Genomic DNA, 57,671 nt, shown 5'->3' with positions numbered 1-57,671 from the left:
AGGCGTGGAGTTATGGCTTCAACCGGGTGCAGACCGCGGCCGAGGACTCCGCCGCATCCACCGGCTACGGACCTGGCTGGGTCGGACTGAGCTACAAGAGCAACGGCCCCATCGTCGGCTACCTCTTCGCCAAGGACTTCCGATTCGCCAACGGCACCGTCAAGACCGCGTTCGACCACATGGACATCCGCGGCACCCGCGACTACACGGGCGGGCACCCCACGATCACTCGATGGCCCTGGGGCTACGCACACGGCTCGTTCGGTGGCTGCGCCTATGCCTACGGCACCTCGAAGTTCGCCATCGTCAGTTCGAACTACTCCTCCGCCAGTTGCGCCAGCGGACCATCGGCAGGCCCGGACGGCACCTGGTGGCACAGCGAATCGGTCTTCTGCACCGCCAATTCAACCGATTACCTGTGCAGCCCGGCCGGCGTGTGGAGCGAGGGCAAGCCCGCCGGCAACACCGGCCCGAAACCGGTCACGTCGAAGGGCTGCACCGCCTACGGCAACATCGGCGCTCCCGGGGCCTACGGCAGCGGCACTCCTGCGCCAACCCACGTACTGGGATCGGTGCCTGCGGGCCAGAGCATGAGCCTGCGCTACGTCACCCGTAACCGCCAGTGGGTCATGGCCATGTGGAACAGCGGAAGCTTCACCGCGGGCATCCGCTGGGCGTTCTTCCCCCGCTCCTGCGTCCAGTAACGGACCAGCCGGCGGCGGTCGAGCCAGACCGCCGCCGGACGGCGGTGCCGTGCGTCAGGTCCATCACCAACGGCAGCGCCGACACTGCCAGGGTTATCTCCACGAGCACATCTACCGGCGCACTTCCGGGCGAAATCGTCCGGTTCGGCCACGTCGGGCCGCACCGACCCGCCAGGGCATGGCGCTGTGACCGGCATCCCATCGCCAACGTGTCACATTGCGGTCCCCCTGCCCCGTCGCCATGGTGACCGATCGTTCCGCGAGGAAGGTGTCCGTGATGGCAGGCGATCCTCCCCGGCGACCCCTGGACCAGCCGGACCAGCACTTCGCTATGGCCGCACGTCTGCGTCGGCGCGTCAACCAGGTCTTCCCCACCCACTGGACGCAACTGATCGCCGGTATCACGGCGGCCAGCCTGGTGGTGCTGATCCTGACGGGCGTGTACCTGGCGCTGTATTTCGACCCGTCGATGGCCGGCACCAGGTACGACGGTCCATTCGACAACCTGCGCGGCATGGACATGACACGCGCCTACGCCAGCGTGCTCCACATCGCCTTCGAGGTTCGCGGCGGACTACTGATCCGGCAGATCCACAACTGGGCGGCATCGCTGTTCCTCGCCTCGCTACTGGTGAACCTCTGCGTAGCATTCTTCACCGGCGGGTTCCGCCGACCACGCCGTCTACTATGGACAGTAACGGTGCTGCTTCTGGTCACCGGAGTCTTCGCGGCCTTCACCGGAGTGCTGCTGACCGGCGACCTGCTCTCCGACACCAGCCTGCGGATGATCTCCGGTTACGTACTGTCGGTACCGGTGGTCGGTACCTGGCTGCACTGGACGGTGTTCGGCGGCGAGTTTCCCGGTACCGAGATCATCCCTCGCCTCTACGCGGTGCACCTGGCACTGACCGCGATCCTGATCGGGCTGCTGGTGCTGCGCACCACTCTGCAGCGTCGCATCGGGCCGGCCCAGTTCCGCGGACACCGGCGGACCGAACACAACATCGTCGGCGTCCGGTTGATGCCCGGCTTCGCGCCACGGCTGGCGACCGCATTCCTGGCCACTATCGGCGTGCTCGCCCTCATGGGCGGGTTGTTCCAGGTCAACCCCAGCTGGAACTACGGCCCGGGCAACCCGGCACACGTGTCGGCGGGCTCGGCAGCGCCGTGGTACTTCGGCTGGGTCGACGGCGCGGTACGGCTGTTCCCGGCGTGGGAGATCCACCTCGGCGACTACGTGATACCGCCGTCGTTCTGGCCGTCAATGGTGTTCCTACCGCTGAGCTTCCTGGCACTGGCGCTGTACCCGAGACTCGAGCAACGCTTCACCCGCGACGACGCTCCGCACAACCTGCTGCAGCGACCTCGCGACGTGCCACAGCGAACCGCGCTCGGCGTGGCGGTGCTGGCCTTCTACGGCTGTCTGCAACTCGCCGCCGCCATCGACGTGCTCGCGTTCCGCTTCGACCTCTCGGCGGACACGATGCTCTGGACCGCCCGGGTCGCGGTGGTGGTATTGCCGCCGCTCGCCTTCGCCGCGACCTACCGGCTCTGCCTCGGACTGCGGCTGCACGACCGCCAGATTCTCGAGCACGGCATCCCGACCGGAGTCATCAAACGACTGCCACACGGCGAGTTCGTCGACGTGCGCCAGCCCCTCGGCGGCCCGATCACGCTCGAATACCGCGGCATCCCGGTACCGAAGAAGGCCAACAAGGTCGGCGCCGCCGGCCGCCCGGTCGCCGGCTCCCTGCACCGCCCGGATCCACCCGACTGAGCCAAGCCCGAACCAGCTCCCAAGTCCCACCCGACCACTCGTGCGGATCAGGCGATATGAACCATCAGCCCGGGGAGACGATCTCCGTGACCGTGGCAAAGTCGATCAGATCCACGCAGCGGCACCACCCTCGACGCCCGCGCGCTGACCGGTCCTCCGCTGGAAACGGTCAAGACTGCCGGAACGATCGCGATCGGAGCTGGCGGGACAGCGGCGTCGCGTCTGACGGCCCGCAACTCCCGCAACCGCTGTGCGATCGAATCGTTGATTGGCTTGTTGACATCCGAGTGCTGAGGCGGCGTGGGGGTTGCAGTGGCAGGATCAGACAGTAAGAAGCCGTGGGACCACGCCGGAACAATCATTGGCGTCGTGGGCGCGCTGGTCGCCGTTTTCGTCGCGATAACCCAGCAGCGGCCGGCATCCGCAGTCGCGGTCGCCGTCGCCATCGCGCTGCTGGCGGGCTACGGCGTTGTCTGGATTATGCGAGCCAAGAGCACCAAGGGTCGACCACGCTTTCCCCGAGCTCGCTGGGTAGCTATCACGGCCGTCGCGGCTGTCGTTATCGGCGCAGGAACCGCGTTCATCGTCCCCGGTTCCCGGGCGGTCATCACCCACGACATTCTCGGGTTCCCCTCGATCAGCAAAGACGTGAAGATCGTCAACGTGCTCGTGGCCGAATCCGACAGCTCATACCGTATTTCCATCGTCACATGGAACGGCACAGAACGGGAGGAACTTGCGACCCGGGTCAAGCTTGACTCTGAGTGTCCTCCGCCCGCCCCGGCGGATCATCCGGACATTTACCAGATCCAGCAGGAGTTCAAGGCCGGCGTGGCGCCAGGGGAACCGCCGGTCAGCGGGCAGGCAACCCTTGCCGAAGAACCCGAGTTTCGGATCCAGGTGGCCGGGGCGTTGATAGACGACTACTGCGGACGCCACGTCGACCTGTCGTTCGGCGTATCCGTGCCGCTGCCGCCTCACCAGCACACGTCGATCTTCGTAGACCTACCGAAGGTATTCACCGTGCCCGATGACAGACCACAGCCCCAGATAGTTGGGACTCCTCCCGAACCACGAGTTCTCACCCTTCCTGTTGCTCGGCCGAGTAGCAAGAACTTTGTTGCCACACTTGTAGTTTCCGCGGTCACGCTGTCCGGCTCGCCCGAGGAGTGATGGATTGCTGGGCGCCGTGACAATTCTGCGAATCGCGGGGCCGCATCAGAAACGCTGCGCCATATATGCTGGACTGGTCATGCGGATTATGCACCGTGGGCGGTGTTCCGGCGGTCTGGTCAGTAGGTCTCGGCTCGCCCGGCGCACGCCGCACGACGACCCAACCGTGACGTTCGTCAACACCGGTACCCGAACGACGTTGCCCGGGCCATGCTGGGGTGGTGAACCGCTATCTGCTCGACAACCGTCGCCCGGAGGCTGGCGAACGGTTCGCCGCACTCGCCGAGTTGTTCGACCCGTGGACCTTTCGCCACCTCGACGGTCTGGGGCTCGGTGACGGATGGCGGTGCTGGGAGGTCGGGGCCGGCGGCGTCTCGGTGCCGCGCGGCCTGGCGGAGCGCGTGGGGACCAGCGGCCGGGTGCTGGCCACGGACATCGACGTGTCGTGGGCCGAGCCCGCGGCCGGCGGCGCGCTCGAGGTACGCCGGCACGACGTGCTCCGCGACCCACCGCCGGCGGAGACGTTCGACCTGGTCCACGCTCGCTTGGTGCTGGTCCACCTGAAGGATCGCGCGGCCGCGATGCGAGTCATGATCGATGCGCTTCGGCCGGGCGGATGGCTGGTGATCGAGGACGGGGACCCCGCCCTGCAGCCACTCGCCTGCCCGGACGAACGCGGCCCCGACGAAGCGCTGGCGAACCGGCTGCGCGCCCGGATGCGCACGCTGATGGCCGAGCGCGGGGCGGACCTCGCATACGGTCGCACGCTGCCCCGGCTGCTGCGCGAGTCAGACCTGTCCGACGTTTGCGCCGAGGCCTACTTCCCCATCGCGTCACGGGCGTGCGCGGTCCTGGAGGCGGCCACGGTCCAGCACGTCCGCGACCAGCTCCTGGCCGCGGAACTGGCCACGACCGAGGAGATCGAGACGCATCTCGCGAACCTCGCGCACGGCGACCTGGACCTCATGCTCGCACCGATGATCACCGCATGGGGCCGCAAGCCGGCCTGATCGCTTGGCCGTGGCGCTGTTCGACCATCCCATGGATTCCAAGATCACCAAGCGCCCAGCCGTGAACACGCGCTAGCCGTTGGCGGCGAGCCACTCCGCGGTCACGTGGACGACCTCGGCGCCCGCGGCCGGCTCGAGGAAGCCGTGCCCGGCGCCGCGCACCGAATGCCATCCGGTGGCGGGCCGGCGCTGCGCGGTGTCCCGCGCGATCTCGTGCGAGACGAGCGAGTCGGCGTCTCCGTGCACGACGAGCGCGGGCTGCGGGCTCGCGAGGAACGCCGCCCGCGGGTCGATCGTGTCGAGCTCCGCGTACAGCGCGGCGCCGAGCCGGAACCGGCCCTCGATGTCGATCGGTCCGTGGGCCCAGCCGCGGTAGAGCTCGCGCCCCCGGGGCAGGTCAGGCTCGAGGAACGTCCGGTTCAGGTCGAGCACCGGTTGCCACAGGACCACCGCGCGCACCGCGTCACCGAGCTCGGCGAGCGAGAGGGACACGCTGACCGCGCCGAAACTCGAGCCGAGCAGCGCGACCGGCCGCCCGACCCAGTCGATCGCCGCCCGCAGGTCCATACGCTCGCCGGCGACCGTGGTCGCGGTGTCGATGCCGTCGCTCCCGCCGTGGCCGCGATAGGAGAACCGCAGCACCGAAAGCCCACGTGCGACCAGCGCGGCCGCGAGTGGCTCGAACAGGCCGTTCTCCTCGAGATCGACGGTGAGCCCGTGCGCCAGCACGACGACCCGGTCGCCGCCCTGGTGCCACCGCGCGTCCAGGCGCAACCCGTCGGCGGTCGTCAGCGTGACGTCCTTGCTCCCCACAGGCCGAGTCTAGGAGCGGCCGGCGCGAGGTCCGGATCGTGATTAACGCCTTGACAGGGCGACGCGTCCGTGGCGCACCGGCAGCACCGGGTACCCCCAGTCAGTCCTGCATGGCTTCGGTGAACAACGCCGGTGGTGCTTGCAGGTCGTGGGCACGGAACAGGACGGCGTGCTCGACGCCCATGGCCTTGCCGCTCATCGCGGCGAACATCGGGATGATGTCCTCGGGGGCGGGGTGGTCCGGGAGCGCGGCCAGGTACGCGGCGTGCGCCTCGAGCGAGGCGATGCCGCGGCGCAGCGGCTCCCCCGTGACGTCGACGCCGTGGGTCGCGCCGAAGCCGGCGAGCCCGGGAACGATGAGCCAGCGCACGGAGTGCGGTTCGAGGTTCTCGTCGTCGACCTGCTCCGGAAAGACCCACCGGTTGCCCGCGTCGCGTACCGCGTCGAGCGTCGCGAGCCCGGCGGCGCGGTGGTCGGCCTGGTCGAAGCCGAAGGGGGTCTCGATGTCGTAACCGGTGGTGAGTACCACGTCGGGCTTGAACCGGCGGATCTCCCGGCAGATGTCCCGACGCAGGTCGAGGCCGTAGACGAGCACGCCGTCCGGATGTTCGAGGACGGTCAGGTGCTTGACGCCCACGACGGCGCAGGCGTTCTGCTGCTCGGCGACGCGCAGGCGTGCCGTCTCCTCGGGAGGGTTCGGCATGCCTGCCTCGCCCCGCGTGAGCAGCAGATAACCGACCTCGATGTCGCGTGCGGTCCAGCGAGCGACGACCGCGGACGTGCCGTACTCCATGTCGTCAGGGTGCGCGACGACACAGAGCACGCGCTGAAAGGACTCCTCGGGAAGGGCAGGCAATGTCATGTCAGCCATCTTTGCGCGTTTCGAGTCCACCGGCCGCCGTACGGGTTCGCCGTCTGGCTTGCGGTCTGGGGCTCACGCACCCCGAGAACGCGCCGGTGGTCCGTCGCGAGGACCGGTCCCGGGGCGTGGCCGCACCGAGGTCCTCTGCGCCACTGCCGCATCGTGCGGTCAGAACGTGGCGATCGGGTTGACCGGGCTGCCGGACGTACGGGCGAGGCGGACCGGCGCGACCGCGAGGTGGAAGTCCCACTGGCCGAGCTCGGCGGCCGTCGTCGCGCACGCCTCCAGGTCGCAGTTGTCGAGCAGCCACAGACCCATCGCGACGAGGCTCACGGCGTGCACCGGCATCAACACCTCGTCGTACCCCGACGGCTGAACATCCTGGGGGGTGTCCGCGCCGATCAGCGCGACCTCCCGTTCATGCAGCCACGGCAGGCAGGATGCGTGCCAGCCGGCCTGCGTGAAACCGCCGGCGGCACCGGCCTCGTGCCGGACGCGGCCGTAGCCGGTGCGCAGGAGTACCGCATCGCCGGATCGCACCCGCACACCCTGGCGGCGCTCGGCCTCCTCCAGATCGTCGGGAAACACCCCCTGCCCCGGTTCCAACCACGGCACGTCGCGGACCGCCGCGATGTCCAGCAGGACACCACGCGTGATGATCCCGTTCGCCGCCGCCGTGACGGCCGCCCACGCCGATCCTGTTGCGGCGTCGACGAACGAGTGCGACCGGCCGTTGTACATCGTGCCGTCCCAGAAGATGTGGCACGGCGAGTCGACGTGGGTGATGGTGTTGCCGTGGTAGGCGATGCCGAGCCGCTCGTTCGAGAAGCCCCAGCGCCGGTCGCCGTGGAAGCGCGCCGGCATGTGCTCGGCACCCGGCATGTCGACCGCACGCGGGCACGTCGTCGTCGACCGCTCCATCTCTTCGGGTACGGCGACCTCCCACGCGCACGACACGCTCCTGCCGTGGCGCACGGCCCGCGCCGCCGCCAGCCGGACGTCGTCGGAGATGTGGTTCAGCGTGCCGAGCTCATCGTCGTCGCCCCACCGTCCCCAGTTCGACAGCGTGTCGAAGTACCCGAGCACGTCGTCCTGTGTAGGCATCGGTCGCCCTGCCGTCATCCCAGCATCGACTCCTCCGGTCACGCGATTCCAGGCACCAAGGCCCGCTGAACTGGCACGACACTAGATCAGCGGCCAGCAGCCAGCGGATCAGTAGGGAGGGTATGCGGCACACCTGGACGACTACTTCGCGAGCCTCGGTATTTCGAGCGTTGCGGCGACCGCGCGGCCAGCGAACTGCGGATTAGCGTGCTGAGCAGCTGACCGTGCGGTCATGGCGTGACTGCCTAGATCACGACATCCGGTCGGCCGCCATGGATGCCGCCGCCATGGATGCCGCTGCCATGGCACCGAGGTCGCCGACCCATCTACGCGCTCGAGAATCCGCCCTGATACGCCGGTCGTGCTCGCGCCGCCGGCAGTGGGAATCGAACGTCCGCGGCGACGACCCGTTGCGCCATCTCTGACCCGGCGTTGCGCGCCCCGCCGACAAACACCTCGTCAACCACCTCGTCAACCAGGTAGCCGAGGTTGTCACGTACGTCGGTCACACCGGGCAGCGCTCGTATCATCCGGACGATCGTGTCGGCCAGGCCGTGCCGAGCGACCACACCACTCACGGTCACCACTCCGGCGTCGACCCGGACTTCGACCGCTCCGGACGTGATCTTGGCAGCGTGGAGCATGTCGGCGATCTGAGTGCGCAGCTCGTCGTCACCGCGCGGGAACACGCGCAACAGATCGCATCTTGCCACCACACCGACGAGACGGCTGTCCCAGTTGACGACGAACAGGCGGCGCAGCCGAGCCTTCGCCAGCAGCCGCGCGGCGAAGCTCACCGGTTCGTCGGCGTGGATCGCGCGCACCGGGGTGGTCATCAAATCTGCCGCAGTCCTACCCCGCGCGTGGTACCACCGCTCCCGGCCGCCGCGATCACCGTGCGGCCGGCCGTCCAGATCGCCGGGAAATCCATGCTGAGGCGGCAGGTCCGCCCGGGACACGACACCGATCGGCTGGCGATAACGGTCGACGACCGGTACGGCGCGGACCCGAAACTCGGTCATCTTGGCGACGAGCTCTCGAAGCGAGGTCTCCGGCTCGACGGTGACCACTCGCGTCGTCATCACCGACGCGACGGCCAACTCGTTCGCCACCGCAACCTCCCTCGCTCGCATCGAGGAAAGCCCCTTCGGCGATGCCGGAACAGGGCACCAGTACCCTGCGCGACAGGGCCAAAGGTCCCGCAATACGCATAAGGTTCATACGTCGACGACGGCAAGCTCGGCGGAATCGGCGGGCCGCGAGGACCCTGCGGGTCGGTCTGCGTTCGCCGCGCCCGGGGCGGGATGGTACAGAATCCGCGCACGTGGGCCTGAGGTGCCCGCACGAGAAGCCCAGGCTGGTTCAGACCCGGTCGCACGAGAGTCCGGGCAGTCCGGCACCGCCCCGTGGATCAACGCTGATCTTGAAAGTGTCCCGTCGTTCCCGCGCTGGGTCGCGGGTGAACGGGCAGATTGTTGTGGCCGTTGGACAGGAATGTGGCCATGGTGGACAGTTCGTTCGCCGACACCGCGAGGGTGAGGCTGGGGAACCGGGCGAACAACGCGGGCAATGCCACTTCGGCTTCGAGCCGGGCCAAGGGGGCGCCGAGGCAGTGGTGGGTGCCGTAGCCGAAGGCGAGGTGCTGCTTGACGGCGCGGGTGACATCGAACTCGTCTGCGGTGTCACCGTGGACGGCGGGGTCGCGGCCTGCTGCGGCATAGCCGGCCAGGATGGCTTCGCCTTGCGGAATCACCGAACCGTCGGCGAGTTCGATGTCCTCGACGGCGAACCGGAGGGGCAGGTACGGCACCGGAGCTTGCCAGCGCAGTGCTTCCTCCACCACGTCGGACCAGGGTCGTTGCCCGGAGCGGACGAGGGCGAGTTGATCTGGGTGGGTCAGCAGGGCGGTGATGGCGTGGTCGAGCAGGTTCACCGTGGTTTCGTGGCCGGCGGAGAGCATGAGCATCATGGTGTCCACCAGCTCGGGTTCTGTCAGGCGACCGTCCTGCTCGTTCTGCGCCGCGATCAATGCGCTGGTCAGGTCGTCGGCGGGGTGCTCGCGTTTCCGCGCGACCAGGCCGGTGAACAGTTCGTAGGCGGCCACGGTGTTCGCCTGGGCCTGCTCGGCGGTGATCGAGCTGTCGAAAAACCTGTCCACCACCGTGCGGATGCCCGCGCGCAGGTCGTCGGGCACACCGAACAGCCCGCAGATCACCTCGATCGGCAGCGGGTAGGCGTATCCCGCCCGCAAATCGACCGGCTCGCCCGTCGGGGTTGCCTCGATCTCGTCGAGCAGACGGCCGCAGATCTGCTCGATCGTCGGACGCAGCGCCGCTGTGCGGCGCACGGTGAACGCCGCGGCCACCAACGACCGCAGCCGCCGGTGGTCGTCTCCACCGGCGTTCAACATGTTCCGCACCGACACCCAGATCCGCAGCGGCCAATCCTCGGCGATTTCACCATTGATGAACGCGGGCCAATTGCGGTACGCGTCCTTGGTCACTCGTGGGTCGGCCAGCAACCGGCGCAGCGTGTCCTGTCGACACGCCGCCCACGCCCGTACACCACCCGGCAACTCCACCGGCACGACCGAGCCCGAATCACGCAACCGGGCGCCTTCGGCATGAATGTCCGAACCGTTGACGTCGAGTGGGATGGGCGGCATTCCGGTCGCCATTCGTCCTCCCCCTGTCGTTGCTGTTGTTCCTTGAAGTCTCTCAGAAAGCGGGTCCGTCAGGTAAGCCTATACATTGGGCATAATTCCGGACAAACCTCACGTGTTGACGGACGGAGTTTCATCGCCGCGCCGGGATAACCTGAATTCCATTATCACTATTTCCGTCAGAACCGCTCCGGGCTGGACGTCTCGGTCAGCGGCCGCGGGTGACCCCGGTGATAATTGCGTTTAATCCAGGTCACGTGACGATTCGGAATTCTTGGCAGGTGTGTCCCGCCGCGAGACCGTTCGCTGTCTTGGTGAAGAAGACCGGAGGTTTGGTGGTTGAGCGAGCAGCAGTAGCTCGAAGCAACTCATCCGCGGCGGACCGGACCGCGTGCGCGGGCGCCCAGCCAACGCAACGCGCCTCTCAGGCGCGGCGCCAGCGGTCGCTCCACGTACCGGTGCACCAGCCAGGCGAGCAGGATCACCACGCCGGCGACCACGGGTACGAGCAGCGGGGGCGGCACGCGCCACTGAAACAGGTAGAGCAGTGCGCCGCCGACGTCGAGGTGCAGCAGGTACAGCGGGTAGGTCAGCGCGCCGCCGACGACCAGCCAGCGGCCCCGCACCCAGCTGAGCCAGCCGAGCGCGACCGCGACGATCAGCAGGAACCACACCGCCAGCAGCACGATCACCGGGCCGTTCGGGATGCTCTCGCCTGCCTTGGACTCGAGCTGGTTTCGATGCATGACCGCCGGCAGCGCCAACACGAAGGAGGCGGCGACGATCGCCCACGACGCGAACGTGGGCCGGAACCGGTACATCAGGTAGCACCCGATGCCCGCGGTGAACAGCGGCGCCTGGTCGGTCGTCAGGACGACCTGGACGGCGCCCCGGACGGCGCCGCCGCCGGGCAGGACAACCGTCGCCACCGCCGTCGCGGCGAGCCACAGCGCGCAGAAGGCGACCACCCGGCGGTAGGTCAGCCCCCACCACACCAGCAGCGAGAACAGCAGGTAGAACCGCACCTCCGCCCACAGCGACCAGTAAACGTCGGCGATCTCCGGCGTCCCGACCGCGTCCTCGAACATCGTGAGGTTGACCAGCACGTCGAACGTGGTCGGCCGCCACGGCAGGCCGGGGAAGACGGCCAGCCCCGCGGCCACCACCAGCACCGACAGCCAGTACGCGGGATACAGGCGGACCGCACGGGACAGCAGGAACGACCCGACCCCGCGACCCCAGCTGCTCATGCAGATCACGAAGCCGCTGATCAGGAAGAACAGCTGGACCCCGAGCCAACCGTGGGCGAACGGCTGGCTCGGGAACACCTCAGCGGCCGAACGGTGCCAGACGTGGGCGATGGCGGTGTAGTGGTAGGCGAGCACGGACATCGCGGCCACGAACCGCAGACCATCCAGCACCTCCAGCCGTGGCCGCTCCGTCACGTCCGCACCTCTCCACCGTCCCGGCTACACCAACCCCTCAACCTCATAAGACGGCGAATTGGCGGCATCAGTTCTCGGGTCGAAATCTCGGACGAGGCGGTGGCCACCGGCGGCGCGCCTGGATGTGACCACCATGGACATCGCGATCAAGTTGCGGGTGCCTCCGGGCGATCGCCGAGAGGGTGGCGGGGCCGGCAGTGGAGCGTGTCGCTGCCGCAACGGGTGCTGACGGCGACATATTGGCGGTCGAACCTGACGGGTCCCAGCAACGGGATGCCTGTCAGCGGTGGGCGCGGGCGGCTACGCCATAGTCCGCCGCAAACGTGCGACGGGGTGCGTTTGGTGGCGCCTCGGCGATCGAGACGTCGTTAGACGCACGACCATCGCGGGAACCTCGGTACACGTCAGAATGGCTCCCGCGCCGATCACAACGCTCGTATCGAAGTCCCGATAACCGCCCATGCGAGCGGTTATCAACAATCAGTTGTCGTTGCACCACAGTGTGTTGCAACGACCGCGCGACCGTGGCAATTTCCATTGCGAACTCAGAGAATGGTGGCATGACCAGGCGGTCACGCAGGACCTATGCCCGACGGCATGCACGACGGCCGCCACGAAGATCTACGTCTCAGCATCTGAGGACGTCAGTAGTTTCTTGGATCAAACGTACGGTCGCGGTCGTGACTACTATCGGAGCGATCGCAGGTGCGGTGGCCGCGATCAAGGCCTTGTGGCCTACTCCCGACCCGGAAAACAGCGCCCACGTAGTTGCGCGAACCGCGTCACCCATGTCACTACGTGAATACATCTCGCGTTTGGAGAACTCTCTCACGCAGGAAATCTTTCGCAACGATGTCCTATCGATACAGGAATCGTCCTCCGCTGCGGACAACACCCCGACCGCGGGCACAGATCAGGCTACGACGGAGATACCGACCTGCGAGGATCCTGGCGACGTGTGCGAAACGGCTGCGCCGAGCGGAACGGTGTCGTCGGAGAGCGGATCCAACCCCACCTCGAAAGGATCAGGAGCCCCCAGTCTGACCACGCCAACCACGTCCTCTGCAGCCTTCCGAACCCTGGGCAGCGGCTTCAAGAAATCGCCAGGTCTCACCCAGGACCGCATGAATACGGTCGCTCGACTGCTGTCTGGGTATACGGCAATCTGCCGCGATCTTCCGCATACCGCCTCCTGCGCGCACACTCTTCTCAGACTCGCACGCGGTGTAGGAAGCCAGCAAATTTCGAGCAATACTATCTGCGCGTTGATACATGGCGTCACCTTGGATTCCAATGGAGAGCCAGTGCTGCCAAAAGTCGCAGCGCAACGTATCGTTAAGATATTTCGTGATGCACGTCAGGACAGCGCGAAACAACCAACCGGAGTGCTCGTAAGTGTTGATCTCGAACTCGTCGGACTGCGCGGAAAGACTTTACTACTCAGCTGGTCTATGTGGCGATCAGGCGATGGAGCGCAGTTACACGACGAATGGCTGAATACATACCTGGCATACCAATTGGAGCCAACAACAGAACACGATACTACGACCGTGGACCTATGGGTTCCCCTGCCAGCAGCACCAGGTCCTTACTACATTCGTACAGACCTAATCGCCGACGGGACCCGTCTCGCCAGTGACGACAGCCTGCCGTTCAGCTGAGGACCGTCCCACAACGCCGACGTCATCTCATTGTCCGACTCATCGCCCGGGTTGGAGCCTGGCAGGGCGGCTGCGCACGACACCCCAGATGATGAGACCCACCGTGGTGGCGGCACTGGCGATGCCGAAGGCCAGAGAGCCGACGCCGAGGATCAGCGGCACGCTCATCGCGGTGAGGATGCCGCCACCCAGGAACGGCTCGTAGAACAGCTGCTTGTACCCGTAGCCCGTGGCCGCGCCTGTGGTGTGCGCCGGATCCGTCATCTCGGCGAGGATGAACCCGGTCGCGACGTTTCCTTGCGACTGGCCGTAGTCCGCGATGCCGCGGTCGAACCAGTGCCTGGTGAAAAATCTCGGCCCGAGCCAGAGCAGGCCCGCCACGCTCCACGCGACGGACAGCACCGTGAGGATCACGATGCTCGGGATGTTCGCGCCCAACGTGCTCAGGGACAGCGTGCCGACGGCGGCGGCGATGAGGAGGTCGAGCGACAGGCCCGTGATGTCGTTGACCGTACGGCGTTCGACGAAGTGCTCGTGGTTGGTCCACGAGAGCACCAGCTGGACGATGAACCCGCCGATGACGGTGAACGGGAACAGCGGGAAACGGTCGAAGAGATCCGAGCCGAACGCGTTCGAGATCGCCCGTAGGGCGGTCAGGATCAGAAAGCCGATGAAGATGGCGACCGCGATGGCGCCGAAGCTGCGACTGATCGAGCCGATCGCGACGTCGTCGGTGATGTCGCCTTCGTTGGGCGGCACGTCGCTGAGCCGACTCGCCGTGAACCGGGTCGTGGTGTGCTCGCGCGCGACGTCGACGCGCGGGCTGCGGACCGCCCAGTTGACCAGCACGGTACCGCCGATGACGCCGGTCAGCATGCTGATCGTGGCGAGGCCAAGCCCGACGTCGACGAGCTCTCCGGCTCCCGCGTCGACCAGCAGCGGGCCCATCCCGGCGATGCTGCCGTGCCCGCCCGCGAAGGACATCTCGATGATGGAGCCGGCCGCGTCGGGCAGCCCGAATACCGGTGTCAGGAGGAAGGTGACGGTGAGGCCGCCGATCGCGAACTGGCCGAAGGAGAAGACGCTGCCCAGGATCGCGTGCGGGGCGGCGTCGTGCCAGATCCGGCGCATGGAGGGCAGCGTCTTGCCGATCATGATGCCGCCGAAGACGACGTTGATCAGCAAGCCGGGCAGAGTCGAGAGCACCGGGATGATCTGGGCGGGGACGAGGCTCCAGTCGTCGGTCAGTTCGCCGAGCACCTGCGGTCCGGCGAACAGGATCAGGAAGCCGGCGAGAACGCTCGGCGGAATGTAGACCGCGGCCAGCCACGGGACAGCGCGGCGCAGCAGCATGCCGCAGATGAGCGCCATCCCGAGGAACACGAACGCGAACGCCACCCATTGGGCGTCCGTGAGGGTCCCGAACACGATCGCTGTCTAGCAGACCGGGCAAGCATTTGCGACGTCACACGCTGGTCGCCAGCGTCGCATCGTTCGCGGTCAGCCGCGGACAGCGGTGGCTCTGCGGAGCTGAGCGACGCTGCCTAATGGCCGCCGCCGAGCAACGTCCAGGTGACCACACTCGCCGTCGCCAACGACACGACCATGAGCGGCGCGCCGAACTTCGCGAACGTCCGGGTGCTGTAGGCGCCGGGCCCCATCACCATGAGGTTGCTCTGGTGGCTGAACGGGTTGATGAACGTGAACGAGATGCACGTGGCGACGAGAGCGAGCAGCGTCACCGGATCGACCCCCAGCCTGGTGGCGATGTCGAGTGCGACCGGGGTGAGGATCGACGCGGCCGCCGCGTTCGTGACCAGGTTCGTCATGACCGCCGTCGTCAGCGCGAACACCACGACGACGACGACCATGCTCCCCGAGGCGACCTGTTCGATCGACCGGGCCAGGACGGCGGCCAGCCCGCTCTCGACGATGATCGCACCGAGCCCCACGGATCCGGCCAGGATGAACAGGACGTTCCAGTCCAGGGCTCGCACGGCCGACCGCGGGGTGAGCAGCCGGGTCAGCACCATGAGCACGGCGCCGGCGAAGGCGATCAGCTCGACCGGTGCCAGGCCCAGCGACGCCGCGACGACCACCGCCGTCAGGATGCCCAGCGCCGTCCAGGTCTTGCCGGGTTGCGGCGCGCGACCGGCGACGTGGGCCCACAACGTCAAGGCCTCGTGGCGGGCCAGCTCCTGCGTGCTCGAGCAGGTCGCGAACACCGTGGCCCCCGGGACCGCGGTGGTGTCGCCGAGCGGTTTGGCCGTCTCCGCGGCGAGGACGTGGACGTAGTCGTCCTCGAGTTCGAGCAGGGTGCTGTGCTCACCGGGACCGACCGAGACCATGTACAGGTGTTGCGGCCAGAGGCCGAAACGCGGGCTCTCCCACAGAGACCTGACGCCGGTCTCGCTCGCCGCGAACACCAGCCGGTCACCCGCCTTGAACGCCTCCGCGGTCGACACCTGCTCGCCGTGTCGGATGATCGCCTGGAGCACGTACTCCTGGGTTCGTTCGATGCCGATGTCGGCCGCCCGCCGCCCGATGGCGATCGCCCCCGACGCGATCGGCACCTCCACGCGCCAGGGCTGCGGGCGCGGTTGTCCTTCGGCCCTTCCGCGCAGCAGGCGTGGGGCGGCCAGCAGCAGCAGGACCCAGCCGACCAGGCACACCGGCAACGCCACCGGAGCGACGGAGAGCATGTCCACGCGAACGCCGTCGTCGGCGGCGATGCCCGCGATCAGCAGGTTCGAGCTGGTGCCGATGAGCGTGACGGAACCGGCCAGCGTGGTCGCGTGAGCGACCGGCAGCAACACCTCCCGCGCCGGGATGTTCCTCGTCTGCTGCAGCTGGCGTGCGGCCGGGATGAGCATGGCGACCAGCGGCGTCGTGTTCATCAACGCCGACGCGACGCCGACCGGGGCGACGAGCCGACGCAACGCCTGCGCAGCCGTCGTCACGGTCGCCAGCAACCGCCAGGTCGCCCGCGCGACGACGCCGGTCTTGACGACCCCCTTGGCGATCACCAGCACGCTCGCGACCGTGATCACGCCCCCGTTGCTCAGTCCCGCGAACAGGGCGGGCACGGGCGCGAGCCCGAGGATCCCGCCGGCGGCCAGGCCGGTGGCAAGCGCCAGGACCGCGGGCACCTTTCCGGAGGCCATGGCTGCGAGCGTGGCCACGACGACGACGGCAGCTAGGACTTCCATGCCTGACGGGTATACCGGACTCCGCCGGTGATCCGGCGTGTCCGCCGGCTGACATGCGGCACATGTCCCCGCCCGACCCGATCGGCGGCTACCGCCGGTGGCGGACGACGCGCACGGCGGTATCCCGACTCCGGCCGGTTGCAGCCCGGCGGAGCGCACCGGCACGCACCAGGATGACCGCGAAGCCCTCGTCGGGCACGACCGGCGTCAGTGCGGCGAACCGCCGCCACACCGGATGTCCTCGACGATCATGCTCGCCACGTCGGCGAGCCTGCGCCTGGTCGACACCCGCTCGCTCACCGGCGCATCCTCGCATCCGAGATCCGGCCCGCGCGGTCCGCCGGGCCGGACCCGGCTAGCCGGCGTCGGCGAGTGAGGTGGTCCAGACGCTGCGGCCGTAGGTCGCGGCGTAGAGCGTTTGGCTGCCGGCGGGCAGGTCGATGTCGTTGATCGGGACGAGTGGCAGGTTCGCGCCGACCTTGAGCCATGTCTTGCCCAGGTTGGTGGTGCGGAAGACGCCGACGTCGGTGGCGATGAAGAGCCAGTTCTTCTTCGACGGGTGGCGGATGACGTCGTTGATGGGCGCCTGTGGGATGCGCTTGCCGACGATGTCGGCCCACGTCTTGCCGCCGTCGCTGGTCATGACGAGATGCGGGTAGGGATCACCGGAGCGCCAGCCGGAGAAGCTCGCCCATGCCACGTCGGGGTTCTGCGGGTCGATGGTGACGCGGGTGACCCAGCGGCCCGGGAAGACCGGGCTCTGCAGCTTCTCCCAGGTCACCTGGTCGGGGGCGGCCATCGCGTTGCGGCTGACCCACATCAGGCCGCTGTCGGTGCCGGCGTAGACGAGGTTGGGGTCGGCCGGGGTCGTGCCGATCGCCGTGACGGTGCCGAAGCCGGGCGCGCGCGGCTCGGTTCCTTCGGTGAGATCCGGGCTGATCCGCTGCCACACGCGCTGGCCGGCGTCGGTGTTGATGCGGTTGACGAACTCGCTGCCGCCGAACATGATCCGCGGGTCGGCGGCGAACTCGATGGGTGCCACCCAGTTCTTCCGTGTGCCCGGGACGGTCATGTTGAAGCCGACGCCGTCGACGAAGCCGCGGCAGCCGCCGTTCTGCGAGCAGCCGTAGTACTTGCGGTCGTTCGACGGATCGATGCGGTTCATCATCCCGTCACCGCCGACGAAGTTGAACCAGTCGCCGTTGACGGTGTTGTCGGCCGCCCACGACTTCAGCGAGCCGTTGTCCTGGGAGCCGGCGTTGACGCGCGAGCCGTCCTGGAGCGAGACGTCCATCGCGTAGAACTGCGTCACGGGCAGGCGCGGCGTCTTGGTCCACAGCCCGCGGGCGGCACCGTTCTGGGTCGACCAGTAGAAGCCGCCGTCGTTGCCGAGGTACACCCTGCCCGGGGTGCCGGGATCCCACTCGAGGCCGTGCTGGTCGGCGTGCACGGTTTGCGACGTCGTCCAGGTCAGGCCGCCGTCGTGGCTCTCGGCGAGGTTCACGCCCGAGACGAAGACGTGCAGCGGATCGACCGGGTCGACGTAGACACGGCCGAACCACCACGCGAACCCGCCGCTGATGTTCTGCAGCACGCCGCCGCTGGTCGGCCCGACGGCGGTCCAGGTCGCGCCGGCGTCGGTGCTCGTGAAGAAGCCGTTGAAGTTGCCGCCGGCCGCACTCGAGATGAGGTAGGCGCGGTTGGGGTCGGTGTCGCTGAAGTCGACGCCCATGCGACCGACATAGGTCGAGGTGACCGGCTGGCCTTCGATGTCCTCGCTCTGCGGGAGCGGCGGCCGCTGGATGTTCGTCCACGTGCGGCCGGCGTCGGTGGACCGGTAGAGGAAGGAGTTCTTGCCGTAGATGCGGGACTTCTCGTCGCGGATCTTGTCCCAGGTCGTCGCGAGCATGACGTCGGGGTTGGCCTTGTCGATGCTCACGTCGATGGCTCCGGTGGAGGCGCTGTCCGGCACGATGACCCGGGTCCAGCTGGCCCCGCCGTTCTCGGTCATGAACAGGCCGCGGGTCGGCTCGGTGTCGTGCAGCGCGCCCATGACCGCGACGAAGACGCGGTCGTCGTCGCGCGGGTCGATGACGATCTGGCCGATCGTGTCGCCGTCGGTAAGCCCCATGTTGGCCCAGGTCGCACCGTGGTCGGTGGACTTGTAGACGCCCTTGCCGTAGTACGCGGAGCCGCCGCCGTGGTCGGGCTCGCCGGTGCCGGCCCAGACCACACCCCTCGAGTCGACCGCGACCGCACCCATCGACTGGGGTAGCTGGTCGTCCCACGCGGACGTGAACGTCGCGCCACCGTCACCACTTCGCCACAGGCCTCCGGTGCCGGTCGCGATGTAGACGGCACCGCTGGTCGTGGGATCGGCGGCGATGTCGCGCACGCGCCCGCCGATGTTGCTCGGACCGAGCTCGGCCCACACCTGGTCGGTGCTCGGCGAGCCCATCGCGGCCACGCCCATCTGCGTGGACTGGGCGACCGCCTGGTTGACGGCGGCGTCCGGGATCGTGCCGTCGGCGTTGGCCCGCTGCCAGAACATCCATTCCTCGGCGCCCAGCGGGTTGGCCGTAGCGGCCGGCGTCTTCGTGCGGTGGTTCTCGGGGTGGGCGACGGATGCGGCTCCGGCGCCCAAGAGGATCATGGCGGCCGTCACGGCGAGGGCCGGGACGTGTGCTTTCCTGCGCAGGGTCACGCGAGCCTCCAGGGTCAGATGAGCGCCCGTGCGCCCACTCGCCGCGCGGATGGCATTCCCGGTGGCATCGGCCCCGTCGTGCACCGGAGCTGCGCGCGCACTTTAGCATCCGACAAGTCTGAAACGTCAGTCTCGCAACGGGTTTGTACCTGACAGTACGCATCTGACTAGAGTGTCCGCCATGGCCGGATGTGGCAGCAGGCGGCACGAATCGTCACCGCGTACATCGTCACCGGGTACGAGGATGGCCGTCGGTGCCGCCGCGGCGGCGTTGCTGGTCGCGCTGGCGGGGTGCTCCGCGGCCGGGAGCGACGCGGACGCCGCGTGCGAGGACCCGAGCCCCGCTCCCGCGGCCGAGACGGCGCTCATGCCCGAGGGCCTGTCCTTCGACAAGATCGGCACGGTCACGCACGTCGAGAAGGCGGACGCGAACACCACCGTGCGCGCGATCTCGGCCAAACCCATCGACGAGGTCACCGTGCTCATCCAGGACGCGGTGACGTCCATGCCGGCCGGCTACCGCCCGGCCGGCATGGACAACGAAGGGGACGAGGCCGAGGTCTTCTTCAACTCCGGTGCCATCGCCGCGGGCCAGGCCCAGGTGCGCGAAGCCGACTGCGAAGGCAAGTGGAACATCGAACTCGTTCTCATCGACCCGGGCGCGGTGTCCTCCCCGGCGCCCGCCCCCGACCCGACGTGACGGAGGAGGCGACACCGGGGATCGGCGGTCTCGATCAGGGCACGGATCAAGATCGCGTCGCCCAGACGAACCGGGAGACGAAGGCACCCACGGCACCCAGCGTCGCGCCCAGCACGATGGGCAGGAGGACGAACGTGGCGCCGAGGACTATCCAGGTCAAGGAGGCGAGCCAGGCGCCGGTGGTCGCGCAGTAGAGGAAGGCGGCCAGGACGGTGATGACGTGACCGGTGGTCGCGGTCGCCGCTCCCGCGGCCATGCCGAGCTCAACCACGCCACCGCGGGCGACCATGAACCCGGACAGCGCCGAGCACGGGATCACCAGGGCCACGAGGAGCATCGGCGGCGCGTCCCAGTGCCGCGTCCAGTAAGCGCACACCGCCATCAGCAGCCCGCACGCGAGCCCGTGCGGGGTGAAACCTCGCACCCAGTCGCTCCGGGCACCTGCCACATCCGGGCAGTCGACGACGCGGATCGTCGCGTTACGCCCCTGGCCGCCGACCGATCGGGGTCGGCGTGGCGGAATCGACACCATTGGCCCCTTCCGCCGGACATGCATGTCGCGACTAGGCGGGTGATGGTCCCTGCTATTCATCGTGCGGGTCGACGCCATCCGCATTATCCGAACCACCCGCGCGACATTAATTTCTTGACGGCGTTACGGCCCCGTGATTTTCGAAACGTCGATCGGCGTGACGGGCGCCACAACGCGCGAAAGGGCGTTTGGCGCCGGGGACGTGAATGTCACCCATAGCTACGGGTCGCGGGCCGCGAACGTGCCAAGGTCGCCCGGTTGGCCGAAGGCGCAGTTGCGCAACGGAACCGTCGCTGCTCACGCCGGCGATCACCGATGTCGATCATCTCCGCAGGGCTGCGCGACTGCCAAGCCCGTCCAGGGCAGGCAGATAAGGCGGTTCACGGTGACGCATGCCTTTCGCCGCGGGCATCGCCGCATGATGTCGCATCGCTGATAGAGCCGAGTTAATCCGATCATGGTCCTCAGGATTTAACCGGATACGCCCGTACGGCGGGATTAAATGTCATCGCGGGTCGTTATCCTGAGCGACGGCTGGGGGTGCGACGGGGCAGCCCTGCCTGACGAGCTAGGAGCGAAGCCCGATAACAACTGGATAGGTTGGAAATGCTGACTCGATTCAGTCAGGTAGACGGTTTCTGTTGGCGAGACGTTGGCGTCGCACGTGATGACATGGCGCCCTACCTCGGCCGGCACGAGCTGTCGCTCATCGGTCGGTCGACGATGCTCGACGCGGCCGGATGGGCACGAAGACTACGGAACGTCTCGGTCGTCGACCTCGCATACGGCAGAGAAGTGCAGGTCCTGGTCCCCCCTCAGGCCGAGACGTTCATCTTGGTAGTCATCTCTCTCGCTGGTGCGGGAGTCATCCGCAACGGGCACGACCAGATCGGCCTGCGGCCCGGAACGGTCACCGTCGTCGATCCCGCCAAGCCGATGCGGGGCCGGCTGTCCGCCGACTATGCGACGCGGTTCGTTCGGATCGAGCGTGGCGCGCTGGAGGCACATCTACGCGACATACTGGGACAACCGTTGACCGAGCCCCTCAGATTCCAGCTGGGCATGGACGTCGCCGACGGCGAGGGCCGGTTCTTCGTCGAGGACGTGGCCGTTTTGGCGGAGCGGCTGCGGAGCAGCCCGGAGACCTACGAGTCCGAGTTCGCCGCCACGATGGCGGAGAAGAACCTGATGACCCGCCTTCTCCTGGGGGGACGGCACAACTACCGGGTGCGGCTCGAGCAGGAGCCGCATCGTGCGCCGACGACCCTGGTGCGCAAGCTGGTCGATCTGATCCACGCGCATCCCGAGTGGGACCACTCGGTCGAAAGCCTCGCCAGGGAGGCGCAGGTGAGCGCCCGCACGGTGGAACGGGCGTTCCAGCGTGACAAGGCCACCACGCCGATGGCGTACCTGAAGATGGTGCGGCTCGACCGGGCTTATGACGACCTTCACGCGGCCGCCCCCGACATGGTGCAGGTCGCGGAGGTGGCGCGGCGCTGGGGGTTCGTCAACCGCGGGCGCTTTGCCGCCGACTACCGGCAACGACACGGTGAACCGCCCTCGATGACGCTGCGGAGATGATGCGGGAGTAGGACCTATCACGAGGCCCCGGACCGAGCTGGCGGTCCGGGGCCTGCGCGTCCGTCGCCGCAGGTCGTTGGGGGTAGCGGTGGGTTGTGACGCGAACCGGCTTCGCGCTGTCGCTGGACGGCCCCTGTGTTCCCGGGGCGGTTCGTAGGTTCTCAGCCATGCCAGCCACGAGACCCCCTGCCGACGACACCGTGCCCGATCGACTCGCCACCCGGGCGGCGGAGCGCCCGGACGAGGTGGCGTTGACGCTCGTCGACGGCGACTCCCTGACCTTCGCGGAGTGGCACGACCGGGCGAGCCGTGTGGCGCACGGCCTCATGGCCAACGGCATCGCGCCCGGTGATCGCGTGCTCGTCGCATGCTCCACAGTAGACTGGACGACGTATGCGGTGGCGTACATCGGAGTGCAGCGAGCCGGCGCGACCGCGGTACCCGTGCTGCGCACGCTCGGCGAGGAGCACATTCGCCAGGTGTGCGCCGCGTCCGAGGCGGTCGGCGTCCTCGGCGCCACCGATGGGGTACCGCCGGGGCTGTGGTCCGCGGACGTCGCGGACCTGGTCGACCACAGTCCGGCCACGCCGGTCGCCGTCCCTGCCGGCCCGGGCGACGACGCCGAGATTCTCTACACCTCCGGCACTACTGGTGTGCCCAAGGGTGTCGTCGCGAGCCATGCCAACTTGCTGTTCACCCACTCGACCCGACCGCGCCACGAGGGCACCAAGGTGGTGCTGCACGCCGTGCCGCCGGGCAGCCTCGCGGGACAGGGCCTGCTGCTGCAGCCGCTGGACGCGACTCGCCACCGGATCGTGACACTGACCCGGTTCGATCCCGCGAGTTTTCTCGACGCCGTGGAACGCTTCGACGTGACGGACGTCGTGCTGGTGCCGGCGCTGGCGCTGACGCTGCTTGAGCACGCCGGAACGCGCCGCTTCGACTCGGTGCGAGCCGTGCGCACGATGAGCGCCCCCATCCCGCCGGTGGCGCTGCAGAAGCTCGCCGCGATGTTCCCGCAGGCGGCGATCAGCAACCTCTACACGACCACGGAGGCATGGCCGGCCCGCACGCGCATCCGGTTCGATCCGGCGCGTCCCGACTCGGTCGGCCGGAGCGAGGGCACCGGGGCGGTGCGGATCACCGACGCGGACGGCGCGGTCGCGCCACCGGGTACCGACGGCAACGTCGAGCTGCGCCTGTCGGGAGCGCCCAGGCGCCGCTACGTCGACGACAGGGGCGCGACCGACAGCGTCTTCCTCCCGGACGGGTGGGTGCGGACCGGTGACATCGGCCGGGTCGACGACGACGGCTACCTCTACCTGGTCGATCGCAACGCGGATCTGGTGATCTCCGGCGGGCTCAACGTGTCGACCATCGAGGTGGAGGCGGCCATCCAGGAGTTCTCCGGGGTCGCGGAGGCCGCGGCGTTCGGGCTGCCCCACCGCCTGCTGGGCGAGTACGTCGTGGCCGCCGTCCGCCCGGGCGTGGGCTACGACCGGGCGGCGTTGAACGCGTTCCTCGTCGCCCGGCTCGGCCCGATCAAGGCACCGAAACGGGTTCTCGAGGTCGCTGACTTTCCCCGCAACGCGATGGGCAAGATCGTCAAGCGCGCGCTACGCGATCAGCTGACCCGCGAACACGACGCGGCCCGGCGCACCGACTCCGGCGCCGGCCCGGAGACGGTCGAAGCCCAGTCACTCCAGCGGTTCTGGGCGGACGCGCTCGGCGCGGCGGAGGTCCCGTGGACCATCAGCTTCGTCGAGCTCGGCGGCACCTCGTTGAGCGCCATGGAGATCGTCGGCCGCGTGCGCAGCGAGCTGCGGCGGCAGGTGAGCCAGCGCGACCTGTTCGAGGTCTCGGACCTGCGGGAGTTCGTGTCGCTGGTCGCGGGGGCCCCCGAGGCGGAGCAGGACGACTCGCTCGCGCCCATTCGCCGGGTGCGCCGTGGCTGACCGGTTCCCCGCCACATTCCTGCAGGAGTGGTACGCCGACGCCCACGACAGCGGTTGGTCGGATCTCGCCGTCGCGATCCCGGTCCGGCTGGCTCCCGGACACGACGAGCGGCACGTACGGCAGGCGCTCGCGGACCTGACGGCCCGGCACGAGGCGTTGCGCACCACGCTCGTGCGCACGGAACAGGGGCTGCGGCAGGAGGTCGCCGCGACCGGGACCATCCCCTGCACCGTCGCCGCACGCGCCGAGCCGCGGCCGTTCGAGGTGTGCGGCGGTGCCCTGGCCGGCGCCGTGCTGGAGCGCGACCTCGCAGGTGGGGTCCTGGTCGTGTACGCGCACCACGCGATCTGCGACGGCTGGTCGGCCGGGATCATCCACCGGGACCTGACCGAGTTGTGCGAAGCCCGCCGGGACGGGCGGCCACCGCGGCTGCCGGAGCTCGCCCTGCAGTTCGCCGACTTCGCTTGCTGGGAGCACGAGATCCGCCGGCGGCCCGTGCCGAGGTACTGGCGGGACCGGCTCGGCGACCGGCCGCGGCTACGGCTCGACGTCGACCCCGCCGCTCTCGGCCGGCCGGCACGCCTGCACGAGACCTCGCTGCCGTCGGTCCCGCCGCACAGCGCGCGAGCCCTGGCCGCACTCGCCGCGTCACTGCGCACGACCAGGTCCCGGCTGCTCGGCGCGCTGGTCGTCGCCACGCTCCGCCCGTTCGCGGACGATCGGGTCCGGATCGGGCTGATCGCCTCGAACCGGCACCGCCCGGAGCTTCGCGACACCGTCGGCGACCTGTGGGACCAGCTGCCCGTGACCGTCGACGTCAGCGGTGAGCCGACGTTGTCCGAGCTCGCCACCCGCTACGACGGCGAGGTCACCGCCGCCCAGGATCACCACGTGCCGTTGGCGGTTCTCGCTCCACTTCTGGGGCCTGGCCCGTTGTTCGACGTACGCGTCAACCACTTCCCCGACACCGTGCCGGACGACGACGTCCGGGTGCGGCCACGGCCCCACGTGGTCGATCGCTGGTGGCCGGGGCTCGCCCTGATCGACTTCCAGTTTCGCGACCGCGCCGACGGGGGCGTCGACTGCCACCTGCTCGTCAACGTCGCGGCGGTGCCGGCCGAGCGGATCGACGCGATCACCGCGCGGTTCGCGGAGGTCGTCGCGGCAGTGGCCCAGCCGGTAGGAGGGCGGTGTTAGCCCATGGACACCTGGCACGCACCAGCGTCGTTCCTGCAAGAACGGTGGTTCCATTCCACTGTGGACCACCGGTGCAACCACAACAACGTCGTCGCCTGGCAGGTCGAGGGACCGGTCGCACCCGCCGCGCTCGTCGCGGCCGTCCGCGCGCTCGCCGGACGCCACGAGACCTTGCGTACCTCGTTGCACGACCATGGCGACGGCGTGCGTCAGACCATCGCGCCTCCCGGCGCGGTTCCCGTCTGGCAGTCCGACGTGTCGGGTTCCGCGCAGCCGGAGCGCGACCTGGACAAGCTAATCATCGAGGCCGCGGAACGGTCCTTCCTCCTGACCGAGGCACCGCTGTGGCACGCGGGGCTGGTCAGGCTCGACGAGAGTCGGCACGTACTGGTGCTCGTCGTGAGCCACGCGGTCAGCGACGGCTGGTCGATGGGCGTGCTCTTCCGCGATTTCAGCCGGCTGCTCCAGGCGGTCGTGACCGGGGCAGACGTTTGGTTGCCCGAGCTGGCGGTCCAGTTCGGCGACTACGCGGCGTGGGAGCGAGCGGCCGCCGAGCCGCGGCGGATCTCGTGGTGGCGCGAGCGGCTACCGGACCCGCGTCCTTGCTTCCCGGGCCTTCCCGGCTACCGGCGAGAGTCCGCGTTCCGCATGGACGGGCGGGTCTTCCCGGCGTCGGGCACGCCCGCACGGCTGGCCGAGCTGGCGAGGCCCCACGGTGGCGGCCTCGCCGCGGCCGTGACCGCGGGCGTGCTCGCCACGCTCTCGCCGTACGCCGGAGGCGAGGTCGTGCTCGGGTTTCTGCACGCGAACCGTGACCGGCCGGAGATGCAGCCGGTGGTGGGCCCCGTGTTCGACTATCTGCCGCTGGTGCTCACGGTCTCCGGCACCGACAGCTTCGCCGAGCTGGTGCGCCGGGCGTGCGAAGAGCAGCGTGCGGCGCGAGGGCACCGGCTTCCGCTCGGCGTACTCGAGCGCGCGGTGGGCCGGCAGCTGTTCGACGTGGCGGTGGAGTTCCTGCCGCACTCCCAGGTGGCGCCGACCCGGGTCGCGGGTCTGGAGGTCACGCCCTACCCCGTGCCCGAGCTCACCGTCCGGCACAGCGGCGACGTGTCGTTCGCCGCGACGGTGCCGCTGAACTACATCACGAGCGAGACGCCGAGCGCTCTGGGCGGCGTCGTCTACGGAAACGCGCTCGCGGTGGCGCCGCGGACGATGGGCGAGCTGGGTGACACCTACGCGCGCGTGCTGGCGCGGGCGAGCGACGATCCGGCACAGCGGGTGTGTGACATGATCGCGGGATGACGTCGAGCGCCCTCGTGCTGGGCGGCGGGGGGCTCGCGGGCATCGCCTGGGAGACGGGCCTGCTCGCCGGCCTCGCCGCCGCCGGCGTCGACGTGACCGAGGTCGACCTCGTGCTCGGCACCTCGGCGGGCTCGGTGGTCGCGGCGCAGGTGGCGACCGGCGTGCCGCTCGACGAACTGCTGGCTCGCCAGGTGGATCCCGCCCGGCACACGCACGAGCTGGCCCCGCCGGACGGCGCGAACCAGCTGCTCTGGGACGAGAACGACCACGCCGGCGCGGTTCGTGCGGGGAGCACGGTCTCCGAGGCCGATCGCCGGGCCGTGATCGCGGCACGGCTCCCGGTGCACGAGTGGCCGGCTCGCCCGCTGTCGGTCGTCGCCGCCGAGGCCGAGTCGGGCGAACCCGTGGTGTTCGATCGCGAGTCCGGCGTGCGGCTCGTCGACGCGGTGGCCGCGAGCTGCGCGGTGCCCGGTGTGTGGCCGGCGGTGACCATCGGCGACGCCCGCTACGTCGACGGCGGGGTGCGGTCGTCGAACAACGTCGATCTCGCGGCCGGCTACGACCGGGTGCTGGTGCTGGCACCGATCGCGGACCCGCTCACGGCCGGCCAGGTCGACGTGCTGACCGCGCAAGGCACGCGGGTGGAGTTGGTGCTCCCCGACGAGGCGGCGACCCGGCTGTTCCTGACCGATCTGCTGGATCCGGCGATTCGCACGCCGGCCGCCGAGGCGGGACTCGCGCAGGCGCGCGATGCGCTGGCGGTGGTGTCGCGCTGGTGGTCGCCGTAGACCGTCAGCCGTAGACCGTCAGCCCTCGGCCGATGCGATGCCGACGGGCTCGGGATCGTCCACGCTGATGGCCGCGCGGATCGATCGGCCCATGTCGTGGATGCACTCGTCCGCCCCCGCGAGCACACCGGTCCACTCCACGAAGCCGTGCGGCATGCCCGCGTAACGCCGGCGCCGCACCGGAACACCCTCGGCTGCCAGGCGATCCGCGTACGCCTCGCCCTCGTCGCGCAGGAGGTCGTACTCCGCGGTCAGCACCAGTGCCGGGGGAAGCCCGGCCAGGCTGTCCGCGTACAGCGGCGAGGCGAGCGGGCTCGAGCCGTCGTCGTCGCCGAGGTACTGGCGCCACACCCACTCGATCGCGGCCGGGGGCCACAGTGGACTCACGGCCGGGTCGTGGCGGGACGGGCCGTCGAACGTCCTGGCCGTCATCGGGTACAGCAGGACCTGCAGCGCCACCTCCGGGCCGCCCTCGTCGCGGGCCAGCAACGCGGCCACCGCCGCCAGGTTGCCGCCCGCGCTCTCGCCGCCGAGCACGACGCGGTTCGCGTGCCCGCTCAGTTCCTTGGCGTTCTCCCCTACCCAGCACAGCGTGGCGTACGTGTCCCACACCGCGGCCGGGAACCCCGCCTCCGGCGCCGACCGGTAGTCCACCGACACCACGGCGCAACGGGAGGCGAGAGCGAGCGGACCGTGGCTCTGCTCGGTGTCGATCGACCCGAGCACGAACCCGCCGCCGTGCAGCCACAGCACGACCCCGTCCACCGGACCCGTCGCGGGGCGGTAGACCCTGCCGCGGAGAGGACCGGCCGCCCCGGGAATCGTCAGGTCCTCGGTCGCCACTCCCGGGGGTGGCGCGACGTCGAGGTCGGCGAGCGCCTCGGCCTGCAGCGCGCGCGCCTTCGCGGCGGTCATCGCGCCGATGTCGTCCCAGACGTTCGGCATGTCCTTGATCATCGCTTGCACCTGCCTGTTGAGTGGCATGTCACCCGGCCTCCGTTGTGCTCGCGTGCCGGGTCGCCGTGAGCAGCGCCCGGGTGTAGGGATGGCTGGCTTCGCGCAACACGCGCTCTGCGTCGCCTTGCTCGACGACGTGCCCGCCCTTGAGCACCGCCACGCGGTGCGACATGTGCTCTACGACGTCGATGTCGTGCGAGATGAACAGGTACGCCATGCCCAGTTGCCGCTGCAGGTCCAGCAGCAGGTTCAGCACCTGCGCCTGCACGGACAGATCGAGCGCGCTGGTCGGTTCGTCACAGATGACGAGGTCCGGCTCCAGGACGAGGGCGCGGGCGATCGCGATTCGTTGCCGCTGACCGCCGGAGAACTGGCGGGGGTAGCGCCGCGCCGCGTCCGCCGCGAGCCCGACCCGCAGCAGCGCGTCGGCCACCCGCGCGCCCGCCGCCACGCGGTCGAGCCGCCTGCGTACCCGCAGCGGTTCGGCCAGCGTCGAACCGACCGTGCGGGACGGGTTCAGCGAGCCGTTCGGGTCCTGGAAGACGACCTGGACCCGGTCGGCGACTTTTCGCCGCGCCGCGCCGGTCAGGTGGGTGATGTCCACTCCCGACAGCGAAATCCGCCCGCCGGTGGGCCGGACGAGCCCGAGCACCGCGTTGCCCACAGTGGACTTCCCGGACCCCGACTCGCCGACCAGACCCAGCGTCTCACCCGTGCCGACCCGGAGGCTGACGCCGTCGACCGCGCGGACGCGGCCGGCGAACTCGACCCGCAGGTCGTCAATCTCGAGCAAGCACGCCGGCTCGGGCATGGTCGTCCTCCTCGGTCAGCTCGGTGTGGTGCAGGCAGCGGGTGTGGCGACCGGCCGCCGGTTCGGCCATCGGGATCTCGCCCGACTCGCACGCGGCCGTGGCGAGCGGGCACCTCGGATGGAAGTGGCAGCCGGCCGGCCTCGCCCACGGCTCGGGGACCATGCCCGGGATCGCCGCCAGCGGCGTCCGCGGCGGCATCCGCTGTGGACTGCAGCCGACGAGGCCGGCGGTGTACGGATGCCTCGGCGTCCGGAAGAGCTCGGCGCCTGGCCCGCTCTCGACGATCCGGCCCGCGTACATCACGTACGCCCGGTGGCACACCTCGGCGATCACGCCCAGGTCGTGGCTGATGAGCAGGATCGCCATGCCCCGCTCGGCCTGCAACCGGTGCAGCAGGCCCAGGATCTCCGCCTGCACGGTGACGTCCAGCGCGGTCGTGGGCTCATCGGCGATCAGCAGCTCCGGATCGCCGGCGAGTGCCATGGCGATCGCCACGCGCTGTGCCATCCCGCCGGACAGCTCGTGCGGGTAGCGGCGCGCCAGCTGGGCGGGCTCCGGCAGCCGCACGCTCTCCAGCAGCTCGAGCGTGCGGATCCGCGCCGCGCCGCGCGAGCAGCCACGGTGGCGGCGCACGAGCTCCGCGACCTGCCGGCCGACCGGCGCCACCGGGTCGAGACCGCCGATGTGCTCCTGCGAGATCAGCGCCACCCGGGAACCGCGCGCCGCGCGGTATGCCTGCCGGCCGCCCGCGGTGAGGTTCTCGCCCGCGAGGTGGACGGTGCCCGCGGTGAGCTCGCCACCACGCGGCAGCAAACCGAGGATCGCGCGGCCGGTGATGCTCTTGCCGCAGCCGGACTCCCCCACGAGCCCGACGGTCTCGCCTGGACGGATGTCGAGATCGACCCCGTCCACGACGGTGTGCGTGCCGTGCGAGGTCGGCAGGGCTACGGTGACGCCGCGAAGCGCCAACAGCGCACCGGGAGCCGGCTCCTCCTGTGTGGACGGAGGCGCTGCGCGTCGGCGTCGCGCGGGCGGGGCGGCCGAGGTGACCCGGTCCGCGGTGGCGTCGCGCACGGCGTCGCCGAGCAACCCGAACGCGAGCACGGTCAGGCCGACCACCAGTCCGGTCGGCACCAGCAGCCAGGCCTGCTGATCCACGACCTGGGCGGCGTCGGTGATCATGCCGCCCCACGTCGGCGTCGGTGGCTGCACGCCGAGCCCGAGGAACTCGATGCCGGCCTGCGCGATCAGCGCCCCGCCCGCGCCGATCGCGGTCTGCACGATGATCGGGCCGGTCACCCGGGGCAGCACCTGCCCGGTGATGATGCGTGTCGACGGCAGGCCCGCCACCCGAGCCGCGGCGACGAACGTCTCCTGCTTCACCGCCATGGTCGCGCCGCGAACCACCCGCGCGAGCGACGGCGCGCTGAGCACACCGACCGTGATCATCGCCGCGGTTTCGTTGCTGCCCACCACGGACAGCACGACGAGCAGGGTGATGATCACCGGGATCGACAGCGCCAGGTCGATGATCCAGCTGGCGATCCGGTCGACCCAACCACTGAGGAACCCGGCCAGGAGGCCGGTGACCACGCCCAGCACGAGCATCGTCAGCACGGCGACCGCGACGCCCGCGAGGCTGACCTGCCCGCCGTACATGAGGCGGGTCAGCACGTCGCGGCCGAGGCTGTCGGTGCCGAGCGGGTGCGTCCCGGTCGGCCCCGACAGCACGTGATCGAGGTCGGTGGCCTCCGGGTCGTGCGGTGCGAGCACGGGGGCCGCCACGGCCGCCACGACCACGAGCACGAGGTAGGCCAGTGCCGCTATCGCCGTGGGCCTGCGCAGAGCTGTCGTGCGAGAAGCTGTCACCGGGCACGCACCTTGGGGTTGAGCAAGCCGTACGTGATGTCGACGAGCAGGTTGACGAGGACCACGATCACCGTGAACGTCACGGCGATGCCCTGGATGACGGGCAGGTCGTGCTGGACGGTGGACTGCACGGCGAGCCCACCGAGCCCCGGCATCGCGAACACGGCCTCGACGAAGACGGTGCCGGTGAGCAGGCCGACGAACACCAGTCCGATGACCGTGACGACCGGGATCGCGGCGTTGCGCAGTGCGTGCCGCAGCACGATGGACCGCTCGGCGGCGCCGTTCGCGCGCAGGCTGTGCACGAAGTCGCGGCTGAGCGCGTCGAGCATGCCGTCGCGGGTCTGCTTGGCGATGACCGCTGTCGGCGCCAGTGCCAGCGCGACCACCGGCAGCGCGATGCTTCCCGCCCAGCCGGACAACGATGTCGCCGGGTCCACGTAGCCCGTCGCCGGCAGCAGCCCCAACGTCACCGCGAAGACCGTCACGAGCACGAGCGAGAACCAGAAGACCGGAACGGCGAACCCGACGAGTGACAGCGCGTCGACCAACCGGCCGAACGCGCCGCCACGGATCGCGCTGACCACACCCAGCGCCACGCCGGCGAGCGCGGCGAGCACCGTGGCACACACGATCAGCGACAGCGTGACCCCCAGCCGGCTCGTGATCTGCTGGCCGACGTCGAGCCCGCTGATCGGGGACACCCCCAGGTCCCCCCGCAGCGCGCCGCTGAGCCAGTGCCAGTACTGGGTGAGCACCGGCTCGTCGAGCCCGAGCTGGTGTCGCAGCTGGAGGTAGCCCTCCTGGGTGAACGTGTTGCCCAGGATCGTCCGCGCCGTGTCGCCGGGTGTGAGCGCCTGCAGCACGAACGTCAGCAGGGACACCAGGAGCAGGAGGGGAACGGAGATCAGGAGCCGGCGCAGGATCAGCCGAAGCACGAGGATCACCTCATCCCGTGAAGGTCCACTCGAGCGGGTTCGGGGTCGGCCGGTTCGGCGTCGCCGCGACCCCGTCCACGCCCTGCCGCGCGTAGTAGCTCACCGGCTGGAACAGCACCGGCACGAACCAGGCCTGGTCGACCAGCTGCTCGATGATCTGCTTGTCGTAGCCGGGTTTCGTGTCGGGATCGGCCTGCGCCGCCTGCCCGTACAGGGACTCGAGCTTGGGGTCGGTGCTGTGGAAGGGGTTGAACGGCGTGGCGTTCGGCAGGAACAGCAGCGGGCCCATCAGGTGTATGGGCATCGTGCCGAACGCGATGCCGTACGCCGGGAACCGGCCACTGAGCATGTCCTGGATGTACTTGTTCGTGTCGGACGTGTCGGAGATCTTCAACCGCACCCCGACGTCCGCGAGCTGGTTGGCCATGACCTGCAGCAGCGGTGTCGTACCGGACGGGCCGGAGAAGCTGACCACGGGCAGCGTGAACCCGTCTGGGTAGCCGGCTTCGCGCAGCAGCTGCTTCGCCTTGTCGGGGTCGTGCGGGTAGGCCGTGTCCTCGCTGTACCCGGACTGTCCCGGGAGGACGATCTGCTCGGTCGGCGTCGGCCCCCCGTACGTGTCGACGAGACCGGCGGCGATCTTCTTCCGGTCGATCGCGTAGTTGAGCGCCTGCCGGACCCGCACGTCACCGAGGGCGCGCAGCTTGGCACCGGCCCGGTCGGCGAGCGCGAGACCGACGAACGTCTGCGGCACGGAGATCACCCGCACGCCGGCGGCCTTCGCGGCCTTGTCGGTGTTCGGGGCGCCCTGCACGAGGTCGACCTGACCCGTCCGCAGCGCGGCGAGCGCCGAGTTCGGGTTGGGCAGGATCTTCACCACGACGGTCCTGAACCGCGCCGCATCGGGGTTCCAGTAGTGCGGGTTGCGGACGAAGGCGTAGTGGTCGCCCTCGACGGTCTTCGACCGGTCGAGCATGTACGGGCCGGCACCGACTGTCTGGGTCGCCAGTTTCGCCGGGTCGGCGAGTGCCTTGCCGCTGACCATGTCGCCGGGGCCGTAGAACTCCGACAGGACCGCCGCGATCGAGGGGTTGGGCTTGGACAGTGTCATGCGGATGGTTCGCTCGTCCACGACCGTGACGTCCTTGACGTCGGCGAGCTGCGCCGCCGTCGACAGCTGCGCGGTGCCGCGGAACCGGTCGAGGTTCGCCTTGACCACGTCGGCGGTCAGCGGTGACCCGTCGCTGAACTTGACGTTCTCGCGCAGTTCGAGCTCGAACGTGGTGTTCCCGTCGCCGACGTAGCGCCACGAGGTGGCCAGCCCCGGCTTGAGCTTGCCGTCCGACGCCATCTTGATCAGCGGCTCGTACGCCAGCTCCAGGTACCAGAGGCTGGAGCCGTTGGCATTGCCCGGATCGAGGTTGGGTGTGGGCGGGTAGGACGTGCCGATGTTCAGCGTGGTTTTCGTGCTGGACACCGGGCTGGCGGCGCCCGGACCCGCGCAGCCGGTCGCGACCAGGACGAGGACGAGGGCCGCTGCCAGAGATACCCGCTTGCGTGTGTTGATCATCTTTGACCACCACCTTCTGCTAATGCGTGGTGTGGGTGTGGATTTCCAGGCGGGAGGGATGCGCCGGATCGTGGAAGATCGTCTGATCGGCGACCAGCGGGACGGTGTCGGCGCCGATCGCGTTGCCGGTGTTCATGTTGCGGTCGAACCAGGGGAAGTCGCTGGAGCACAGGAGCACCCCGAGCCGGTGGCCGGTGGCCAGGCGGTGCGCCACCGGGCCGAGGTGGATCTCGTACTCCTCCACCGCGCCCGGTTCGACGGGCAACTCCCGGTCGACACCCTTGCGATGTCGTGCCCGGGTGAGGGCGGAGGTGATGAGCATCCATCTGCCGTCCGGGTGGACATCGACGAGCCGTGCGACGAAGTCGGTGTCCACGGCGGACGTGCTCGCGTGGACGAACACGGTGGCGTCGCCGGCGAGCACGAGTGGCTCGTCGAGGCTGCGCGCCGTGTAGGTGAGGACATCGGTCCGCTCGACCAGCACGCGCTGGTCACGCGGCCCCGCTGGTCCACTTGCGATGATGTTGCCGCTGACCCGGCCGCCGAGTGTGCGCACCGGGTCGGCCGGGTCGTACCGGTAGCGGTCCGGCGGCTCGTCCTCCGCCGGCATCGAGCCGGTCAGCCCGCCGCCCGAGCGCAGGTACCAGGTCCGGCGGCTCGCCTCGGCCGGCGGCCACGTGCTCGCGTCGCGCCACCGGGTCTCGCCCGGGACGAGATACCGGATGGGCGGGACCTCGGGACCGGCGCCCTTGAGATGGCGGTCGAGGAACGCCAGCATCGCGGGCTGCACGGATCCCGGGCCGGCGGCCGGCACGCCCAGGTTGAGCTCGCCCTGGACGGGGCCGGCGCTGTCGTGCGTCCACGGCCCCAGCACGAGCCGGTGGGCGTCGCGTACCTCGGGTGCCGTGCCGGTACGCAACCGGCGGAACTGGTCGACCGTGCGAGCGGCGTAGAAGTCGTACCAGCCGCCGATCAGCATTGCCGGCACCGCGACCCGCTCGATGGCGAACAGCGGCGGCGTGCCCGCGGCGTCCTCGCGCAGGATCTCCTCGAGCGTGACCGGCATACCGGGCCGGTCGAAGACCGTGCTGGCATCCAGTGGCAGGTGCTCGACCACCTCGGCGCAGTCCGCCGCGACGGCCGCGAGCTCGGCGGGGACGGCCCGACCGTCTCGTGTGTACTGTCCGACGAGGGCGTTCAGGTACCAGGAGACCCAGGTATGCAGCCAGAACGCGCCGCCCGTGTCGAGGTAGGCGGTGGCCCGGTCGCCGGTCAGCATCGGCACGATCGCGCGCAGGTGCGGTGGTCGCGCCATGGCGCCGAGCCAGCACAGCGCACCGGGATAGGACGCGCCGAACATCGCCACGCCGCCGTCGCACCACGGCTGTCGGGCGGCCCACTCGACCGTGTCGTAGGTGTCGTCGGCCTCGATCGCCCACATGCTCGGGGTCAGCCCCGCCCACTCGCCGGCTGAGGCGTACCGGCCCCGCGTGTCCTGGACGACGACCGCGTACCCGGCGGCGACGAGCCGGTCCACCTGGTAGAAGCCGCGCTCCCCCGCGGCCAGGCTCTTGTCGTAGGGCGTGCGGTGCACGAGCGCCGGCCGCACGCCGCCGCCGGCCGGCCGCCACACGTCGGCTCGCAGTACCACACCGTCGCGTACCGGCACGGCGACGTCGGTGTCGACCACGAACCCGGTGCTCATGGGGTGTCCCGGGCGGTCACGCTCATGTCGCCGGTCATGCCGGCGCTCGCGGTGAGTCCGCCGTCGACGACCAGGACCGTGCCGGTCATCCAGCGCGATCGGTCGCTCGCCAGGAACAGCACCGCCTCCCCGGTGTCCCAGCCGGTTCCCTCGGTGTGCAGCGGGGCGGCGAGCCTGCGCCGCTCGCGGTTCTCCTCGGACAGGCCCTGGGCGTAGACCATGGGTGTGTAGGCGAATCCAGGTGCGACGGCGTTGACCCGGATGCCGTCCGGGCCGTGGTGCACGGCCATCGACTTGGTCAGCCCGATGATCGCCGCCTTGGTGGTCGGGTACGCGATCGCCGGGTGGCCGCCGCGCATCCCGAGGACCGAGGAGATGTTGACGATCGAACCGGCGCCGGCCGCCCGCATGTGCGGGATGGCGAACCGGGACATCAGGAGCATCGACGTGACGTTGACCCGCAGGCACGCGTCCCATGCGTCGACGGCCACGTCCACCACGGTGCCGGCGGGCCCCGCGGTGCCCACGTTGTTGACGAGGACGTCGACGCGCCCCCAGGTGTCCATCGCGGAGGCCACGACGCCCGCGCAACCGGCCTCATCGGACACGTCGGCCGTGACCGGTACGCAGTCACCGCCCCGCTCGGCGATGAGTTCGAGCGTTTCCTTCATGTTGTCGAGCGACCGGTCGACGAGCATGACCTTCGCGCCGGCCTCCGCCAGCAGGACGGCCGCGGCCTTCCCGTTGCCGATGCCCGGAGCGAGCGAGCCCGCGCCCGTGACGATCGCGACGCTGCCGTCGAGTCCAAGATCGTTCATGGCCATCTCCTCGTGATCCGGGGTGCTCAGACTCGGCTCGTCCGGCCGCTCCAGTACGGTTCGCGCACGTCGCGTTTGAGCACCTTGCCGTTGGGACTGCGCGGAAGCGTGTCGATGAAGTCGACGCTCTTGGGCGCGCGGACACCGCCGAGCCGCTTCTTGCACAGCGCCATCAGCTCGCTGTCGCTGACCTGCAGCCCGTCGTTCAGCTCGACGACGGCCTTCACCGCCTCGCCCCACTCGTGGTCCGGCACGCCGATGACCACGCAGTCGCGGACGGCGGGATGCCCCCAGATCACCTGCTCGATCTCCTGCGGGTAGATGTTGACCCCGCCGGAGATGATGAGGTCCTTCTTGCGGTCGGTGATGTGGAGGTAGCCGTCGTCGTCGAGGTGTCCGACGTCGCCGGTGTGCAACCAGCCGTCGACGATCGTCTCCTCGGTCTTGTCCGGGGCGTTGTAGTAGCCCTTCATCACCAGGTCGCCGCGCACGCAGATCTCGCCCTTGGTGCCGGCGGCAACCGGACGGTTGTCGTCGTCGAGGATCGCGACGGAGATCAGCGGGTACGGGCGGCCGCAGGAGGACAACCTGGCGTCGGGCGCGACCTGCCCGTCGACGAAGTGCTCCTCCGGGCGCAGGTACGAGATCGCGGCGAACGCCTCGACCTGCCCGTAGCACTCCATCATCACCGGGCCGAACACCTCGAGGGCGCGGCGCAGTTTGTCCACGGACATGGGCGCGGCCGCGTACAGCACGTAGCGCAGCGACGAGAAGTCCCGCTCCTCGATCCCCGGCGTGTCCAGCAGCCGGTAGATCACCGTCGGCGGCAGGAAGAACTCGGTCACCCGATGCTGCTCGATCGCGTCGAGAACGGCGGTTCGCTCGGGCTTCTCGAGGATGACCACGGTTCCGCCGCGCGCGCTCGCCGGCATGCTCATCATCCCGGCGGCATGTGTCATCGGCGCGGCCGCGAGGTTCACGATCGGCTCGTTCGCGCCGTACTGGAAGGCCATCATCAGGTGTGCGAAGCACACCGCGAACGTGCGGTGGGTGTTCATCGCTCCCTTCGGCAGCCCGGTGGTACCGCCCGTGGGGGTCACGGCGACCACGTCGTCCATGTCGTACTCGACCGCGGGGCCCGACGTCGGCAGGCCGGCGGTCCACGTGGCGAGTGAGGGCGCGTCGGCGAGGTCCGCGTCGATGCACACGAACTCGCGCACCTTGGGCAGGCCGGGTCGCATCTCGCGCACCGTGTCGGCGAGCGAGCTGTGGAAGAACAGGACCTCGCAGTCGAACCCCGTGAGCAGGTGCAGGTTGTGCGCGGTCGGGCTCGCCGGGTTGAGGGGGACCCAGGCGAGCCCGGCGCGCCAGATGCCGAGCACGCAGAACCAGGCGACGGGGTCGTTGGGGCACAGGACCGCGGCCTTCGTCTCCTTGGCGAACCCCGAGCGCAACAACGCGTGCGCCACCTGGCACGACGTCGTACCAGCGTCCTGGAATGTCCACTGGCGACCGCCCTTCACATAGGCGATGCCGTTCGGGTTCTGCCGCCAGCCCCGGTCGAAGAAGTCGATGATTGCCACAGTGGTCTCCCGTTATCCACCCAGTACCGTGATGACGGCGACTGCCTCTTCGCCGGCGTGGAAGCCACCGGCGTTCTCGGCTATCGCCACCCTTGCCCCAGGCACCTGCCGCCGGCCGGCGGTGCCACGTAGTTGTGCGACGAGTTCGTGGATCTGTGCCAGGCCTGTCGCGCCCAAAGGGTGTCCTTTGGACACAAGACCCCCGGACGGGTTCACCGGAATGCGTCCGCCCAACGACGTCTCTCCCCGCTCCGCGGCGGGACCGCCGTCGCCGACCTCGCACAGACCCAGCATCTCGGTCTGGAGGACCTCGGCGAACGATGTCGCGTCGTGGACCTCGGCCACCGAGACGTCCCCGGGTCCAACGCCCGCCTGCTCGTATGCCCGGGTCGCGAGCAGCCGGGTGATGTGCTGGTCGTAGTCGGCGAGGTCACGGTCGGTTCCGCTGCCGGCGACGCTCGCCAGCACCCGCACCGCCCGGCCGTGGCGGTGTGCGGCGCGCGGGCCACACACGACGACCGCGGCGGCGCCATCGGTGATCGGCGCGCACATCGGTACGGTCAGCGGATACGTCACCGGCCGCGCCGCCAGGACCTCCTCGACGCTCATCGCGGTGCGGTACCGCGCGAGTGGATTGTGGACTGCATGGCCGTGGTTCTTCGAAGCCACGGCGGCGAGCTGGTGGCGGGAGGTGCCGAACTTCGCCATGTGGTCGCGGGCCATCGCCGCGTAGATGTCCATGAACAGGCTGTGCTCGGCGGCCGGGGCCGGCGATCGTGGCTCGGACACGTCGACGGCTCCGTCGAAGATCCGGAGCACGTCGGCGCGGGCGCCGACGTTCATCCGCTCGGCCCCGACCGCCACCACAACGTCCGCACCACCGGAGCGAACCTGGGCGATCGCCAGGTTCAGCGCGGTTGCTCCGGTGGCGCAGGCGTTCTCCACATTGAACACGGGCGACCTGGTCAGGCCCATCTTGCGCAGCGCGATCTGCCCGGCGATCATCAGCTGCCCCTCCAGCGCGCCCTGCGCGGCGCTGCCGTAGAAGACCGCGTCGACGTCTTCGAGCGCAGTCCCGGCGTCTGCCAGGGCTTCGCTGACCGCCTCTCGAACGAGATCGGCCGTGGAGTCGCCATTGTGGACGCCGAAGCGGGTCATCCCTGTTCCGGTGATCCAGACCTGGGGTGTCATGGCGGCACTCCTCGTCGATGCGGTACATCAACGATCGCCTGCCGGTCGCCGTGGATCGAGAGGCGCGGCACCAACGCGCGGCGCACATACGTTGTGGATGTGCACAACGGCGAAGCGGCGGAGCGCGTGTTACGCCTGGTCGGCTTCTCGCGCGTCCGTGTCGATGGTGGCCAGCTCCAACGCCCAGGTCACCTCGACCACGTCGTTGGTGCACGTGAGCGAGGCTCCGGTCAACTCGCCGAACTTGTGCAACCGGTGGCGCAAGGTGTTGGGGTGTACGACGAGCTCCGCCGCGGTCGCCGCGGTGCTGAGGCCGTTGGCGAGGAAGGCGCGCACCGTGTCCAGCAGCAGCCTGCCGAACTCACCGTGCTGGTGCAGCGGAGTGAGGTAGCGACCGGTGAGGTAGTCGGCGACCTCGCGGTCCGCGACCGCCGACAGTCGCCACGACAGGTCCGCGAGCGTCAGCACACCGGTACGGCCCAGCCGCCAGGCCGCCTCGAGGACACGCCCCGCGGTCCGGAAGGAGTCCGCGACATCGGCCAAGATCGCCTGCGGCCCCATACCGAGCACCAGATCGGAGGTGTCCCCCGGGGCACGCGCCACGACACCCGCGAGATCGCCGCCGACGATCCCGATCAGGCCGCTGCGGCACGAGGTGCTTCCGCGCTGCTCGAGCTGGCGGCGCGTCGGCTCCACGTTGCCGGCCGCCCGGCTGCGGCCCCGGACGGCGAAGTAGCAGGTGGTGGGATCCAGTCCGAACAAGACGCTCTGGCTGGCGACCTCGGTTCGCTCGAGTCTCCCGGTGAGCAGAGCGTGGATGAACTCGGCTTTCCGCTGCGCGTCGTACAGCGCGTGCTCGATACGCAGTTCCTGGTAGACGAGTGCGATCTGCGTCGTGAACGCGTCGCCGACCGACCACAGTAGCCGGGAGCCGGCCAGCACGAGGTTGGACGCGACCTCGGCCTCCTGCGCCAACTCGACGAACCTGGCCTCGATCACGCCGATGTTGATGCGGTAGGCACGCATCATGTCCTCGACCGGAACCCCCTGCTGCACCCGCTCCGTGACGGTGATCCACGCTTCGGGAAGCTCGTCCGGGCGCGGTGCCCGATTGGCCCGTAGTGCGCGCACCGCGATGTCGAGGTTCCGCTGGGTGGACGCCCGCAGGCCGGTGAACGGAACGCCCGCGTACGAGGGCAGCTCCTGATACACCTCCGCGATCGTGCGCTCGGAGACGGCGTCCGTGGCTTCCGAGAGTGTCGCGGCAACGGCCGCGAAAACATCGTTGGTCGGCACGGCCCGCATGGGCACATGGAAACACGCGTATACGGTTCGCGTCCTTCCCGGCGAGTTAACGGTTGGGTTACACGCGCGCCGCGGTCAATTCCGACGTCACCGCGTCGACGACTTTGTCGACCGTCGGGTCGTCGTAGACGTCCGCGCGAAAGACCATGTCGATGCCCAGCCGGCCGCCGTACGTGCTCGCCATGTACATCGGGTACCGCTGGCGCCAGCCATAGGGCCAGATCCAGAAGTCGGCAATCGACAGATCTGGCGAAGCCGTCAACTCGGGCACGGCACCCAGGTTGCTCACGATCGCCGCGCCCAGATTCGCCCGCGGGTAGTTCATGGCGTCGCCGACCGAGTCGTCGAGCATGTTGTGGTGCGGCTCCCGGTCGGCGATCGCCGCGAGCACCGTGGCACGGACGTCGCGAGCGACCGGGACGACGCCGGTGCTGGTCGCCTCGACGGTGACCGCGCTTGCGAAGTTGGTCGTGTCGGTAGGCCCGACCTGCGGCTCGACCCGCGCACGCAGGTCCACCACCGCCCAGATCGTCGTCGGCGACATCTCGCCGAGCAATGCGCGCTGCCCGCCCACCACGGCCGCCGCGAGCAGCCCGTACACCGACACGCCGGCCGCCCGGGCACGGGACACGAGCGCCGCCGTGTCGGCCGCGGTGAGCAGGCTCCGCCGGTACCGCAACGTCGGCAACGCCGCGGACACCGGCCCGGCGAGCGTCGGGGCCGAGCAGGCGGCGCCCAGACGATCGCTCAGCACCGTCAGCGGCGGATCAGGCAGCGACGGCGGGAGCAACGGAGTGGCGATCCTGGTGCCGGCGACGATGTCCGCGTACAGCCGCCACAGCAATTTGCAGAGTGCATACATGTGCTTGCCATCGCCGACGCAATGATCCAGGTAAAGGGCGACGCGCGCCCGTTTGCCCTGCTGCCGCTCCACGATCACTGCCGACAATGAATGTCCGACGTCCCACTCGGCGGCGATGTCTCTCGGGTAGCCGTCGTCCTCCATCCACGTCGAGCGGAACCGGGCGCCGGCGCCGTTGGTGGAGTCGAGGACGTAGCCGTGTCCGTCGTGCCACACGCGACCGTGCAGCGCCGGATACCGCTGGCAGAGCATCCGATACGCGCCGGCGAGCGCGACGTCGTCAAGCTCGCCGACACATTCGGTGACGAAGGCGGTCGGTGCGTTGAGGTGGGCTACTTCGTACCGGTCGAGATGGCGGATGAGGGTCACGGTTGTCCTTCGTGGTCAGTCGAGGCCGTACCCGCCGTCGACGGCAAGGGTGTGCCCGGTGATGTAGCTGGCTGCTTCTCCGGCGAGGAACAACACGGTGTCGACCACCTCGTGCACGTCGCCGAGGCGGGACGCGGGGGTGCGTACGAGTACCTGTTCCCGGTAGCGCTCGTTCTGGTCGACGACCGCACCCATCCCGACGTTGAGGAAGCCGGGCGCGACCGCGTTGACCGTGATCGAGTCGGCCGCCCAGTCGACGGCCAGTGCCTTGGCGAGTCCTTCGACGCCCGCCTTCGAGACGGCGTAGGCACTGACCCCGTGGCGCGGCGTGCGTGCCATGCACGACGAGACCAACACGAGCCGCGCCGAACGCGACCGGGCAAGGTAGGGGTGGGCCGCGCGGGCGGTCAGATACGCGCCGGTGAGGTTGACATCGATCACCTTGCGCCACACGTCTACGGGCAGGTTCTGCGCCCGCTTGTTGCCCAGCGTCACCCCGGCGTTGGCCACGACGGCGTCGATCCCCTCGAACCGGGCCGCGATCCGCTCGAACGCGTCGGACACCGCGTCGGCGTCGGTGACGTCGCACGACACCGCGACCGTATGGGTCGGCAGCGCCGCGGCGAGGTCGGCGAGCGCGGTGCCGTCCCGGGCGAGCAGCCCCAGCTGCGCACCCTGCTTAGCGAAGCACTCGGCGAGCGCGCGCCCGAACCCGCGGCTCGCACCGGTGATGACGACAGTTCGACCCGTAAAGTCCATCACACACATCCATTCCAGCGCAGGACGTGGCCACCCCAGGTGAACCCGCCGCCGAATGCCACCAACAGGACGATGTCCCCGGCGGCCAGCCGATCGGCCCGCGCGGCGTCGTCCAGGCAGATGGGAACGGACGCCGCGCCGGTGTTGCCGGTGGTGCCGACGGTCATGTGCATCACGTCGGAGCCGATCCCCAGCTTGTCGGACCACTCCCGCATCATCACGCCGTTCGCCTGGTGCGGTACGACGAGATCGACGTCGTCCATCGTGACGCCGGCCGATTTCAGTACGTCGTCGATCAGACCCGAGATGGCCGCTCCGGTGACCGTGCGAACCTCGCGGCCACGCATCTTGAAGAAGTGATCACCGTGCTCGACGGTGTCCGCACTCGCCGGCTTTCTACTGCCACCACCCGGGATCTGGACGAGGTCGGCGAGCGACCCGTCCGCGCCGAGCACGCCGCCGAGTATCCCGGCCGTCCCGGCACTGCGGCCGAGCACGACCGCACCCGCTCCGTCGCCGAAAAGGCAGGCGGTGCGCCGGTCGGTGTAGTCGAGGATCCGCGAGTACGTGTCCACACCGATGACGAGCGCCGCCTCGTACTGAGGATTCGCGGCCAGCATCGCGTCGGCGACGGACAGGGCGTAGACGAAACCGGTGCACACGGCGCCCACGTCGAACGCGGCGGCACCCGTCGCACCGAGATTGCGCTGGACGAGGCAGGCGGTCGCGGGCAGCGGCTGATCCGGCGTCGAGGTCGCGAGGACGATGAGATCAACGTCGGCGGCGTCCACACAGGCCGCGTCGAGCGCGCGCTGCGCTGCTTCGGTCGCCAGGTCGGAGGACGCCTCGTGCGGAGCCGCGACCCGACGTTCGCGGATCAGCGTCTTGTCGAAGATCCAACCCGCGTCGACGCCGAGCCGAACATCGAGCTCTTCGCTGGTCAACACCTCTTTCGGGAGGTATGACCCGGTCCCCAGGATCGTGGTGTTCATCGAGTGACAAAGCCTTTCGCGTCGCAAGTCGCCTTCGCGAAACCCGTGAAGAACACCGAGAAACGCTAGAACCGCCCGGCCTCCGGCCGGACCCTCTGGCCGACACCCCATATCCAATTCCCGACGTCGCGCGCACGTTCGGCAGAGCGGCGAGCTACGACAGCGGCCGGCGCCGCCAACGGCGCAGCTGCTGGAGTCCCGCTCGCCGCATCCGGCCGAACCTGGCCACGATTGTCCGTAGTGGACAATCACGGCCGTTCACCGCTTGTCTGGAATAGACAGTGGTTGGCCGGTCTCGGAAACCGGTTGGTCGTGGAGGGCGGCGAGCTCGATGGTCATGGCGACGCGCTTGCTGCCGTCGCGGAGGTCGAGTGCGGTGAGCTCGCCCATCTTGCGGAGCCGGTAGCGGATGGTGTTCTCGTGGACGCCGAGCAACTGGCCCGCTTCCGCGGAGTCGCCTTGGGCCCGCAACCACGCGCGCAGTGTCGGGATGTACTGCGTGGCGTGCTCGAGGTCGTGGCGGCGCAGCTCGGCCACCGGCCCGCGCGCCGGAGCACGTCCTGATCGTGCGGCGGTGCGGAGCCTCTGCAGCAGGATGTCATCCCACGACTCCTCGTAGACCGGTGGCCGGCTGCCCGCGCCCCGGGTTTCGTGGAGTGCCAGGCACTCGTCGGCTTCCTGCCGCGCGGCGGGCAGCTCTTCGGAAGCGGCCGGTGCGCTGATACCCGCCGAGAGCATGAGATGCGCCGGCAGCGCGGCCCGCAACGAGGCGACCCAGGCGCCGGCGGTGGGGGCGTCGTCGCCTGGCAGCACCGTGTAGACGGTGTTGCCGGCCAGCGCGCTACGACCGGGACGCGACCACCCGAACCCGGTCGTCGCCCGGTCGAAGGTGAGCAACAGCGCCGCGTGCCGCTCCTGCTCGGCGGTGTGGGCGCGGACGGCGATGACCCGCATCCGCCCCTGCGCCAGACCCAGCCTGCTCACCACGGTGGCGGCGTCCGCCGTCCCTTCCAGCAGCCGCATGACCAGGTCGGTCTCGACCTGGCGTTCGAGGTCGGCACTGGCCCGGGAGCGCAGCAGGTGCAGTGCCACCGTTCGCGCGCCGTCGGTCAGTGCGCGGCGCCGCGTGCCGTCGAGGGGTTCGCGGCAGGCCACCCACACCGAACCGAGCAGTTCCCGGCCCGCCCGGACGGCCACCACCATGCGCCCGGTGAGGCCGTGGTCGGGGTCTTCGGCCACGAACAGCGGATCGTCCGAGGATGCCAGGTGCTTCGTCACCCCTCGGTCGGCGAACAACGCCCGCAACGGTTCCGGAGCCTCCCGGCCGAGGATGGTCTCCGCGCGTGCCCGATCGGCGTGCTGCTGCAGGCTGGAGTAGGCCAGCACCCGCGCGAGCCGATCCTCGATGGTCACCGCACCGCCGATCGCCTCGGCGAGGCTGTCGGCCAGCGCGAACAGGTCGGTCGGGCCCCGGCCGGACTCGGTTTCCCGGCCCTCGAGCACGAGGCCGTACACGACGGCCGCCACCTCGCTCCAGGCCACCGCGGGGTCGACGACCAGCACCGCGACCGGCGCGTCCTGCCCGGCCGAGCCCGGTGTGCTCGCTGGACCTGCCGAATCGGCGTCGTCCCGCACGAGGACGACCGCGGCATGTGCGGCCGACGCCCAGCCAACCGCCTCCTGGACCGTGTCCGCGCCGACGGCGAGCAGCACGTCCCCCACCACCGTGCGCCCGCCGGCCTGCTCGGGCAGCACCACGCTGCGCAGCTCGGTCGACCGCGGCACCGGGCACCGGGACAGCCGCAGCCCGTACCCGCCGAGCACGTTGACCAGCCGATCCAACCTGACCATGCCCACTCCCACACCGGGCTCCGACCGTCCAGCCTAGCCCCGCGGGCTGTCGAGAGCCGACATCATCCGGCCTCGTGTTTGTTCCCACCCGACAACGGGTGGTGGCATCGTTCGCGCCATCCTGGGCATCGAGGCCGTCCAGGCCATCGCGGACGGCAGGAACCAAGTCCGGCACCACGAGCACGTGAAGCCCGAAATGCCGGGACCGAGCCATCTCCCGATCCGTGCGCGGCGGCGCCCACCAAAACCCGACTCGCACGGACCCCCAGCCGTCAGGGCGGCCCGGGCCCAGGCCGCCCTGACGGCGACTATCGAGCGAACCCCCGGGGTCTGCTCAACACCTCACCACTCGGCGTGGCTGTGACCGGAGGGCGGCCCGGCGGCCATCGTCAGGTCCCGGGGCGGCCCGTGGCGCCTGCCAGGCCGCGCGCGTGTTCCGCGTGTGCCCGGCGCAGCAGGGCCATCAGCTGCTCCTCTTCCCGGATACGTGCCCGGTACTTCTCCGGCAGCTTCTTGAGCGTCGCCTCCTCGGCGAGCAACATGGCGAAGACCTCCTCGCGCCGGCCGGGGTCCGCCTCGATGTCGAGGTACTCGGCCGCGTGCCGGCGGGATGCACAGATCGCGTTCTGCGCCCGGCCCCACGGGCTCGCCAGCGAGGCCGCGATGGTGACGAGCAAGACCGCGAAGATCACGCTCAGGGAGAGTCCCGTGCTGATCTCGACCACGTCGACCGGCTGGCCGCCGTTGATGAACGGCACGTTGTTCTCGTGCAGAGCGTGCAGGATGAGCTTCGCGCCGATGAACGCCAGGATCGCGGCCAGTCCGAAGGTCAGGTAGATCAGCCGGTTCAGCAGGCCGTCGATGAGGAAGTACAGCTGGCGCAGGCCCAGCAACGAGAACACGGTCGCGGTGAACACCAGGTAGACGTTCTGGGTCAGCCCGAAGATCGCCGGGATGGAGTCCAGCGCGAACATCAGGTCGGTGCCACCGATCGCGACCATGACGAGCAGCATCGGCGTCATGACACGCCTGCCGTGTTCGACGGTGAACAGCTTGTCGCCGTCGTAGGTGTCGGTCGTGTGGAGCAGCTTGCGGGCGATGCGGATCATGATGTTGTCCGCCGAGTGGCTGTCCTCCCCCGCCGGCTTGAGCAGGTTGCCGGCGGTGATCAGCAGGAGCAGCCCGAACAGGTAGAACACCCAGGCGAACAGGTTGATCAGGGCCGCGCCCAGCAGGATGAAACCGGTGCGCGCCACCAGCGAGAACACGATGCCGAACAGCAACACCTTCTGCTGGTCCGCGCGGGGCACCTGGAAGCTGGACATGATGATCAGGAAGACGAACAGGTTGTCCACCGACAGCGCCTTCTCCGTCACGTAGCCGGCGAAGTACTCGGTCCCCATCTGGGTGCCGCCGAAGACCAGCACGCCGGCGCCGAACACGATCGCGATCCCCACGTACACGGCGGACCACAGTCCCGCTTCACGCAGCGTAGGAACATGTGCCTTCCGTACGTGCACCAGGAAGTCGAACGCCAGCAGCCCCACGATCCCGACAATCGTGCACCACCACACGACCTGAGGCACGTCCATCACGGGCCCTCGCCTTCTCCACCGCAAGGTGTCCGACCAGACGAACACGCCGGACCGGCCCGTGCAACTCGCGCGATACGGGCGCGCATGGGCACACCGCGGCGGGGTACTGCGGTTGCTGCCGGTCGGTTCGAGGTGAACCATGAAGATGCGCGCCGCCGGCTGTTCAAGGGCGGGAGTTGGACATGACCGCAGTGAAACCCACCCCGGTTCGCATACACCCCGGTGCCTACCAACGAGGCCCGAGAGGCTCGGCACTGCTGGCGTGGATTCGGACGACCGATCCGAAGCAGATCGGCGTGCTCTACCTCGTCACGTCGTTCGCCTTCTTCATGGCCGGCGGCGTGATGGCCATGCTGATGCGCGCGGAGCTCGCCCGCCCGGGTCTGCAGTTCCTCTCGCAGGAGCAGTACAACCAGCTGTTCACCATGCACGGCACGATCATGCTGCTGCTGTACGCGACACCGATCCTGTTCGGCTTTGCGAACTTCGTCCTGCCCCTGCAGATCGGCTCGCCGGACGTGGCGTTCCCCCGACTGAACGCGCTTTCCTACTGGCTGTTCCTCTTCGGCGGCCTCATCGTGATGTCGAGCTTCGTCACACCGGCGGGCGCCCCGGACTTCGGCTGGACCGCGTACACGCCGCTGTCCGACGCGACGCACGCCCCCGGCGTCGCGGGAAACCTGTGGATCGTCGGGCTCGTGCTGGCCGGGCTCGGCACGATCCTCGGCGGCGTCAACATGCTCACCACCGTCGTCTGCCTGCGGGCCCCCGGGATGACGATGTTCCGGATGCCGATCTTCACCTGGAACATCCTCATCACCACCATCCTCGTGCTGATCGCCTTCCCCATCCTCACCGCGGCACTGCTGGCGCTGCTCGCCGACCGGGTGATCGGCGCGCACGTGTTCGACCCCGCCAACGGCGGCGCGATCCTCTGGCAGCACCTGTTCTGGTTCTTCGGCCACCCCGAGGTCTACATCGTCGCGCTGCCGTTCTTCGGCATCATCACCGAGGTCATCCCCGTGTTCAGCCGCAAGCCCCTGTTCGGCTACCGCGGCATGGTGTACGCGACGCTCGCCATCGCCTCGCTGTCGGTCGTCGTCTGGGCACACCACATGTTCGCCACCGGCGCGGTGCTGCTGCCGTTCTTCTCCATGGCCACGTTCCTGATCGCCGTACCCACCGGCATCAAGTTCTTCAACTGGACCGGCACCATGTGGCGCGGGCAGCTGACCTTCGAGACCCCGATGCTGTTCTCGATCGGGTTCCTGATCACCTTCCTGCTCGGCGGCCTCACCGGCGTGCTGCTCGCCTCACCGCCCATCGACTTCCACGTCACCGACACCTACTTCGTCGTCGCCCACTTCCACTACGTCCTGTTCGGCACCATCGTGTTCGCCACCTACGCCGGCATCTACTTCTGGTTCCCCAAGATCACCGGCCGCTACCTCAACGAACCGCTGGGCAAACTGCACTTCTGGACCACATTCCTCGGCTTCCACGTCACGTTCCTCGTCCAGCACTGGCTCGGCAACGAAGGCATGCCCCGCCGCTACGCCGACTACCTGCCCACCGACGGGTTCACCACGCTGAACACGATCTCCACCATCGGGTCGTTCATCCTCGGCGCGTCGGTGCTCCCCTTCGTCTGGAATGTCTTCCGCAGCTACCGCTACGGCGAGCCCGCCACCATGGACGACCCGTGGGGCTACGGAAACTCCCTCGAATGGGCAACGAGCAGCCCGCCACCCCGGCACAACTTCACCGAGCTGCCCCGCATCCGCTCCGAACGCCCCGCGTTCGACCTCCACTACCCACACATGCTCGAGCGAACACGCGCCGAGAAGTACGTCGGCCCGCTCGGCGGCCACGCCGACGAGACTCCACCCGCACCGTCGGAGAAGCTGACCGGCGCGATCAACCCATCCGGGAGCACGGATCAGTCGGGCTGATCGCCCCTCAGCCGGTGGGGCCGACGAGCTTCCAGCCGCTCCGCCACGCCCACCCGTTGCGGGCGTTCAACGCGATGTTCAGGAACGCCATGTGCTCCAGCGCCCTGGCGGCCGCGAGGTCACCGGCGTCGACCGGCCGGTAACCGGCCGCGGACAGGAACTGCGCCACCACAGCCTTGGCCGCGTCGTCATCGCCGGCGAAGAACCCGTCCAGCTGCGTGCCGTCGACGACCGGGTCGGCCTGGTTCGCGGCGAACACCGTGTTGAACGCCTTGACCACGAAAGCACCTGGCAGGGCCTCCTGCACCGCTTCCGCCCCGGATCGATCGGTCACCGCCAGTCCGGAACCGTCGGCCGCCAGCGGGTTCGTCGCATCGATCACCGGCTTACCGGCCAGCCCGTCCGCCACCTCGTCCGCCACCGCCGCGACCGCGTGGTAGGGAACCGCGAGCACCACCAGATCCGCGTCGCGAACGGCATCGGCGTTCGAACTCCCTGCCGTGGCTGCGAGCTCGTCGGCGACCGCCCTGGTCCGGTCCGGATCGGTCGAGGTGATCACCACCTCATGACCCGCGCGTGTCGCGGCACGCGCGATCGCCTTGCCGACGTTGCCCGCACCGATGATCGCCATCTTCACGGAACTCACCACCGCTCCAGGGGTAACCGAGCTGACTCGGCACAACGCTAGCCCGGCCGGCCGCGACGTGCCGCCCGACGGTGCCGCGCAACCGGCTATTCGCTTGCCCCTTCCTCGTAGGCTTCTGTGAAGATCGTCAGCACGAGGGGGCGGGTATGGCGGAAGAGCTGATTTCGGTTGCCGAGTACGCGGTCGGCGGGCCGGAGTCCGGACCGTACGGGATCACCGCCGGGCCCGGCGACGCGGTGTGGTTCACCGAGGTGCATGCGGGCCGGATCGGGCGAATGACGCCCACGGGCGAGCACCGTTCCTACCAGCTTGACCCGCCGTCGGGCCGGCCCTCGCTCCTGGCGGTCGGCGCGGACGGCGCGGTGTGGTTCACCGAGTCGCAGGGGCATCGGATCGGCCGCGTCACCGTTGCCGGCCAGCTCACGAACTTCGATGTTCCCACCCCCGACGCGGGACCGTTCGGAATCACGGCGGGACCGGACGGCGCGGTGTGGTTCACCGAGATGAACACCGACAAAGTCGGCCGCATCACCGTCGACGGAACGGTCGCCGAGTTCGACCTCCCGGCGGCGGGCTGCTTTCCCTCGATGATCACCGAGGGGCCGGACGGCGCGCTGTGGTTCACGATGAACCAGGCCGACGCCATCGGCCGGATCACCACCGGCGGGATCGTCACCACGCATCCGCTGCCCACAGTCGCCGCGGGCCCGGTCGGCATTGCGCGCGGCGGCGACGGTGCGTTGTGGTTCACCGAGATCCGCGCCGGCCAGATCGGTCGCATCACGGTCGACGGCCGGATCACCGAGTTCCCCTTGCCCGACCGCACCGCCCGCCCGCACGCCATCACCGCCGGTCCGAACGGATCGTGCTGGTTCACCGAATGGGGCTCCGGTCGGATCGGCCGGATCGGCCCCAACGGAGACATCCAGACCCACGCCCTGCCCACGCCGAATCGGAGCCGCACGGCATCGCCCTCGGCCCGGACGGTGCACTGTGGGTCGCCCTCGAGATCGGATCGATCGCCCGCCTGACACCGGTTGACTGATCGGGCGGTGTCGACACGCAGCCGCTGCCGGCGCCCCGCCGGGATCAGTCCCGCTCAGAGTCGCGTCGCGTCCGGGTTGAGCTCGGCCGAGTAGTAGTGCTTCCTCTTGACCCACTTGAAGCCCTCGTGCTTCGTGATGCCCGCGACCTCGATCGGTCCGCCGACGGTAGTGGCGCCTTCCGGCAGGAACCTGGTGTAGCGGCAGGTGAGGTCGACGAAGAACTCGGCGAGATCCAGGGCGTCCTTGAACGGCATCGGCTCCTGGATCAACGGCGCGGCCAGCCGGTCGCGGATTGTCTTCGTCGCGCGTCCAGCCTGTTCGTGCGATATGCCCAGGGCGTCGACGAGGACGCTCGTGATTTGCGGATCGACACCGTGTACGAGGCGTGCGACTGCCGCGGGCTGGCCGCCGACGAAGAATCCGCATTCCGCGCCCGGCCACATCTGCACGGGCGAAGGACAGCCGCTACTGTCCATCTCGATTTTGTACGCTTCGGCATGTGGTCCGCCGGTCGAGTAACCGGCGACCGCGAGACCGACGCCGGGAACCTGCGTGTTGTCGCCGAAGACCGCGGAGTACTTCGTTTGGTAGATGAACTCGCGCACCCGATCGGCGACATCGGCGACCGCGTATTCCGACGGATCGACTTTCCAGTCCGCGCCATCGGGACCTGCGCGCTCACCCGTGAGCATCTGCCGCAAATCCTTGAACAGCGTTGAAATGGACTCCGGGCCGATGGAGCCGGCGCCCCAGGTCATGACGCCGAGTGGCAGCCCCTTCATCAGGTTCGCGATCTTGTCGACGTTGTAGTAGACGTTCGCGACCGACATGGCGCCGTCCGGCTGCACCTGAGCAAGGGTTGACGCGCTGTCGGACGCCAGGACCACACCCTCGTGCACCTTCAGTGAAACGGCTATGGTCATCGATCTCACCTCATGTCGACAGCTACACGAGGTGGATCGACCTGGCGATTTCCATCGTTACGGACGGTGATGGCTAGCAGTCGCGGTGATCGATTCGGCCGGACGAGCGCGCCCATGCAGGTGCGCTCGTCCGGCCGCTGGTCGATAAAGGTCGTCAGGTCCGTGCCAACGCTGGGCGGGACCCTCAGTACCAGTGCGCCCGGCCGCCGACGCGACGGCCGGTACCGCCCAGGATCGCCAGGATCGCACCGACCACGAGAAGCACGATCCCGATCGTCCACAGTATGGAGATCTTGGCGAGGAAACCGATGACGAGTAGCACGACTCCAAGAATGATCATGAGAACCTCCTTGAGCGCGTGTTGACCAGCCATGTCACTACGGCGGATCACTGGAATGACGCAGGTGTGATTCCCGACGCCGGCCGTCCTCAAACGTAGACATGTCGCGACTGGCCACTCAGTTGCCTGGCACCAAAGCGATCGTCGCGCTTCGCACTACTCGGACGGCGCATCCGCGGAACCGCATCTACCGTCCAGCTCAATGACGGGCATCGGCGCGGGCGGCCCATCGGCGCCGGACCGCCTCTGCTCGTTCCTGTTCCTCAAGCGCCAGTTCCACGTCGTCGAGTGCGCGGCGCAGCCGGGGGATCCAGTGCCTGCGCAGTGCCCGCTGCCGCTGCCGGGTGGTGATCACTTCCGCGTCGACGATCTCTGCGGCGGCGTTGGTGGCGGCGTGACGCGCGGCCGCTTCGAGTGCGAGCCGGTACGCCTTCCGCGCCCGCAGCAGCGCCGCGTTTCCGACGATCAGGTCGTCTGCGTGCTCGTCAGGTGGTACGACGTCGACCTGGTCCGGATAGTGCACACCCATGATCGCGGTCCAGTGGACGTGAACCTCCGCGAGCTCACCCGGCTGGGCGAGCCGGAAGGCCCGCCGGCCGCCGGCGACACCCGCGCGCAGACCCCATGTGTCCGCCTCAGTGGCGCGTGCCGCCCACAGCTGCTCGGTCCGCTCGAGCCGCGCGCGCAAGCGATCAAGCTCGGCGCGGAGCAGGCGCAGCTTCTGCTCGAGAAGCGCGACACCGCGCTCGGCGACCGCCAGCCGGTGACGTAGCCACAGACGTCCGGCACGTCCCGGTGGCACGCGCAGGTCCGGCATGGCGATCACCGGGCCCCGTGCTCGTCGAGCAGTTCGGCCGGCAGCATGAGCAGCTCCGTGCGGGGCAACCGATGCAGTACCCGCCAGGCGCGATCCAGCGTCTCGTCGAGAGATCGCAGCTCGCCGCGGCGCTGGCCGGCGAACTCGGCGCCGAACGCGTCGTCGAAGTCGAGGTACCGGCGATCGGTATCGGTGAGGGCGGCGGCGCCGATCATGTCGGCCAGCTCGCGCACCTGCCGGGCGCGGGCAAGCGCCGCGACGAGTTGGTTGGCGACCGGCAGGTGATCGACTCGGGTGCGGCCGGGGCCTGCCCCGTTGCGCATCAGCCGCGACAACGACGACAGCGGATCCACCGGCGGGTAGACACCGCGCCGGTGCGGGTCAGCGGCGAGCACCACCTGTCCTTCGGTGATGTAGCCGGTCAGGTCGGGCACCGGATGCCCGATGTCGCCACCGGGCATGGTCAGCACCGGCAGAACGGTCACCGACCCGGCCCTGTCGCGCACGCGTCCACAACGCTCGTACAACGAGGCGAGGTCGCTGTACAGATAGCCGGGATACGCCCGCCGGGCAGGGATCTCGTCGCGGGCGGCGGACACCTCACGCAGGGCCTCGGCGTAGCTCGTCATGTCGGTCATCACCACGAGTACGTGGCGCCCGCCGTACGGCTCGGGACTGAACGCGAGGTCCTCCGCGACCGTCAGCGCGACGCGTGGCGTGAGGATGCGCTCGATCACCGGGTCGTCGGCGGTGTTCAGTAACAGCACGAGCTCGCCCGCCGCGGACCGTTCCTCCAGCGCGTCCCGCACGAATGCGGCGTCCGGGTGGGTCAGACCCATGCCGGCGAACACGACGCTGAACGGCTCGCCGGCCGCGGTCGCCTGCGCCGCGATCTGTGCGGCGAGCTCGAGGTGCGGCAGTCCCGGCAGCGAGAACACCGGCAGTTTCTGCCCGCGCACCAACGTGGTCAGCGCGTCGATCACCGACACACCGGTCAGCACGGGCTCGGCTGGTGGCTCGCGCCAGGTCGGGTTGAGCGGATTCCCGGACACCTGGGCGGTGGTGTCGGTGAGCACTGGTGGGCCGCCGTCGGCGGGCTCCCCCCGGCCGTTGCACACCCGGCCCAGCCAGGCGGGTCCGACCGGAATCCGCAGCGGCCGCCCCTCGAACTCCACCTCCGTGCCGGCGGCGTCCATGCCGGCCACCCCCTCGAGCACCTGCACGACGGCCAGGTCCCCGTCGACCTCGAGCACGAGCCCGTGCCGACGGCGGCCCGAAGCCACGCGGATCCGCACGAACTCGTCCCAGCCGACCCCAGACACGCCCCCGACCACGACCAACGGGCCGCGCAGCTCGCGCACATCGGTGTAGGTCAAGCCGGGACCGTTCATCGCCGCTCCCCTTCCAGCGTGGCGAGCAGGGCGAGCATGTCGTCCCGGTGCGTGCGCACGCCGTCCACGTCGTGTGGTCCGGCCTGTTCGCGAGCGCGTATCAACGGCCCGAAATCGAGCCGTTCGATCTCCCCCGGCGGCGTGCCCGCGGCGGTAGCGCGCTCGCATCCGTCGACCACGTCGAGCACGGCGTCGATGAGTGCGGCACCCTTCTCTGGCGAGCAGAATGCGTCCGATGTGGACAGGGCGCTTTGCTGCAACACCGCCTCCCGTAACAGCCGGCCGCCGAGTACGGTCATCCGTTCGTGGCTCGGCAGCGCGGTGACGCCCACCAGCTCGGCCAGCGCGGCCAGCCGATCGGCCGCGGCGAGCAGGCCGACCATCCGGCCGCGCCGGACGGGCCAGTCCGGGTCGGCGCCGTCGGCGTCGCCGTGCCGGAAGTGTGCGGTGAGCGCCTCGGCGTCCCGCGAGAACGACGCCGACCAGGAGACCGCCGGGTAGTGGCGGGCGTAGGCAAGGTCGCGGTCCAGCGTCCACCGGCACCGCACGAACCGCTCGGTGTGCGCGGTGACCGGCTCGGTCAGGTCACCGCCTGGCGGCGAGACGGCACCGATGATCGTCACCGAGCCGGTGCCGCCGCCGAGTGTGGTGACTACCCCCGCGCGTTCGTAGAACGCCGCCAGCGCCGAGGCCAGACCGGCCGGGTAGCCCTCCTCGGCGGGCAGCTCTCCGCTCCGCGACGAGAACTCGCGCAGCGCCTCCGCCCAGCGGGATGTCGAGTCGGCCATCACCACGCAGTGGTAGCCCATGTCGCGGTAGTACTCGGCTACGGTTACTCCCGTATAGATGCTCGCTTCGCGAGCCATCATCGGCATGTTCGAGGTGTTCGCGATGACCACCGTACGGTCCGCGAGCCGCCCACCGGTGTGCGGATCGGTCAGCTCGAAAAGCTCGCCGACGATCTCCGCCAGCTCGTTGCCGCGCTCTCCGCAGCCGACGTAGACGATGACATCGGCATCACACCACTTGGCGATCTGTTGCAGGAGAACGGTTTTCCCGGTGCCGAAGCCACCGGGCACGGCTGCGGTACTCCCCCGCGCGATGGGGAACAGCAGGTCCAGCACGCGCTGTCCGGTGTGCAGTGGTTCGGCCGTCTCGATCCGCGCCGAGGCGGGTCGCGGACGGCGCACCGGCCAGCTGGTGGTCATGGCGACGGGTACGCCGGCGACGGTCGCGACGTGGTCGTCCGCACGGTAGCGGCCGGCGGCCACGATCTCGTCGACGACACCCCCGACACCCGGCGGCGCGAGAAGCCGGTGTGCCAGCGGACCCGTGCCGGTCACGACCCCGAGAACCGCGCCGGATTTGACGCGCTCGCCTGCGGAGACCGACGGCTCGAAAGGCCACAGGCGCGCAGTGCCTTTGGCTGGTCGACCGGCGGTCCCGGCGGCGAGCCACGTCGGCGCATCGGACAGCGGCCGCAGCAGGCCGTCGAACACCCCGCCGAGCAGGCCGGGACCGAGGTTCGCGGACAGCGGATGACCGCAGGGCACGGCCGCGTCGCCGGGCGCGAGGCCGCCGGTGTATTCGTAGGCCTGCACGGTAACCGAGCCGTCCCGGATCGCGACGATCTCACTGGGGAGCTCGTCTGTGCCCAGCAGCACCACGTCGGACATGGCCACGTCGCCCGCGTGGACGATCTCCACCAGCGGGCCGGCGACCCTGGTGATCTCCCCGCGCGGAGTGCTCGTCATACCGTCCACAGCCCAGAAACGTCGGCGCCCAGACGAGCCACCGCCCGAGCGGCGAAGCCGGTGAGCGAGTAGTCCAGCCGGTGCCCCCGGCGCGCGGCAAGGATGCCGCCACCTGGTGCTTCGGTGACAACCGTGTCCTCGCCGAGCACACGACGGGCAGCGTCCGCGAGGTGGTCCCGAAGGTCCTCGTAGCCGGGTTCCTGGCGCAGCCGGCAGACGGCCTCGGTTACGCGCTCGGACAGCTCGTCGTACACGGCGCGCTGGGCCGCCAGCTCATCGGCGCGCAGACCGCGACGGACCCGGGCGAGCCGGGCGGACCGCAGTTCCGCCGCCTCGTCCTCGCCGCGCGCTTCAGCCTCCGCAAGGATCTCGGCGGCCCGCTCACGCGCGGTGGCAAGCGTCTCGGCCGCGGTCGCCGCGGCGTCCTCACGGGTGCGGTCGGCATCGGTGCGGGCCCGGCGCAGCAGCTCGGCACGCAGCGGCCTGAGCGCCTCGGCCGGCTGGGGTTGGACGAGCGGCGTCATTGCGGCAACACCACCGTCAGGCGTCCCCGCGTACCGCTCGGTCTCGTGCTGTCGGTGAGCGCCTTCGCCGCGGTCGGTGTCAGAACCACGACCGCTACGTCGTCGCCGAGCGTGTCCCATGCCGAGCGGACGGCCTCGGCGTCCGGGCACTCGCGCACGATCGCCCCGGCGAGCGAGTACCCGTACACCCGTTCCGGTTCGCCGATCACGGCGATCCGTTTCGCCTCTCTTCTCGTCTCGCTGCCCATGTCAGGCCTTCCCGATGAGGATCACCGACACGACGAGACCGTAGATCGCGATGCCTTCCGCCAGGCCCACGATGACCATGGCCCGGCCGAAGAGCTCCGGCCGTTCGCTGAGCGCCGCGAGTGCCGCCGCGCCGGTGTAGGCCACCGCGATCGCCGCACCGATCGACGAGCCGGCGACCGAGATCGCCGCGCCGATCAGCGCGGCCCAGCCGCCGGACGCGGACGCCCCCTGTGCGGCGGTGGCGGCCGCCTGCGCCGGGCCCGCGGACATCGCGACGACGAGCAGCGCGAGGGCGGCCAGCACCAGGCCCGCGTTCACGCCGAGGAAGACACGCAACGCCAGGCGGCCGCGCCGGCGCAGCAACCAGCCCGCCGCAGCGCAGCCGGCGACGAGCACGGGCAGGGCGAGCAACCAGATCATCAGGACACCTCCATCGGCACGTGCCACGGCTGGAACGGCCGGCCCTCGATCTCGAACACCCGCGAGAACAGCTCGTAGAACTCCAGCCGCAGCGCCTGGATCCCGGCGACGAGCGCCTCCAGCGCGAACGCGACGGCGTTGCCGGCCAGGAAGGTCAGCACGCCGAACAGCACGCCGAGCGGACCACCCGCCACCAGCGCGGTGGTCGCCTGCCACACCAGCCAGCCCAGCGCGGCGTGGGTCATGCCGAACGCCGCCAGCCGGGCGAACGAGATTACGTTGGCGCCGAGCCGCACCACGACGTCGAACAGCTCGACGACCGTCTGCAGCACACCGGCCGCGCCGCCGCCCGACCCCGCGAACAGCCCCACCCCGGTGAGCACCAGCCCCGCGGTGGCGACCGCGACGCCCGACCACGCCAGCAGGTCCACGTCGAGGTACAGGCCGCCGACGACCCCGCCGACACCGAGGAACAGCGCGGCGCCGGCGATCCCCGACGGCGCGTAGAGGGCCAGCCTCGGCCCGCCCTCACGCCACCGGTTGACAATGCCGGTCGCGTAGGCCACCGCCAGCAGGACAGCGCCGAGCCCGATCGCCGCGGCGAACAGGCGCATCGGCTCAGCCAGCGGTTCGAGCCACAGCGGCGGCAGCAGCCCGGTCGGTCCGAAGAACTCCCCGTACAGCACGCCGAAGCCGGATGCGGCGACGCCCGCGCCGAACACCAGCGGTGCGGCCTTGCGTGCGCCGGCGAACCGGCGCGGCCGGCCGGCCCGCAGGAACGCGGCGCCGGCGACGAGCAGCAGGCCGTGCCCGAGGTCGCCGAACATCATCCCGAACATCACGACGTAGGCGATGGCGGCGAGCACCGTCGGATCGAGGTCCCGGTACGGCACCGAACCGTAGGTCTCCACCAGCGGGGTGAACGAGCGGCGCACCGCGCTCCCGGACCGCAACAGCGTCGGCGGATCCACACCGCGCGGGCGGCGCAGCACCGCCACCGCCGAACCCAGCCGGGCCAGCCGCGCCGCGAGCGCGGTGACCGCGGGCGCCGGGCTCCAGCCGGTCAGCGCGGTGATGCTGCCGCGCCGCACGGCACCGGCGGCATAGTGCTCGAGCTCGGCCTCGCCGGCCAGCAGGTCGGCGCGTCCCGCCTGGGCGAGCGCGTCGAGGTCGGGTTCGCTCACCGACAGGATCGTCGCCGCGGGTGCCGGTAGGTGCTGCAGCCTGCGGGCCGCGTCGCCGGGAGGTGTTCC

At 69.7% G+C, this 57,671-nt stretch carries 47 protein-coding genes and 1 pseudogene (1 of these 48 running past the window's edge); 13 read left to right on the top strand and 35 right to left on the bottom strand.

The genetic code is table 11. The annotated features are described in order from the left end of the window. The 4 genes from VH969_RS27985 to VH969_RS27970 all read left to right on the top strand — a co-directional run. Positions 1-704: the 3' portion of a hypothetical protein gene (locus VH969_RS27985; protein ID WP_331979570.1), read on the top strand. 16 nt of this gene lie to the left of the window's left edge; 704 of the gene's 720 nt are visible here — the last part of the coding sequence; its start codon lies off the left edge, out of view; its stop codon occupies positions 702-704. A gap of 241 nt (positions 705-945) precedes the next feature. Then, a complete protein-coding gene (gene qcrB, locus VH969_RS27980) occupies positions 946-2,481 on the top strand; it encodes a cytochrome bc1 complex cytochrome b subunit (protein WP_527249171.1) in 1,536 nt (511 codons plus the stop codon). 369 nt (positions 2,482-2,850) lie between these two features. After that, entirely contained in the window at positions 2,851-3,654 is an 804-nt protein-coding gene (locus VH969_RS27975; protein WP_331979566.1) for a hypothetical protein, read from the top strand. Positions 3,655-3,875: 221 nt separating this feature from the next. Beyond that, the gene (locus VH969_RS27970; RefSeq protein ID WP_331979564.1) at positions 3,876-4,664 is read left to right on the top strand and encodes a class I SAM-dependent methyltransferase; all 789 of its coding nucleotides are present in this window, start codon (positions 3,876-3,878) and stop codon (positions 4,662-4,664) included. A gap of 72 nt (positions 4,665-4,736) precedes the next feature. Here the strand turns inward: VH969_RS27970 and VH969_RS27965 are convergent, their stop codons facing one another. From VH969_RS27965 to VH969_RS27940, 6 genes are all read right to left on the bottom strand, one after another. Next, positions 4,737-5,477 carry an alpha/beta hydrolase gene (locus tag VH969_RS27965; RefSeq protein ID WP_331979562.1) on the bottom strand — a complete coding sequence of 247 codons (741 nt, stop codon included), beginning with the start codon at positions 5,475-5,477 and terminating at the stop codon, positions 4,737-4,739. A 100-nt stretch (positions 5,478-5,577) separates the two neighbouring features. Next, positions 5,578-6,348 (bottom strand): PIG-L deacetylase family protein, encoded by a 771-nt coding sequence (locus VH969_RS27960; RefSeq protein WP_414638629.1) that lies wholly within the window; start codon positions 6,346-6,348, stop codon positions 5,578-5,580. Positions 6,349-6,507: 159 nt separating this feature from the next. Next, positions 6,508-7,443: a cyclase family protein gene (locus tag VH969_RS27955; protein WP_331979558.1), complete on the bottom strand. Its 936-nt coding sequence runs from the start codon at positions 7,441-7,443 to the stop codon at positions 6,508-6,510. Between the two features lie 326 nt (positions 7,444-7,769). Next, entirely contained in the window at positions 7,770-8,555 is a 786-nt protein-coding gene (locus VH969_RS27950; RefSeq protein ID WP_331979556.1) for a CBS domain-containing protein, read from the bottom strand. 299 nt (positions 8,556-8,854) lie between these two features. Then, positions 8,855-10,120, bottom strand: coding sequence for a cytochrome P450 family protein (locus tag VH969_RS27945; RefSeq protein WP_331979554.1), 1,266 nt, complete (start codon positions 10,118-10,120; stop codon positions 8,855-8,857). Positions 10,121-10,473: 353 nt separating this feature from the next. Next, positions 10,474-11,550 (bottom strand): acyltransferase family protein, encoded by a 1,077-nt coding sequence (locus VH969_RS27940; protein ID WP_331979552.1) that lies wholly within the window; start codon positions 11,548-11,550, stop codon positions 10,474-10,476. 680 nt (positions 11,551-12,230) lie between these two features. Between VH969_RS27940 and VH969_RS27935 the strand changes: the two genes are divergently transcribed. Continuing rightward, complete coding sequence (locus tag VH969_RS27935) at positions 12,231-13,211, top strand: hypothetical protein (RefSeq protein ID WP_331979550.1); 981 nt, start codon at positions 12,231-12,233, stop codon at positions 13,209-13,211. Positions 13,212-13,250: 39 nt separating this feature from the next. Here the strand turns inward: VH969_RS27935 and VH969_RS27930 are convergent, their stop codons facing one another. The 3 genes from VH969_RS27930 to VH969_RS27920 all read right to left on the bottom strand — a co-directional run bounded on the left by VH969_RS27930 (position 13,251) and on the right by VH969_RS27920 (position 19,124). After that, the gene (locus VH969_RS27930; protein WP_331979548.1) at positions 13,251-14,639 is read right to left on the bottom strand and encodes a sodium/glutamate symporter; all 1,389 of its coding nucleotides are present in this window, start codon (positions 14,637-14,639) and stop codon (positions 13,251-13,253) included. A 116-nt stretch (positions 14,640-14,755) separates the two neighbouring features. Beyond that, positions 14,756-16,420, bottom strand: coding sequence for an SLC13 family permease (locus tag VH969_RS27925; protein WP_331979546.1), 1,665 nt, complete (start codon positions 16,418-16,420; stop codon positions 14,756-14,758). Positions 16,421-16,775: 355 nt separating this feature from the next. Continuing rightward, entirely contained in the window at positions 16,776-19,124 is a 2,349-nt protein-coding gene (locus VH969_RS27920; protein ID WP_331979544.1) for a WD40/YVTN/BNR-like repeat-containing protein, read from the bottom strand. A gap of 244 nt (positions 19,125-19,368) precedes the next feature. On the opposite strand from VH969_RS27920, the gene VH969_RS27915 reads away from it, so the two are divergent. Continuing rightward, the gene (locus VH969_RS27915; RefSeq protein WP_331979542.1) at positions 19,369-19,824 is read left to right on the top strand and encodes a hypothetical protein; all 456 of its coding nucleotides are present in this window, start codon (positions 19,369-19,371) and stop codon (positions 19,822-19,824) included. Positions 19,825-19,870: 46 nt separating this feature from the next. On the opposite strand, the gene VH969_RS27910 is transcribed toward VH969_RS27915, so the two are convergent. Next, positions 19,871-20,248, bottom strand: a complete 378-nt coding sequence (locus VH969_RS27910) for a hypothetical protein (RefSeq protein ID WP_331979540.1) — start codon at positions 20,246-20,248, stop codon at positions 19,871-19,873. 780 nt (positions 20,249-21,028) lie between these two features. Here VH969_RS27910 and VH969_RS27905 point away from each other — a divergent pair. The 5 genes from VH969_RS27905 (at position 21,029) to VH969_RS27885 (ending at position 27,180) form a co-directional block, all read left to right on the top strand. Further along, positions 21,029-21,937, top strand: a complete 909-nt coding sequence (locus tag VH969_RS27905) for an AraC family transcriptional regulator (protein ID WP_331979538.1) — start codon at positions 21,029-21,031, stop codon at positions 21,935-21,937. 167 nt (positions 21,938-22,104) lie between these two features. Further along, entirely contained in the window at positions 22,105-23,892 is a 1,788-nt protein-coding gene (locus VH969_RS27900; protein WP_331979536.1) for an AMP-binding protein, read from the top strand. Next, positions 23,885-25,090 carry a condensation domain-containing protein gene (locus VH969_RS27895; RefSeq protein WP_331979534.1) on the top strand — a complete coding sequence of 402 codons (1,206 nt, stop codon included), beginning with the start codon at positions 23,885-23,887 and terminating at the stop codon, positions 25,088-25,090. Before VH969_RS27900 ends, VH969_RS27895 begins: the two co-directional genes overlap by 8 nt. Before the next feature lie 3 nt (positions 25,091-25,093). Next, entirely contained in the window at positions 25,094-26,392 is a 1,299-nt protein-coding gene (locus tag VH969_RS27890) for a condensation domain-containing protein (protein WP_331979532.1), read from the top strand. After that, complete coding sequence (locus VH969_RS27885) at positions 26,389-27,180, top strand: patatin-like phospholipase family protein (RefSeq protein ID WP_331979530.1); 792 nt, start codon at positions 26,389-26,391, stop codon at positions 27,178-27,180. Before VH969_RS27890 ends, VH969_RS27885 begins: the two co-directional genes overlap by 4 nt. 18 nt (positions 27,181-27,198) lie before the next feature. On the opposite strand, the gene VH969_RS27880 is transcribed toward VH969_RS27885, so the two are convergent. The 15 genes from VH969_RS27880 to VH969_RS27810 form a co-directional block, all read right to left on the bottom strand. Beyond that, positions 27,199-28,137, bottom strand: a complete 939-nt coding sequence (locus VH969_RS27880) for an alpha/beta hydrolase (protein WP_331979528.1) — start codon at positions 28,135-28,137, stop codon at positions 27,199-27,201. 28 nt (positions 28,138-28,165) lie between these two features. Then, entirely contained in the window at positions 28,166-28,948 is a 783-nt protein-coding gene (locus VH969_RS27875; protein ID WP_331979526.1) for an ATP-binding cassette domain-containing protein, read from the bottom strand. Next, positions 28,917-30,818, bottom strand: coding sequence for a dipeptide/oligopeptide/nickel ABC transporter permease/ATP-binding protein (locus VH969_RS27870; protein WP_331979524.1), 1,902 nt, complete (start codon positions 30,816-30,818; stop codon positions 28,917-28,919). The genes VH969_RS27875 and VH969_RS27870 overlap by 32 nt, the downstream gene beginning before the upstream one ends. Further along, entirely contained in the window at positions 30,815-31,756 is a 942-nt protein-coding gene (locus tag VH969_RS27865) for an ABC transporter permease (RefSeq protein WP_331979522.1), read from the bottom strand. The genes VH969_RS27870 and VH969_RS27865 overlap by 4 nt, the downstream gene beginning before the upstream one ends. A 10-nt stretch (positions 31,757-31,766) precedes the next feature. After that, positions 31,767-33,326: an ABC transporter substrate-binding protein gene (locus tag VH969_RS27860; protein ID WP_331979520.1), complete on the bottom strand. Its 1,560-nt coding sequence runs from the start codon at positions 33,324-33,326 to the stop codon at positions 31,767-31,769. Between the two features lie 19 nt (positions 33,327-33,345). Further along, positions 33,346-35,031, bottom strand: coding sequence for a CocE/NonD family hydrolase (locus tag VH969_RS27855; protein ID WP_331979518.1), 1,686 nt, complete (start codon positions 35,029-35,031; stop codon positions 33,346-33,348). Beyond that, positions 35,028-35,849 (bottom strand): SDR family NAD(P)-dependent oxidoreductase, encoded by an 822-nt coding sequence (locus tag VH969_RS27850; RefSeq protein WP_331979516.1) that lies wholly within the window; start codon positions 35,847-35,849, stop codon positions 35,028-35,030. The genes VH969_RS27855 and VH969_RS27850 overlap by 4 nt, the downstream gene beginning before the upstream one ends. Before the next feature lie 26 nt (positions 35,850-35,875). Beyond that, a complete protein-coding gene (locus VH969_RS27845; RefSeq protein ID WP_331979514.1) occupies positions 35,876-37,432 on the bottom strand; it encodes a class I adenylate-forming enzyme family protein in 1,557 nt (518 codons plus the stop codon). A gap of 12 nt (positions 37,433-37,444) precedes the next feature. Beyond that, positions 37,445-38,623, bottom strand: a complete 1,179-nt coding sequence (locus VH969_RS27840; protein ID WP_331979512.1) for a thiolase family protein — start codon at positions 38,621-38,623, stop codon at positions 37,445-37,447. Positions 38,624-38,752: 129 nt separating this feature from the next. Further along, complete coding sequence (locus VH969_RS27835) at positions 38,753-39,928, bottom strand: PucR family transcriptional regulator (RefSeq protein WP_331979510.1); 1,176 nt, start codon at positions 39,926-39,928, stop codon at positions 38,753-38,755. A 58-nt stretch (positions 39,929-39,986) separates the two neighbouring features. Further along, positions 39,987-41,159, bottom strand: coding sequence for a phthiocerol/phthiodiolone dimycocerosyl transferase family protein (locus VH969_RS27830; RefSeq protein ID WP_331979508.1), 1,173 nt, complete (start codon positions 41,157-41,159; stop codon positions 39,987-39,989). 15 nt (positions 41,160-41,174) lie between these two features. Continuing rightward, positions 41,175-41,918 carry an SDR family NAD(P)-dependent oxidoreductase gene (locus VH969_RS27825; protein ID WP_331979506.1) on the bottom strand — a complete coding sequence of 248 codons (744 nt, stop codon included), beginning with the start codon at positions 41,916-41,918 and terminating at the stop codon, positions 41,175-41,177. After that, positions 41,918-42,910, bottom strand: coding sequence for a 3-oxoacyl-ACP synthase III family protein (locus VH969_RS27820; protein WP_331979504.1), 993 nt, complete (start codon positions 42,908-42,910; stop codon positions 41,918-41,920). Before VH969_RS27820 ends, VH969_RS27825 begins: the two co-directional genes overlap by 1 nt. A gap of 258 nt (positions 42,911-43,168) precedes the next feature. After that, positions 43,169-44,761 (bottom strand): PucR family transcriptional regulator, encoded by a 1,593-nt coding sequence (locus tag VH969_RS27815; protein WP_331979502.1) that lies wholly within the window; start codon positions 44,759-44,761, stop codon positions 43,169-43,171. 389 nt (positions 44,762-45,150) lie between these two features. Then, positions 45,151-46,353 carry a TerC family protein gene (locus VH969_RS27810; protein ID WP_331979589.1) on the bottom strand — a complete coding sequence of 401 codons (1,203 nt, stop codon included), beginning with the start codon at positions 46,351-46,353 and terminating at the stop codon, positions 45,151-45,153. Between the two features lie 185 nt (positions 46,354-46,538). On the opposite strand from VH969_RS27810, the gene ctaD reads away from it, so the two are divergent. Next, positions 46,539-48,308 carry an aa3-type cytochrome oxidase subunit I gene (gene ctaD, locus VH969_RS27805; protein ID WP_331979500.1) on the top strand — a complete coding sequence of 590 codons (1,770 nt, stop codon included), beginning with the start codon at positions 46,539-46,541 and terminating at the stop codon, positions 48,306-48,308. 7 nt (positions 48,309-48,315) lie between these two features. Here the strand turns inward: ctaD and VH969_RS27800 are convergent, their stop codons facing one another. Next, positions 48,316-48,954 carry an NADPH-dependent F420 reductase gene (locus VH969_RS27800; RefSeq protein WP_331979498.1) on the bottom strand — a complete coding sequence of 213 codons (639 nt, stop codon included), beginning with the start codon at positions 48,952-48,954 and terminating at the stop codon, positions 48,316-48,318. Positions 48,955-49,100: 146 nt separating this feature from the next. On the opposite strand from VH969_RS27800, the pseudogene VH969_RS27795 reads away from it, so the two are divergent. Continuing rightward, positions 49,101-49,999: pseudogene (locus tag VH969_RS27795) on the top strand (Vgb family protein). Positions 50,000-50,053: 54 nt separating this feature from the next. On the opposite strand, the gene VH969_RS27790 reads toward VH969_RS27795, so the two are convergent. The 9 genes from VH969_RS27790 to VH969_RS27750 form a co-directional block, all read right to left on the bottom strand. Beyond that, positions 50,054-50,923, bottom strand: coding sequence for a hypothetical protein (locus VH969_RS27790; RefSeq protein ID WP_331979496.1), 870 nt, complete (start codon positions 50,921-50,923; stop codon positions 50,054-50,056). A gap of 184 nt (positions 50,924-51,107) precedes the next feature. After that, complete coding sequence (locus VH969_RS27785) at positions 51,108-51,263, bottom strand: hypothetical protein (protein ID WP_331979494.1); 156 nt, start codon at positions 51,261-51,263, stop codon at positions 51,108-51,110. A 199-nt stretch (positions 51,264-51,462) separates the two neighbouring features. Next, entirely contained in the window at positions 51,463-52,080 is a 618-nt protein-coding gene (locus tag VH969_RS27780) for a V-type ATP synthase subunit D (RefSeq protein ID WP_331979492.1), read from the bottom strand. A gap of 5 nt (positions 52,081-52,085) precedes the next feature. Beyond that, positions 52,086-53,471 carry a V-type ATP synthase subunit B gene (locus VH969_RS27775; RefSeq protein ID WP_331979490.1) on the bottom strand — a complete coding sequence of 462 codons (1,386 nt, stop codon included), beginning with the start codon at positions 53,469-53,471 and terminating at the stop codon, positions 52,086-52,088. Next, positions 53,468-55,225 (bottom strand): V-type ATP synthase subunit A, encoded by a 1,758-nt coding sequence (locus VH969_RS27770; protein WP_331979488.1) that lies wholly within the window; start codon positions 55,223-55,225, stop codon positions 53,468-53,470. The genes VH969_RS27775 and VH969_RS27770 overlap by 4 nt, the downstream gene beginning before the upstream one ends. Next, entirely contained in the window at positions 55,222-55,749 is a 528-nt protein-coding gene (locus tag VH969_RS27765; RefSeq protein ID WP_331979486.1) for a hypothetical protein, read from the bottom strand. The genes VH969_RS27770 and VH969_RS27765 overlap by 4 nt, the downstream gene beginning before the upstream one ends. Beyond that, positions 55,746-55,997 (bottom strand): V-type ATP synthase subunit F, encoded by a 252-nt coding sequence (locus VH969_RS27760; RefSeq protein WP_331979484.1) that lies wholly within the window; start codon positions 55,995-55,997, stop codon positions 55,746-55,748. The genes VH969_RS27765 and VH969_RS27760 overlap by 4 nt, the downstream gene beginning before the upstream one ends. A 1-nt stretch (position 55,998) precedes the next feature. After that, on the bottom strand, positions 55,999-56,418 hold the full coding sequence (locus tag VH969_RS27755; protein WP_331979482.1) for an ATP synthase subunit C: 420 nt from the start codon (positions 56,416-56,418) through the stop codon (positions 55,999-56,001). Beyond that, a partial coding sequence (locus VH969_RS27750) for a V-type ATPase 116kDa subunit family protein (protein ID WP_331979480.1) occupies positions 56,418-57,671 on the bottom strand: 1,254 nt, incomplete at its 5' end. The genes VH969_RS27750 and VH969_RS27755, both read right to left, overlap by 1 nt.

Origin of the sequence: Actinophytocola sp. (assembly GCF_036555685.1) — a bacterium.
Classification (GTDB): Bacteria; Actinomycetota; Actinomycetes; order Mycobacteriales; family Pseudonocardiaceae; genus Actinophytocola.
Note: the sequence above shows the minus strand (reverse complement) of the source record. Positions and strands in the feature narration are given on the sequence as shown.

Coding starts and splice junctions, on each gene's coding strand:
- qcrB (WP_527249171.1), top strand. CDS start 946: ATGGTGACCGATCGTTCCGCGAGGAAGGTGTCCGTGATGGCAGGCGAT.
- VH969_RS27960 (WP_414638629.1), bottom strand. CDS start 6,348: ATGGCTGACATGACATTGCCTGCCCTTCCCGAGGAGTCCTTTCAGCGC.
- VH969_RS27955 (WP_331979558.1), bottom strand. CDS start 7,443: ATGCCTACACAGGACGACGTGCTCGGGTACTTCGACACGCTGTCGAAC.
- VH969_RS27945 (WP_331979554.1), bottom strand. CDS start 10,120: ATGGCGACCGGAATGCCGCCCATCCCACTCGACGTCAACGGTTCGGAC.
- VH969_RS27925 (WP_331979546.1), bottom strand. CDS start 16,420: ATGGAAGTCCTAGCTGCCGTCGTCGTCGTGGCCACGCTCGCAGCCATG.
- VH969_RS27915 (WP_331979542.1), top strand. CDS start 19,369: ATGGCCGTCGGTGCCGCCGCGGCGGCGTTGCTGGTCGCGCTGGCGGGG.
- VH969_RS27905 (WP_331979538.1), top strand. CDS start 21,029: ATGGCGCCCTACCTCGGCCGGCACGAGCTGTCGCTCATCGGTCGGTCG.
- VH969_RS27900 (WP_331979536.1), top strand. CDS start 22,105: ATGCCAGCCACGAGACCCCCTGCCGACGACACCGTGCCCGATCGACTC.
- VH969_RS27890 (WP_331979532.1), top strand. CDS start 25,094: ATGGACACCTGGCACGCACCAGCGTCGTTCCTGCAAGAACGGTGGTTC.
- VH969_RS27885 (WP_331979530.1), top strand. CDS start 26,389: ATGACGTCGAGCGCCCTCGTGCTGGGCGGCGGGGGGCTCGCGGGCATC.
- VH969_RS27880 (WP_331979528.1), bottom strand. CDS start 28,137: ATGATCAAGGACATGCCGAACGTCTGGGACGACATCGGCGCGATGACC.
- VH969_RS27875 (WP_331979526.1), bottom strand. CDS start 28,948: ATGCCCGAGCCGGCGTGCTTGCTCGAGATTGACGACCTGCGGGTCGAG.
- VH969_RS27860 (WP_331979520.1), bottom strand. CDS start 33,326: ATGATCAACACACGCAAGCGGGTATCTCTGGCAGCGGCCCTCGTCCTC.
- VH969_RS27855 (WP_331979518.1), bottom strand. CDS start 35,031: ATGAGCACCGGGTTCGTGGTCGACACCGACGTCGCCGTGCCGGTACGC.
- VH969_RS27850 (WP_331979516.1), bottom strand. CDS start 35,849: ATGAACGATCTTGGACTCGACGGCAGCGTCGCGATCGTCACGGGCGCG.
- VH969_RS27840 (WP_331979512.1), bottom strand. CDS start 38,623: ATGACACCCCAGGTCTGGATCACCGGAACAGGGATGACCCGCTTCGGC.
- VH969_RS27835 (WP_331979510.1), bottom strand. CDS start 39,928: ATGCGGGCCGTGCCGACCAACGATGTTTTCGCGGCCGTTGCCGCGACA.
- VH969_RS27825 (WP_331979506.1), bottom strand. CDS start 41,918: ATGGACTTTACGGGTCGAACTGTCGTCATCACCGGTGCGAGCCGCGGG.
- VH969_RS27820 (WP_331979504.1), bottom strand. CDS start 42,910: ATGAACACCACGATCCTGGGGACCGGGTCATACCTCCCGAAAGAGGTG.
- VH969_RS27815 (WP_331979502.1), bottom strand. CDS start 44,761: ATGGTCAGGTTGGATCGGCTGGTCAACGTGCTCGGCGGGTACGGGCTG.
- VH969_RS27810 (WP_331979589.1), bottom strand. CDS start 46,353: ATGGACGTGCCTCAGGTCGTGTGGTGGTGCACGATTGTCGGGATCGTG.
- ctaD (WP_331979500.1), top strand. CDS start 46,539: ATGACCGCAGTGAAACCCACCCCGGTTCGCATACACCCCGGTGCCTAC.
- VH969_RS27790 (WP_331979496.1), bottom strand. CDS start 50,923: ATGACCATAGCCGTTTCACTGAAGGTGCACGAGGGTGTGGTCCTGGCG.
- VH969_RS27785 (WP_331979494.1), bottom strand. CDS start 51,263: ATGATCATTCTTGGAGTCGTGCTACTCGTCATCGGTTTCCTCGCCAAG.
- VH969_RS27780 (WP_331979492.1), bottom strand. CDS start 52,080: ATGCCGGACCTGCGCGTGCCACCGGGACGTGCCGGACGTCTGTGGCTA.
- VH969_RS27775 (WP_331979490.1), bottom strand. CDS start 53,471: ATGAACGGTCCCGGCTTGACCTACACCGATGTGCGCGAGCTGCGCGGC.
- VH969_RS27770 (WP_331979488.1), bottom strand. CDS start 55,225: ATGACGAGCACTCCGCGCGGGGAGATCACCAGGGTCGCCGGCCCGCTG.
- VH969_RS27765 (WP_331979486.1), bottom strand. CDS start 55,749: ATGACGCCGCTCGTCCAACCCCAGCCGGCCGAGGCGCTCAGGCCGCTG.
- VH969_RS27760 (WP_331979484.1), bottom strand. CDS start 55,997: ATGGGCAGCGAGACGAGAAGAGAGGCGAAACGGATCGCCGTGATCGGC.
- VH969_RS27755 (WP_331979482.1), bottom strand. CDS start 56,418: ATGATCTGGTTGCTCGCCCTGCCCGTGCTCGTCGCCGGCTGCGCTGCG.